We start from the raw sequence: 55345 nt of genomic DNA, 5'->3' as shown, positions 1-55345 counted from the left end.
TGCGGTGATTGTCGGTGGTGAAATCACGCGGATTCCACAACGACAAGCCACATTTATTCTGTTCAAACGCACGCCGGGTCACGCCCGACTGCGTCAGTGCGGCGAACATTTCCGGGAACAGGGTCACGACATCAAATTGCATGGCGGGCCGCCCTCAATGTTGCGCTAATAAAACTAGTAATCAAGGCCCCAGTCGACGGTGATCTTCTTTGCGGCCTTGTCTACCTTGATGACAAACGCGTCCACAAATGGAATCAGGCGCTCCTGCGCCGCTGCCTCCGGGTCAGCCTCAGGCGTCGCGGCTGGCGTAATGCGCAAGATCGACTGCGGACCGTTGCTCATCATGTCAGTCACCGTACCGAGGTGCTCACCTTGCAAATTCTCTACTTCCAGACCGATCAACTCGGTCCAGTAAAACTCGTCGTCGGACAACACCGGGAAACGACTCTTCGGTATCGACACGGCTGCGCCCTTCAGCGCTTCCGCGACATTCCGGTCGGTCACTCCCACCAGCTGCGCGACCACGTCGCCGCCATGCAGCTTGCACTGCTTGACATCGACATCGTGCAGGTTCGGCTTGTCGATCCACCAGGTTTTCACCTGCAGGAGTGCATCCGCATCTTCCGAGAAAGGACGAATCCTGACCCAGCCAGCAACGCCATAAGCACCGAAGACAAAGCCTACCTGTGCCAGATCGTCGGGGACTTGCACCCCGGATGCATTCTTATCGGTCAAACCAGCAACCAGACTTAAGCAGCTTTGTTCGAAGCTACCAGGCGAGCAACGGTCGGCGACAGTTGGGCGCCAACGGATTGCCAGTGAGCCAGACGGTCAGCGGTAATGCGCAGTGGCACTTCGCCACCGGATGCCATCGGGTTGTAGAAACCGATGCGCTCGATGAAACGGCCATCGCGACGATTGCGCGAGTCGGTTGCAACGATGTTGAAGAACGGACGCTTCTTGGCGCCTCCACGAGCTAAACGAATAACGACCATAATATTTCCAAAAAGTGTGCTAGGACGGAAAAAGCCGCAAATTATAGCGCGCTTTGCCGCGAAGCAGCAAGCGTTAATGAAATAATCGGGCAATGTTGGGGTAATCGAAGATTATCCCCCGAACCGGCGTGCGGGGCAATAGCCCTGACCATAAAAAAGGTCTGCCGGGGGCCGTATTATGACCGATACTGCATGTTTTCCGGCTATTTAAGCGACAACCATGACTGTTTTGCACCACACATCCCACAAAAACAAGACTTTGGCCGCGCTGCTGGCCTTCCTGTTCGGCGGTCTGGGCCTGCAGCGCCTGTATTTGCGCGGCCTGCGCGACCCGTGGCTGTGGGCCCACCTGGCCTCCCTGCCGGCCTGCGCGCTGGTGTCGCTGGCGGCACCAAACGCCGACGGTTTCTACAAGCTGCTGCCGCTGATGGTGTCCGGCCTGGTCGGCTTCCTCGAGGCGCTGGTGCTGGGCCTGATGTCCGACGAAAAGTGGGACGCGCGCTTCAACCCCGGCTCCGGCAAGCAATCGGACACCAACTGGCCGCTGGCCGTGGTGCTGGTGGCGGCCATGATGGTGGGCGCCGGCAGCCTGATCGCCACGATTTCACGCTTATTTGACTTGTTGTACACTGGTGGTTCCTACGGTTAACAAGGAGAACAAGACATGAACCGTTCCATGCTGGTGGCACTGGCCATCGCCGGCCTGAGCTCCACCGCCCAGGCCCAAAGCCCGAAAGAGCAATTCAACGCCGAAACCAAGCGCATCGCCACCCGCTACGCGGATGACAAGAAGCTGTGCGCCGAAGAAAGCAACTCGTCGACCCGCATGCAATGCACACGCGACGCCAAGTCCGAATACGACAAAGCCATGACCATGGCCAAGGCCCAGTACAAGGCCAGCCCGGCCAAGCCCGGCAGCTGCATGGAATGCGGCAAGGTCACCTCGATCGTGGTCAGCGACAAGGCCGGCGAAGGCAGCGCGCTGGGCGTCATCGCCGGCGGCGTTGCCGGCGCCCTGCTGGGCAACCAGGTCGGCAGCGGCCATGGCCGCCAGCTGGCGACGGTGGCCGGCGCGGCCGGCGGCGCCTATGCCGGCAAGAAGATCGAAGAGAAGGCCAAATCCACCAAGCAGTGGACCGTGCACGTGCAATACGACGACGGCAAGCAGGCCAGCTTCAACTTCGACCACGACCCGCGCATGCTGAGCGGCGACCGCGTCCGCAACGACAACGGCAACCTGGTCCGCAACTAGCGTCAAACAAACAGCCTCCGGGCTGTTTTTTTCGCCTGTGCCACAATATCTTGCTGATTCGACCACTACAGGAGACATCGTGCAAGTACCGACCTTCCCCGCCCAATGGCAAGCGCTGGTAGACCAGGCCGCCACCGCCCTGCGCACGCTTGCGCTCGATGAGGCCGCCAAGGAAAAATTCTGCAACGATCCGCTGCTGCGGCCCTATATGCACAAGGTGTCGCAGCGCTATGTTGCCGGCCGGACGGTGGCCGAAGCGCTGCAGCGCGTCGAGCACATCATCGCGCAAGGCCATGCGGCGTCGGTGGAGTACATGGGCGAAAGCGTGCGCGACGAGGCGTTTGCGATGGCCGAGACGGAGGTGTTCATGGAGCTGGTCAAGGCTGTCGGCCAGCGCAACCTGAACTGCTCGATCTCGTTCGACCTGTCGCACGTGGGCCTGACGGTGGACAAGGAACTGGGCTACCGCAACGCCCGCCGCATCGCGCTGGCAGCCGCCGAGATCAACCGCGAGGCGATGATCTCGATGGAAGCCATCGACCGCGCCGACGACATCTACCAGCTTTACGCGCGGCTGCACCAGGAAGACGGCTTGCACAACGTCGGCATCACGGTGCCGGCCAAGCGCCACCGCACGGCGCGCGACCTGCCGTCGCTGATGAAGATCCCGGGCCGCATCCGGCTGGTGAAAGGCGCGTTCCTGGAGTCGGAGGAGGTCTCATATCACCGCAACAGCCCCGAGCTGGCGGCCGCCTACCGCCGCCACGCGCGGGAGTTGCTGCTGAGCGGCCACAAGTGCTCGATCGCCACGCACGACCGCGGCATCCAGCAAGATCTCGGCGCGCTGATACTGCAAGAGCGCATCGATCCGCGCTGGTATGAATTCGAATCGCTGATCGGCCTCGGCACCGAGCAGATCGCCGACCTGAGGGCGCGCGGCTTCCCCACCCGTGAATACGCGGTGTTCGGCGACGAACACTTCCTCTACGTACTGAACCGCATCGCCGAGGAACCGGTGCGCGTGTACCAGGCCATCGTCGACGTGATGGACCGGCCGGCTTGAATTACCAGCCGCCGCCCATGTGCGGCGCGAAGCGCTGCGTCAGGAAGTCGACGAAGGCGCCGACCTTGGCCGACAGGTTCAGGCGCTGCGGGTAGACCGCAAAGATGTCGGCGGCCGGCAACGACCATTCCTCCAGCACCGGCAGCAGCCGGCCGGAACGCAGATACGGCGCCGCATCCCATTGCGAGCGCATGAGGATGCCGTAGCCTTCCAGCGCCCAGGCCAGCGCCGTCTCGCCGTCGTTGGTGCTGAGCGTGCCGCGCACCTTGACCGTCTCCTGCCGCCGGCCATTGTTCAGCTGCCAGACGCCGTAAGCCGCCTCATCCTCGCGGATCACGATGCAGTCGCGGCGCTGCAAATCGTTGGGCGTGAGCGGCGCGGCCGCCTTGTCCAGATACAGCGGCGAGGCGCACAGCAGCCGCCGGTTGGACGCGATCTTGCGCGCCGTGATGCGCGCATCCGGCAGCTCGCCGATGCGGATGCCGACATCGTAGGCCGCATCGACCAGGTTCATCGGCCGCTCCGTCATCTGCAACTGCACCTCCACTTCCGGATAGCGCCGCGCGAACGCCGCCACCGCCGGCGCGATATGCCGCCGCCCGAAGCCGAAGCTGGCGTTGACCCGCAGCAGCCCCTTCGGCTCGGCGCGGCTGCTGACCACCTTCATCTCCAGTTCCTCGATATCGGCCAGGATGCGCGCGCCGTTGCTCAGGTAGACCTCGCCCTCGTGCGTCACGCTCATGCGCCGTGTGGTGCGGTTCAGCAAGCGCACGCCCAGCCGCTGCTCCAGCGCCGCCAACCGCTTGGTGACCACCGGCGGCGTCACGCCCAGCTCGCGCGCCACCGCCGCCAGACTGCCCTGTTTGATCAGCAGGGCAAAAAACGCCAGGTCCGAGACCGCATCCATTATTAATCCTGAAGAAAGAATAGATTTAATTTTCACGAATTATATGCCTGATCTGCGGTTATACAATGCTCTGCAACCAGGAGATATCATGTTCCATCACTTTGAACAGCACACCATCGACGTCGGCGACGTCCCCATTCACTGCGTCAAGGGCGGCAGCGGCCCTGGCCTGCTGCTGCTGCACGGCCACCCGCAAACGCACGCGATCTGGCACAAGGTGGCGCCGCAACTGGCCGAGCGCTACACCGTCATCGCCGCCGACCTGCGCGGCTACGGCGACAGCGGCAAGCCGGCCGGCCTGCCCGACCACAGCAACTATTCCAAGCGCGCGATGGCCGCCGACCAGCTGCGCCTGATGCGCCATTTCGGCCACGAGCGCTTCCTGGTGCTGGCGCACGACCGCGGCGCCCGCGTCGCCTACCGCATGGCGCTCGACCATCCAGCAGCCGTCAGCCGCCTGGTCACGCTGGACATCGCACCGACGCTGGCGATGTACGAGAAAACCTCGATGGCCTTCGCCACCGCCTACTACCACTGGTTCTTCCTGATCCGTCCGGCGCCGTTCCCGGAGACGCTGATCAACTCCCATCCGGGCGACTACCTGAAGCACACCATCGGCGGCCGCAGCGCCGGCCTGGCGCCGTTCACCGACGAAGCCTACGCCGAATACCTGCGCTGCCTGCAGGACCCGGCCACCGTGCACGGCATCTGCGAGGACTACCGCGCCAGCGCCACGATCGACCTGGAACACGAACGTGCCGACCTGGCCGCCGGCCGCAAGATCGCCTGCCCGATGCTGGCCCTGTGGGGCGCGCACGGCGCGGTCGGCCAGTGCTTCGATCCGCTGGCCGAATGGCGGGCACTGGCCAGCGACGTGCGCGGCAGGGCGCTCGACTGCGGCCACTACATCCCGGAAGAAGCGCCGCAGGCGCTGCTCGACGAAGTACTGCCTTTCCTCTCCACCCAGACGCCATAGAAAGCCGCGCCATGCCATCCACCCTGTACCAGAAACTGGTCGCCTCGCACACCGTCAGCCGCATCGACGCGCAGCACGTGCTGCTGTACGCCGACCTGCACATCATGAACGAATACACCAGCCCGCAAGCCTTCACCGCGCTGCGCGCGCAGCAGCGCCGCGTGCTGCGGCCCCGGCAGCAACTGGCCGTGGTGTCGCACATCATTCCCACGCACCCGGTCGGCAACGCGCAGCGCACCATCATGGACCCGGCCTCGTCGCTGCAGGCGCGCAACCTGAAGCGCAATTGCGACGAGTTCGGCATCAGGCTGCTCGACACCACCGACGCCGACCAGGGCATCGAGCACATCGTCGCGCCCGAACACGGCCTGATCCGCCCCGGCATGGTGGTCATGTGCGGCGACAGCCATACCACCACCCACGGCGCGCTCGGTGCGCTGGGCTTCGGCGTCGGCACCTCGGAGGTCGAGCACATCCTGGCGACGCAGACGCTGGTCTACCGGCTGGCCGGCGACATGCGCATCCGCATCGACGGCGCGCTGCCGCTGGGCACCTCGGTCAAGGACCTGATCCTCCTCATCATCGGCAGCATAGGTGCCCAGGGCGCGCGCGGCTACGCGGTGGAATTCTGCGGCACCACCATCGCCACGCTGTCGGCCGAAGCGCGCATGACGATGTGCAATATGGCGGTGGAAGCCGGCGCCCGCGCCGCGCTGATCCAGCCGGACCGGATCACTTTCGACTATGTTGCCGCCCGGGCCCAGGACCTGCGCGGCGCGGCATGGGAACAAGCCATGGCCAGCTGGCGCGAACTGTATTCCGACCCGGATGCGCAGTTCGACGTCGAGCACGTGTTCGACGCGGCCGAGGTGGAACCTTACGTCACCTGGGGCACCAGTCCCGACCAGGCCATGCCCGTCACCGGCCTGCTGCCCGATCCGGCCGCGAGCGGCAACGCCCACTCGCATGACGCCATCGCCCGCGCGCTGGACTACATGGGGCTGCGGGCCGTGGCGCCGATCGAGCGCACCCCGGTCGACCGCGTCTTCATCGGTTCCTGCACCAACGGCCGCATCGAGGATTTGCGGCTGGCTGCCGCCATCGTGCGCGGACGCAGCGTCGCGCCCGCCGTGCGCGCGATGGTGGTGCCCGGCTCGGGCAGCGTGCGCCGCCAGGCCGAACAGGAAGGCCTGGCACAGGTCTTCCTCGATGCCGGTTTCGAATGGCGCCAGCCGGGCTGCTCGATGTGCCTGGCCATGAACGACGACGTGCTGGAGCCGGGCGAGCGCTGCGCCTCCACCACCAACCGCAATTTCGAGGGCCGCCAGGGCCGCGCGGGCCGCACGCACCTGATGAGCCCGGCCATGGCTGCGGCCGCCGCCATCACCGGCTACATCGCCGACGTCCGCAAACTGGGAGTACACCATGCATAAGTTAGAAGGCATCGCCGCGCCGCTGCTGATCGACAACCTCGACACCGACCAGATCATGCCCAAGCAATTCCTGCGCATCATCAACAAGGAAGGTCTGGACCAGGGCGTGCTGTACGACCTGCGCTTCGAGCCCGACGGCACGCCCAAGCCGGGGTTCGTTCTGAACCGCGCGGCATATCGGGGTGCCAATATCCTGATCGGCGGCGCCAACTTCGGCTGCGGCTCCAGCCGCGAACATGCGGTGTGGGGTATGCAGCAACTGGGGATAGAAGCGGTGATCGCCTCCAGCTTTGCTGAAATCTTTTTCGGCAACGCGCTGGCCAACCGGCTGCTGCTGATCACGCTGGCGCCGGCCCAGGTTGACGCCTTGGCTGCCGAGACGGTGGCGGTTCCGGGCAGCCACGTCACCATCGACCTTGTCGACATGAGCGTGCGTAGCGCGGGCGGCCTGGCCTTTCCGTTCACGCTGGGCCAGCGCCACAAACAAATGATCACCGAAGGCCTGGACATGGTCGGCGCGACGCTGCGGCAACTGGCCGACATCGAGGCGTTCGAGCAGCGCCACCACGCCGAGGCGCCGTGGACGCGCGTGCTGCACGCCTGATGATGCATCCAATAAAAACATGATGGAGACAACTATGAAACGCTCGCCGCTGTATACCAGGCTTTACTTCCAGGTCATTGTCGGCATCACCGCCGGGGTGTTGCTGGGATGGTTCTATCCCGACCTCGGCACGGAGATGAAGCCGCTGGGAGATTCCTTCATCAAACTGATCAAGATGATGATCGCTCCCATCATCTTTTGCACGGTGGTCACCGGTATTTCCAAGATGGGCAATCTGCGGGACGTAGGGCGAGTCGGCAGCAAGGCGCTGCTCTACTTTGAAGTGGTCACCACGCTGGCGATGATGATCGGCATGATCGTCGTGAACCTGGTGCAGCCCGGCGGCGGCATGAATATCGATGCGCATGCGCTGGACACCAAGTCGATCGCCGCCTACACCGCCATGGCCAAGCACAGCGGCACGGCCGAGTTCCTGATGAGCGTCATTCCGACCACCATCTTCGACGCCTTCACCAAGGGCGACATACTACAGGTGTTGCTGTTTGCCATACTTACCGGCGTTTCACTGACACAGTTCGGCGACAAGGTCAAACCGCTGGTCGACCTGCTGGACATGGCGGCGCACAGCCTGTTCGGCGTGATCGGCATCATCATGAAACTGGCGCCGATCGGCGCGTTCGGCGCGATGGCCTTCACGATCGGCAAGTATGGCATCGGTGCGCTGCAGCAACTTGGTTTGCTCATGCTGTGCATGTACGCAACCTGCTTCCTGTTCGTGTTCGTGGTGCTGGGATTGATCTGCCGCTACACCGGCTTTGGCATCTGGCCTTTCCTCAAATATATCCGCGATGAAGTGCTGATCGTGCTGGGCACGTCGACCAGCGAATCGGTGCTGCCGCGCATTATGGTCAAGCTGGAAAAACTGGGCTGCGCCAGACCGGTGGTGGGACTGGTGATACCGACCGGATATTCCTTCAACCTGGACGGTACCTCGATCTACCTGACCATGTCGGCTATCTTCATCGCCCAGGCCTGCAATGTGCAGCTGACCTGGGGCGAGCAACTGGGCATCCTGGGCACCCTGCTGCTGACATCGAAAGGCGCGGGGGCGGTGGTCGGCGCCGGCTTCATCACGCTGGCAGCCACGCTGGCCACGATGGGGGGCAAGATTCCGGTCGAAGGCCTGGCGCTGCTGGTCGGCATCGACCGCTTCATGGCCGAGGCGCGCTCGATCACCAATCTCATCGGCAACAGCGTGGCCACCGTCGTCATCTCGAAATGGGAAGGCGCGCTGGACATGGAGCGCATGCAGCGCGTGCTCAGCGGACAGCAGGTGCCGGACGATGAGCCGGCCCCGGCCGACGCGCCAGGCACCACCGGAGACTTGGTTCAGGCCGGCTAGTCCCGGCACGAGGCAGGCGTTGAGCGGCGATGCTACATATAGCCGGTCAGCAGCGCGCGCGCCCAGTCCGGGCGTCCGTTGCGCTGCGCCAGCTCTGCCATTGGACGGCTGTCATACGGCACCGTGATCAGGCCGCTGGTCCACGCGCCATCTATCCGCTCCACTATGGCATAGCGCGCGTCCGGCGAGCCGTTCTGGACCATGTGAAAAGTCGGATGTTCGTCATCGTAAGCCTGCAATCCGACGCTGCCGGGATTGACGATCAGCGTGCCGTTCGGCGCGCGCACGGAGCGCGGCACGTGGGTGTGGCCGCATATCACCAGCTCGGCCCGCACATCGCCCAGCCGCTGCGCCACCTCCTCCGGCGCGGCCAGCCGCACATGGGGCTGGCCGGGATCCACCGATTCCAGGAAGTATTCCAGATCGCTGCGCGGCGTGCCGTGGCACAGCAGCACCTGGTCGTTCAGCCGTTGGCAGGATTTGAGCGACGCCATCCAGGCCAGTTCACGCACGCCCAGCTGCGCCCGCGCATAGGCGTCTGAAGGCTGGCGCTGCATATTGTCCGGCGCATCGGGATCCAGCTCCAGCACTTGCCGCTCGTGATTACCGGCCAGGTGTATCCAATCCTGCGCCATCAGGAAGCGCACCGTCTCGCGCGGCAGCAGTGGCCCTGAGGCGCTGTCGCCCAGATTGACCACCAGATCCACGCCGCGCCGGTGCATATGGCCCACCACGGCTTCCAGCGCCGGCAAGTTGCCGTGTATGTCAGACAGAATCGCGATGCGCATAGGGCCTCCCGGGTGGTTCCACTTCACAGTGTAGCGCGATAGGCGTAAAAAAAGCAGCCCGAAGGCTGCTTTTCGTGAAGCGGCGAGACCGGCTTAGAACTGGTCTTCGCTCAGCGCCAGCACGCCGGCGCTGCCGTCGATGATGGCGATGCGCAAGCCCGAGGCTTGCGACAGGATGTGGTCGGCGAAGAAGCGCGCGGTGGCGATCTTGGCTTTATAGAAACCGGCGTCGCCATCGTTGGCGTCCAGCTTCTGCTGAGCGATCACGGCGGCGCGCGCCATCTGCCAGCCGCCCAGCACGATGCCGGCCAGCTTCAGGTACAGCACGCTGCCCGAAAACACGCCCTTGATGTCGCTCTTCATGTTGGCCACCACGTAATCGACCACCGCTTCCAGGTCCTTGCTGCCGGACGACAGCTGCGCCAGGATGGCCTTGAAGTCCGCGTTGTCCGACGCCGCCAGTTGCGCCTCGGTCGCGCGCACCTGGGCGATGATGCCCTTGGCCACGGCGCCGCCGTCGCGCACGGTCTTGCGGCCGACCAGGTCGTTGGCCTGGATCGCCGTCGTGCCTTCGTAGATCGTCAGGATCTTCGCATCGCGGTAGTGCTGGGCCGCGCCGGTTTCCTCGATGAAGCCCATGCCGCCGTGCACCTGCACGCCGTCGCGGGTCACGTCCTGCGACATCTCGGTCGACCAGCCCTTGATCACGGGCACCAGGTATTCGTACACCGCCAGGTTGGCCTTGCGCACCTCCGCGTCGGCGTGGCTGTGCGCCACGTCGCTGATGCCGGCGCCGACGTAGGCCAGCGCGCGCGCCGCCTCGGTCTGCGAACGCATGGACATCAGCATGCGGCGCACGTCCGGGTGATGGATAATCGATACCGGGCCGGCCGAACCGGCCAGGTCGCGCGACTGCACCCGGTCCTTGGCGAAGGCCACGGCCTTCTGGTAGGCGCGCTCGGCCAGGCCGATGCCCTGCAGGCCGACGCCGAAGCGGGCCGCGTTCATCATGATGAACATGTATTCCAGGCCGCGGTTCTCCTCGCCCACCAGCGTGCCGATGGCGCCGCCGTGGTCGCCGAATTGCAGCACAGCGGTCGGGCTGGCCTTGATGCCCAGCTTGTGCTCGATCGACACGCAATGCGCATCGTTGCGGGCGCCGACCGAACCGTCGGCGTTGACCAGGAACTTGGGCACGATGAACAGCGAGATGCCCTTCACGCCCGGCGGCGCGTCCGGCGTGCGCGCCAGCACCAGGTGGACGATGTTATCGGCGAAGTCATGCTCGCCGTAGGTGATGAAGATCTTGGTGCCGAACACCTTGTAGGTGCCGTCGCCCTGCGGCACGGCGCGGGTGCGCACGGCGGCCAGGTCGGAGCCGGCTTGCGGCTCGGTCAGGTTCATGGTGCCGGTCCACTTGCCCGACACCAGGTTTTCCAAATAGATGGCTTTCTGCTCGTCGCTGCCGGCGGTCAGCAGCGCTTCGATTGCGCCGTCCGACAGCAGCGCGCACAGCGCGAACGAGATGCTGCCGGAGTTGAGCATTTCAATGCATGGGGTCGCCAGCAGCTTCGGCAGGCCCTGGCCGCCGAATTCCACCGGGTGCTGCACGCCCTGCCAGCCGGCCTCGGCAAATGCCTTGAAGGCTTCCTTGAAGCCCTTGGAGGTGGTGACCTGGCCGTCGTGCCACCAGCTCGGTTCCTTGTCGCTCGGGTTGTTCAACGGCGCGACCACGCCGCTGACGAATTTCGCGTTCTCTTCCAGCACGGCTTCGGCGGTGTCCGGGGTCGCGTCCTCGTTGCCCGGCAGCGCGTTGACGCCGGCCAGGTCGGCCAGTTCGTTCATCACGAACAGCATGTCTTTCAGGGGTGCTTGATATGGCATCTTATGTCTCCAAGAAAAAGGCCACGGCAATCCGGCGTTCCGGATCAGCGTGGCCTGATGTGCGGTGCGCGGGCTTAGCCCAGTTCAGCAACCAGTTGCGGCACGATGTCGAACAGGTCGCCGACGATGCCGTAGTCGGCAACGGAGAAGATCGGCGCTTCAGGATCTTTGTTGATCGCCACGATGGTCTTCGAATCCTTCATGCCGGCCAGGTGCTGGATCGCGCCCGAGATGCCGACGGCGATGTACAGCGTCGGCGCGACGATCTTGCCGGTCTGGCCCACTTGCCAGTCGTTCGGCACGTAGCCGGCGTCGACGGCGGCGCGCGAGGCGCCCATGGCGGCGTTCAGCTTGTCCGCCAGCGGTTCCAGGATCTTGAACGCTTCGCCCGAGCCCATGCCGCGGCCGCCGGAAACGATGATCTTGGCGGCGGTCAGCTCAGGACGGTCCGACTTGGCCAGCTCGCGGCCGACGAAGGCCGATTTGCCGATGTCGGCAACCGCGGCGACGGTTTCGGTCGCAGCCGAACCGCCGGTGGCGGCAGCGGCGTCGAAGCCGGTCGAACGCACGGTGATGACCTTGATCTTGTCCGACGATTGCACGTAGGCGATCGCGTTGCCGGCGTAGATAGGACGCTCGAAGGTGTCCGGCGAGTCGACCTTGGTGATTTCGGAAATCTGCGCCACGTCCAGCTTGGCGGCCACGCGCGGCAGGATGTTCTTGCCGTAGGCTGTGGCCGGGGCCAGGATGTGGCTGTACGAACCGGCCAGCGCCAGCACTTGCTCGGCGATGTTCTCGGCCAGGCCGTCGGCGAAGTAAGCGGCGTCCGCCACGATGACTTTCGACACGCCGGCGATTTGCGCGGCTGCTTCGGCTGCGGCACCGGCGTTCGAGCCGGCAACCAGGACGTGCACGTCGCCACCGCACTGGGCGGCAGCGGTCACGGTGTGGAGGGTGCTGCCTTTCAGGCTAGCGTTGTCGTGTTCGGCGATAACTAATGCGACCATGGTTGTTCCTTTAGATGACTTTGGCTTCGGTGCGCAGTTTTGCGACCAGGGTGGCGACGTCCGGTACCTTGATGCCGGCCGAGCGTTTTGCAGGCTCGACGACTTTCAGGGTTTTCAGACGCGGGGTCACATCGACGCCCAGGTCTTCTGGCTTGGTCACATCCAGCGGTTTTTTCTTGGCCTTCATGATGTTCGGCAGCGTCACATAGCGCGGCTCGTTCAGGCGCAGGTCGGTGGTGACGATGGCCGGCAAGGTCAGCGCCAGCGTTTCCAGGCCGCCGTCCACTTCGCGGGTCACGGTGACCTTGCCGTCTTCCAGCACCACTTTCGACGCGAACGTCGCTTGCGGCCAGCCCAGCAGCGCAGCCAGCATCTGGCCGGTCTGGTTGGAATCGTCGTCGATCGCCTGCTTGCCCAGGATGATCAGTTGTGGCTGTTCCTTGTCCGCCAGCGCCTTGAGCAGCTTGGCCACCGCCAGCGGCTCCAGCTCGACGGCGGTTTCCACCAGGATGCCGCGGTCGGCGCCGATGGCCATGCCGGTGCGCAGGGTTTCCTGGCATTGGGTCACGCCGCACGATACGGCCACCACTTCGGTCACCTTGCCGGCTTCTTTGAGGCGCATCGCTTCTTCCAGCGCGATCTCATCGAATGGATTCATCGACATTTTGACGTTGGCGATATCGACGCCGCTGCCGTCGGACTTGACGCGCACCTTGACGTTGTAGTCGACCACGCGTTTGACGGGTACCAAGACTTTCATAGCTGTGCCTTTGGAAAAATTAAAGAATTCGGGACAAATAATGTGGGCTAGATTATATGAGAAATCCAGCCTGCACAAGAAATTTAAGCACGATCGTGCGTTTTTTAGCTAGTAGAAATCGTCTAAAAAATAAATGCTTTAGACGATATTTCTGTAGAAAAAGTAGCTAAGGGAAGACGCGGCGCTTATTTGCGCTGCATCAAAAAGACAAATTCGCGGCCAGTCTGGACATGCGACAACAGCGCATTGCCGGTTTGCTTGGCGAAAGCCTGGAAATCCCGCACGGAACCCGGGTCGGTCGCCATAATCCGCAGCACTTCGCCGCTCTGCAACTCAGACAAGGCTTTCTTGGCCTTCAGGATCGGCAGCGGACAGTTCAAACCGCGCGCATCGAGTTCCTTATGGAATTCCATGATTTCGTTTTCAAGTATCGTGTCGCTCATCAAGAACCCGCTCGTTTTGTTTAGGACTGTCGTCATACTACTCCAAAACGGGCCGCATGACGCGCTGCACCAAAATAGTTCATTGCGCGTTGCAAGTTTGCAACGCGAGCTGACGAGTATACAACAGGAATCCCCAGACGACAACGGCCCGCGCTTGACACGCGGGCCGCTTATTTACGGGCTTTTTACTGGCTTCTGAGCAACTTAGGCGCGCTCGCCCACCCATGCGGCAACACCCGCCAGAGCTGCCGGCAGGCCGCTCGGATCGGTGCCGCCGGCCTGCGCCATATCAGGGCGTCCGCCACCTTTTCCGCCCACTTGTTGTGCAACGAAGTTCACCAGCTCGCCCGCCTTGACCTTGGACGTGGCGTCCGCCGTCACGCCGGCGATCAGGCTCACCTTGCCGTCGGCAACGCTGGCCAGCACGATGGCGGCGGTCTTCAGCTTGTCCTTCAGCTTGTCCATGGTCTCGCGCAGACGGGCCACGTCGGCGCCGTCCAGCGTGGCCGCCAGCACCTTGATGCCGTTGACGTCGACCGCTTGCGCGACCAGCTCGTCGCCCTGGCCCGAAGCCAGTTTCGATTTCAGCGCGGCCAGTTCCTTTTCCAGCGCCTTGACGTGGTCCTGCACCTGGCCGATACGCGCGGTCAGTTCCTCGGGATTCGACTTCAGCGCGGCCGACGCTTCCAGCAGGCGGCGGTTCATCGATTGCACCAGCGCCAGCGCGCCTTCGCCGGTGACGGCTTCGACGCGGCGGATGCCGGCGGCCACGCCGCCTTCAGCGATGATCTTGAACAGGCCGATGTCGCCGGTGCGCTGCACGTGCACGCCGCCGCACAGCTCTTTCGAGGTGCCGATATCCAGCACGCGCACTTCGTCGCCGTACTTCTCGCCGAACAGCGCCATCGCGCCGTGCTTGACCGCGTCGTCGAAGGACATGTGCTGCGCCTTGGTCGCGTGGTTTTCCAGGATCTCCTTGTTGACCTTGGTTTCCACTTCGGCGATCTGCTCGGCCGTCAGCGGCGCGTTGTGGCTGAAGTCGAAGCGGGTCTTGTCCGGATCGACCAGCGAGCCTTTCTGCGCCACGTGCGAACCCAGCACTTCGCGCAGGGCCTTGTGCATCAGGTGGGTGGCCGAGTGGTTGCGGATGGTGCGCGCGCGCTTGGCTTGATCGACGTTGGCGCTGACCGCATCGCCCACTTTCAGCGCGCCCGACTCCAGCACGCCGTGGTGGCCGAACACGTCGGCCTGGATCTTCAGCGTGTCGCTGACGCTGAACTGCGCCGCGCCCGAGCTGATGACGCCCTGGTCGCCCACCTGGCCGCCGGATTCCGCGTAGAACGGCGTGGTGTCGAGCACCACGATGCCGGCCTGGCCAGCCTTCAGTTCCTGCACCGGCGTGCCGGCCGCGTACAGCGCGACGACCTTGCTGCTGTGCGTCAGGTTGTCATAGCCGACGAATTTGTTTTTCTCGCCCGAGTACTCGACCTTGCTGTCCTTGGTGGTCTTGCCGCCCTTGCGCGACAGTTCCTGGCTTTCCTTCAGCGCGGCGTCGTAGCCGGCCTGGTCGAACTCTATATTGCGCTCGCGGCAGATGTCGGCCGTCAGGTCCGGCGGGAAGCCGTAGGTCTCGTACAAGGTGAAGGCGGTGGCGCCGTCGATGCCCTTGCCGTCCTTGGCCAGCTGCGCTTCCAGCACTTTCATGCCGGTTTCCAGCGTCTCGCCGAAGCGCTCTTCCTCGGCCTTGAGCATCTGGGCCACGCGGTCCTTGGCTTCTTCCAGCTCCGGATAGGCGGCGCCCATCTCGATCGCCAGGTCGGCCACCAGCTTGTAGAAGAACGGCTTGGTCTGGCCCAGCTTGTGGCCGTGGCGCAGCGCGCGGCGGATGATGCGGCGCAGCACGTAGGCACGGCCTTCGCTGCCGGGAATCACGCCGTCGACGATCATGAACGCGGCGGCGCGGATGTGGTCGGCGATCACGCGCAGCGATTTGTTTTCCAGGTCGGTGGCGCCGGTTTCGCGCGCGGCGGCCTTGATCAGGTGCTGGAACAGGTCGATCTCGTAGTTCGAGTGCACGTGCTGCAGCACAGCTGCCAGGCGCTCCATGCCCATGCCGGTGTCGACGCACGGCTTCGGCAGCTTGTGCATCACGCCCGCTTCGTCGCGGTTGAACTGCATGAACACCAGGTTCCAGATTTCGATGAAGCGGTCGCCGTCTTCGTCCGGCGAGCCTGGCGGGCCGCCAGGAATGTCGGCGCCGTGGTCGTAGAAGATCTCGGTGCACGGACCGCATGGGCCGGTGTCGGCCATCTGCCAGAAGTTGTCCGACGCGTAGCGCGCGCCCTTGTTGTCGCCAATGCGGATGATGCGCTCTTTTGGCACGCCGATTTCATTGGCCCAAATGTCGTAGGCCTCGTCGTCTTCCTGGTAGACGGTGACGGTCAGCTTGTCGACCGGCAGCGCGTAGACCTTGGTCAGCAGTTCCCAGGCGTAGTTGATGGCGTCGCGCTTGAAGTAGTCGCCGAAGCTGAAGTTGCCCAGCATTTCGAAGAAGGTGTGGTGGCGCGCGGTGTAGCCGACATTTTCCAGGTCGTTGTGCTTGCCGCCGGCGCGCACGCAGCGCTGCACGGAGGTGGCGCGGGTGTACGGACGGCTGTCGGTACCGGTGAACACGTCCTTGAATTGCACCATGCCGCTGTTGGTCAGCAGCAGGGTCGGGTCGTTGCCAGGTACCAGGGAGCTGGAACGGACAATCGAATGACCCTTGGATTCAAAAAACTTGAGGAATTTGTCGCGGATTTCAGATGATTTCATGTCGTAAGCAGAGGTAGCTGGCAAATGCAAAGGGTTGATTATATATGACCACGCCGCAGGCAGGGTCTCAGGCGAAGGTGGGGCCGATCAAATCGATGCGGTCGGTGCAGAACCCGTCCACGCCCCAGGACAGGATCTCCCGGCCCCGCTGCGGATCGTTGACGGTATAGCAAAACAGGCCGTAGCCGGCCGCCTTGACCTGCGCCGCCAGCTCGCGCGTCAGGTGCTTCTGGTTGGTGTGGATGGCCACGGCGCCCAGTGCGCGCGCCTGCTCCTGCCAGCCGGCGGGGATCTTGTCCAGCAGATAGCCGCGCGGCAGCTCGGGCGCGGCGTCGCGGGCGGCCGCCAGCGCGTCGAAGCTGAATGACGACAGCAGCGGGATGGCGGCAGGGTCGCCGGCGGTGAGTTCGGCGGCATAGCTGTCGCGTGTCACTTTTGCAACCCAGGCGCCGGTTTCGCGCTCGAAACCGGCGGCCGGCTTGATTTCCACGTTCATCCAGATGCGTTGCGCCTTGCAATAATCGATGAATTGGGTGAAGAATGGTACCGGTTCATCACGGAATTGCGGGCCGAACCAGCTGCCGGCGTCCATCGCGGCCAGCTCGACGGCGTCGGTGCCCGGCACGCTGCCCCGCCCCGCCACTGTGCGGCCGAAGTCGGGGTCGTGCATCACCATGCCGATGCCGTCGCGCGACAGCATCACGTCGAACTCGACGGCGCGGAAGCCATAGGCCAGCCCGGCGCGCAGTCCGGCCACCGTGTTTTCCGGCGCCAGCGTCCCGCCGCCGCGGTGTGCAACAATTTTTGGGTAGGGCCACATGGCTATGCCTCGGAAAGGTTGTCATGACAATCATATCAACACTATCACGAATGGCGCCAGCCGTGCTGCTGCTGTGGTCAGCTCTCGCCGGTGCCGAAGCGCTGACCCAGGAACTGGTGGTCTCCCGCGCCGCCATCCTGTACGCCGGCCGGCTCGACAAACTGACGCTGGACGCCGACCCGCGCTTCAGCGAGCGCGTGCGCAACATCGCCCTGCCGCTGATCGCCCAGGCCGGGCGCGACTACCCGGACACCGCGCACTGGGCCTGGGAAATCCATACCACCGGCGACCCGGAGCAGAACGCCGACTGCATGGCCGGCGGCAAGATCCTGGTCAGCGCCGACTACGTCGGCCGGCTGGAGCTGAGCGACGCCGAACTGGCCATGCTGCTGGCCCATGAAATCGAGCACGCCGCCCTGCATCACAACCTGAAGGAATACCAGCAGGCGCTGCTGCTCGATCCGCGCTGGGCGCAGCGCCCCTACCTGGAGCTGGAACACGCGGTCGACCACGACACCGACCTGATCGACCTGCTGGCCGCCACCAATTACAGTCAGGAACAGGAAGCCGACCGCGAAGGCCTGCTGCTGGCATGGCGCGCGGGCTGGCCGGCGGCGCGGCTGGCGACCTATTTCAAGAAGGTGGCGCGCGCCAGCGACCGCCCGCGGCGCAGCAAGCCGGACTATCCGTCGCCGCTGCAGCGCTGGCAGGCCGCGCGCGAACTGGCCGGCACATTGCAAAAAAATTATGTGCAAGCGCCCGACTGAGCCACTACACTAGCGGCCTGATAGCATTACTCAAAAGGTTACACACATCATGACAGCTCCAAAAGCGCTAGGCCATATCCGCGTCCTCGACCTGAGCCGCGTGCTGGCCGGACCGTGGTGCTCGCAGAATCTGGCCGACCTCGGCGCCGACGTCATCAAGATCGAACGTCCCGGCAGCGGCGACGACACCCGCGCCTGGGGCCCGCCGTACGCCAAGGACGCCGCCGGCAACAACACCACCGAGGCGGCCTACTACCTGGCCGCCAACCGCGGCAAGCGCTCGGTCACGATCGACATCGCCAGCGCCGACGGCCAGGCGCTGATACGCGAATTGGCCAGCCACTGCGACGTGGTGCTGGAAAACTTCAAGGTCGGCCAGCTGAAACGCTACGGCCTGGACTATGAATCGCTGAAAGCCATCAAACCCGACCTGGTCTACTGCTCGGTGACCGGGTTCGGCCAGGACGGCCCGTACGCGCACCGCGCCGGCTACGACTTCCTGATCCAGGGCATGGGCGGCCTGATGTCGGTCACCGGCGAGCGCGACGATCTGCCCGGCGGCGGTCCGCAAAAGGCCGGCGTGGCGCTGACCGACCTGATGACCGGCATGTACGCCACCATCGCCATCCTGGCCGCGCTGACGCACCGCGACCGCAGCGGCGAAGGCCAGTACATCGACATGGCCTTGCTGGACGTGCAGGTGGCGATGCTGGCCAATATGGGCAGCAACTACCTCAACAGCGGCAAGCCGCCCAAGCGCTGGGGCAATGCGCACCCGAACATCGTGCCGTACCAGACCTTCCAGTGCGCCGACGGCTACATCATCGTCGCCACCGGCAACGACGGCCAGTATCAGAAGTTTGTCGAGGTGGGCGGCCGCGCCGACCTGGCCTTGCACGAGCGCTACGCCACCAATCCGCTGCGCGTGCAGAACCGCGACGAGCTGGTGCCGCTGCTGGCGGCCATGGTGCTGGCGCAGCCGCGCGATTTCTGGATCGACAAGCTGGAGGAAGTCGGCGTGCCCTGCGGCCCGATCAACAACCTCGACGACGTCTACAAGAATCCCCAAGTGCTGGCGCGCGAGCTGGTGATGGAGGTGCCGCATCCGACGGCCGGCAGCATGAAGCTGGTGCGCAGCCCGATGAAGATGTCGGCCACGCCGGCCGACAACGCGCTCGCGCCGCCGCTGCTGGGCCAGCACACCGACGAGGTCCTGCGCAACCTGCTGGGCCAAAGCGACGACGACATCGCCGCGCTGCGCGAGCAGGGAGTGCTGTAATGGAAAAGCTGATCGCCGAATTAAAACGGCTGTACCTGCTCGACGACCAGGAGTGCTTCCCCGCCGGCGAACTGACGGCGCGGATGCTGGAGCAGCACTTGAGCGGCGAGAAAACCACGTCGCTCAACCTGGTCTCGGACAACGGCCTGGTGCGCGCGCTGATCGTCGATTTCAACCGCATGGGCGACGCGCCGGCGCTGCAGCATTGGGACCGCCTGTGCGGCGTGGCCAACGCGCTGCAGGACCAGCTCGGCCTGCCCGCGCCGGCCGTCAGCATCAGCGGCGCCGGCGGCTACTCGCTGTGGATGTCGCTGGCGACGCCGGTGCCGCTCAATCAGGCGCAGCAGTTTCTGCACCTGCTGCGCAAGACCTATTTCCCCGACATACCGAACGAAGAGATCGGCCTGCGTCCCGACACCGTGACCAGCACCACCGCCGAACTGCCGCCGTGCCTGCACATGGCCAGCGGCAACTGGGCGGCGTTCATCAATCCCGGCATGGGCGCCTCGTTCGCCGACGAATCCGGATTGGAAATGATGCCGCCGTACGCCGCGCAGGCGGCGTTCCTGGAAGGCCTGCAAGGCATGACGGACAAGCAGTTCACGCACGCCATCAGCACCATGCACCCGCCGCACGGCAAGGAGCGCCCGCACAAGCCGGCCGAGCCGGCGGCGGCACCGCACGCCGCCCCAAGCGGCCTGCTGCTGAAGGACGCCACGCTGGAAGACATCATCCAGCACCTGCACTCGAAGAACATCGAGCCGACGTTCAGGCACGTCATGCCGAAGTAAGCGGCCGGCCCCCGTCCGTTACGGGCTGATGCGCATATCCCGCTTCAGCTCCATGATCTGGCTGTGCATATAGCTCACCGCGCCGCGCAGCTGCGGCGACAGTCGCGGAATGTTGAGGCATACCTGCCTGGCCCGCTCTGCCAGCCGGTCCATTTCCCGGACCAGCTTGTGCAGCCGCAGCTCGTCCCTGGAAAACACCACCTCCTGCGCGGTGTCGGAATGCCGGTCCAGGCGCTGGATGCTGTCGCGCAGTTCGCTGGGCAGGTTGGGCTCGCCGGAACAGGCTTGCGCGGCCTGCCCTATCGCTTGCTGAACCAGATGGAAACGGTGCTGGATGTCGTTCGCTTGCAGCATGATGAACTCCTCCTCGATGGATCGGGCACAGGCGTGCCAGTGCAGATTCGACCATCCGCTCCTTCCGCAGTTTCAAGCCCCCGTCCGCCTGTTTGACACAGATCAGACCGTGATCAAACTCCATCACTTGTTGCGCGCAAGCTAGTCGTGTGGCCATCGCATCTTGTGTTCTGTTAGTATTGATCCACATCGTTTCCGCCCAGCCGAATGGATATGGATCAGCAAGAATATCCCCCTCATGGTCGCGACCCCGGGCGCCAACTGGAAGCGTTGGATTGCCACGCGGACTTCGAACATTTTTTCGCCGACAGCCCCTACTTCGCCTTTGTCATGGACGAAAACGAGCAGCTGCTGGCCGTCAACCGTTATTCCATCGCGACCCTGGGGCCGACCCAGGCCGGCGCTGCCGTCGCCACGTTGTATACGACATGGGCGCTGGCGATGCTGCGCGGCGAAGCGCTGCCCGCCGTGCGCGCGCGCGGCTACTGGCGCGGCGAGCTGGAACTGCTGGACGTCGACGGCATCGGCCACATGGTGACGCAAACATTGGAATGGCGCGCAGCCACCAGCGGCCAGCAAGCGTCCCTGCTTTGCCTGGCCTACCCGCTGAACGACTACGACGTATTCGAATCCAAGCTGCGCTTCAAGCATCTGTTCGAAGAGCATCCGCAGCCGATGTGGGTGTACGATTTGGAAACGTTGCGCTTCCTGGTGGTGAACGCCGCCGCCGTCACCCACTACGGCTATACGGAGGCGGAATTCCTGCAGATGACGATCAAGGACATCCGTCCACCGGAGCAGATCGAGCGCCTCGAGCGCAACCTGGCCGCCGCCCCCGCCAAGGGCACGGAACGGGCCGGCAGCTGGATCCATCGGCGCCGCGACGGCAGCCTGATCGATGTGGAAATCTCCTCCCACTCGGTGACCGTCGCCGGCCATCTGGCCCGCTTCGTGGTGGCGCACGACATCACCGAGCAGCTGCGCATGGAGGCGGAGTTGCACGCCTCGCGCGAACTCAAGCAGCTGGTCATCAACCACATCCCGCACCAGATCTTCTGGAAGGGGCTCGACGGCGCCTACCACGGCTGCAACGCCGTGTTTGCCCGCTTCGCCGGTCTGTCCAGCACCGGCGACGTGGTCGGCAAGCGCGACGAGGACTTCCCGTGGGCGCACAACGCCGAGGCCATCCGCGCCGACGACCGCGTCATCATCGCCACCGGCCGGCCCCAGCTGAACCTGCAGGACCACATGACGCTGACCGACGGCAGCGTGCACTGGTACCTGATCAACAAGCTGCCGTTTCACGACCGCCTCGGCAACACCATCGGCGTGCTGGGCACGATCGAGGACATCAGCGAACGCAAGCAGGCCGAGCTGACGCTGCAGCTGCGCGGCCGCGCGCTCGACGCCAGCGTCAACGCCATCGTCATCACCGTCAACGGTCCGACCGGCGACCTGATCGACTACGCCAACCCCGCCTTCGCGCGCCTGTTCGGCTACCCTTGCGAGAGCGTGCTGGGCCGCAGCCTGGACATGCTGTTCGGCCAGGGCCGGCAGGACGAGCGCGACGCGCTGCACTCGGCCATGCGCTCGCGCCAGGAAGTGACGCTGCTGCTGCGCACCAGCCACCGCGACGGCACCGCGCTGTGGACCCAGCTGCACGTGGCGCCGGTGCAGGCAACCGGCGGCGAGATCGACCATCACGTCTGTGTGCTGACCGACATGACCGAAACCATCGATTACCAGGCCCAGCTGGAGCACCAGGCCAGCCACGACGCGCTGACCGGCCTGCCCAACCGCGCGCTGTTCGGCGACCGCATGGCCCAGGCCATCAGCTACGCCCAGCGCTACGGCCACGGCCTGGGCGTGGTGTTCATCGACCTCGACAACTTCAAGCTGGTCAACGACAGCATGGGCCACCTGTCCGGCGACGAGCTGCTGTGCAGCGTCGCCACGCGCCTGCGCACCTGCATTCGCGACAGCGACACCGTGGCGCGGCTGGGCGGCGATGAATTCCTGCTGCTGCTACCCGATGCCGATGCCACCGCCATCGTCGCGCTGCTGCAGCGCGTGCTGGAGGCGGTGGCCGCGCCGATCGCGCTGGGCAAGCAAGTGTTTACGGTCACCTGCAGTATCGGCGTCAGCGTCTATCCGATCGACGGCACCGAGGCGCAGCAGCTGCTCAAGCATGCGGACATCGCCATGTACCGCGCCAAGGAAGGCGGCCGCAACCAGGTCCAGTTCTACGAGCCGGCGATGCACATCCGCATCGCCGAGCGCACGCTGATCGAGGCGGAGCTGCGGCACGCGTTGCCACGCAACGAGCTGAGCCTGGAATACCAGCCCAAGGTCGACCTGCGCAGCGGCGCGGTGATCGGCATGGAGGCGCTGGTGCGCTGGCGCCATCCGACGCTGGGCATGGTGTCGCCGGCGCGCTTCATCCCGGTGGCCGAGGAGACCGGCTTGATCGTCGCCATCGGCCGCTGGGTGCTGCGCACCGCCTGCGCGCAGAACATGGCCTGGCAGACCGCCGGGCTGACGCCGCTGCGGGTGGCGGTCAACTTGTCGGCGCGCCAGTTCCGCGATCCGGCGCTGGCCAGCGAGATCCAGGCCGCGCTGACCGACAGCGGCCTCGATGCGCAATACCTGGAACTGGAGTTGACCGAGAGCCTGATGATGGACAACGTCGGCGCGGCGGTGTCCGTGGTGTCGCAACTCAAGCGGCTCGACATCGCGCTGTCGATCGACGATTTCGGCACCGGCTATTCCAGCCTGGCCTACCTCAAGCTGTTCCCCATCGACTACCTGAAGATCGACCAGTCCTTCGTGCGCGAAATGCTGACCGAGCCGAAGGTGGCGGCCATCGTGCGCTCCGTCATCGCGCTCGGCCACAGCCTCGGCTTCAAGGTCATCGCCGAAGGGGTCGAGACCGAGCCGCAGCTGGCCTATCTGCGGCGCTATCTGTGCGACGAGATACAGGGCTATTATTTCAGCCGGCCGCTGGCGCCGGACGCGTTCGCCGACCTGCTGCGGCAGGAACGCAGCCTGGCGCTGCCGAACAACGAGGAACCGCGCCAGCAGCAAACCCTGCTGCTGCTGGACGACGAGCCCAGCATCCTGGCCGCGCTGACCCGGGTGTTCCGGCTCGACGGCTACCGCGTGCTGCGCGCCAACACGGCCGAAGAGGCGTTCAACTTGCTGGCGCTGCACCAGGTGCAGGTGGTCATGAGCGACCAGCGCATGCCGGGCATGAACGGCACCGAATTCCTCAGCCGCGTCAAGAAGCTGTATCCAGGCACGATACGCATCATCCTGTCCGGCTACACCGAGCTGGAGACGGTGCTGAACGCCATCAACCGCGGCGAGATCTACCGCTTCTACACCAAGCCGTGGGACGACCAGACGCTGCGCGAAAGCATCCGCGAAGCGTTCCAATATCACCGCCTGATCCACAACAGCATGGAACAGCGGGAACAGCCCGCCGCCGGCATCGAAACCCGTTCCTGAAGCCGGCGCTGCGCTAGCCGCCGCACACCGGCAACGCCAGCGCCTGCAGCACTTCGCCCTGCGGCGTCTGCACGAAGGCGCTGACGCCCAGCCTGCCCGCCGCCGCGCCGGGCGGCAGCGCCAGCACCTGCCTGAACGACGCCGCGCCGCCCGCCAGCGGCACCGGCGCCAGCCACTCGCGCACGACAAAATCATGCCGCAGCAAGCGGCCGCTGTTTTCGCCCGCCCTGACCTGGCTGGCAACGCCGTTCTCGACCAGCGCGATGAACAGCTTGCCTTCCCGCGCCGAACCGGCCTTCACTTCCACCGGCAGGCCGCCGGCGCCGGCCGCGCCCAGCGTGATGCTGATGTCGGCCTGCGCCGCCAGCCCGTTGACGCGCCTGACCGCGTCGGCCACGCCGCGCGGCCAGCCGCGCTGCTCCTTGCCGCCGACGAAGATCTCCGGCGTGTAGATGGTGCGGGAGCCGGCCAGGTCGCTCAGCCAGCGCTGGCGGTCGGTGAAGGTCTTGCTGGAAAACGGATCTTTCCAGCCGATGTAGTTCCAGTAATCGACATGCTCGGACAGCAGCACCGCCTGCTGCGCCGTGATGCCGTCGCCGCGCAAGCCGCTGACGTACTGGTCGGCCGGCGGGCAGCTGCTGCAGCCCTCGGACGTGTACAACTCCAGCAAGGCGATGCGGTAGGCGGGACTGTGCAACGTGCAACTGGCGGCGGCCAGCGCCGGCGGAATGTTCAGCGCGGCGGCCGCGGTCAGGCTCAGGATCAGGTGTTTCACGGGTGGCTCCAGACGGTAAGCGATGCAGCTTGGTCGCGCCGCCAGCCGCAACCTTACACCCTCCCCGCCGACGCAGCCCCCTCTGCTCGACGACGGCGCGCTGGACGGCTATGCCGTGGTCCACGCAGTGCCAACATTGGGTGGCGAGCATGACGCCCGCTGGAAGGGATTGCTGCTGGCATTGTAATAACCTGTGACAAAGTTGATAACTTCCTGAATTACAAGTTATTCTTCCGGCATGACCTTGCGACGACAACACTACCTTCCCGGACTGCTCGCCACTGCGCTGCTGCACATGGCGATACTCTATGCGTTCATCCAGCGCCAGCAAGCGGCCGATGTGCCGCGCACAACGGGCCCGGAGATCCAGTGGCTGCTGCCGATGACAACGCCGCCCAGGCCGCTGGATAAGTCGCGACCTGCGATCCGGCCCCATGCCGGCCGCCCGCCTGTTACCGCAGTGCCGTCGCAATCCCGCGCGCCATCGATCCAGCAACCGGTCACCGTCGACAACCCAACGCCGGCAATGCTGCCGCCAGACGATCCGTTCGCCCAGCCCGTCACGGCCGCGCAAGCGCCGGCGACAGCTGTAGACATCCTGAGGCAAGCCAAGCTGGACTTGGGAAAAATCGACAAGGATTTGCGCGCCGCCTTCCCCGCGCGCTCGCCGTCGCCAACACCGGACAGCAAACAGGCCATGCTGGAACGCGGCATCAGTGCCGCGCATGACGCGGTCGGCCCGAAATGGTTCCAGGCTGCCCGCATCACCGAACTGACGTCGCCCGATGCCCGCGTGCGCATCTACCGCATCACCACGGGCCTAGGCAGCTACTGCATCAGCATCGACGAAGGGAAGAAAAAGTACTACCTGTGCTGATCGGCTACCGCTCCGCCGCACCCAGCGGCGCCAGGCGGCGCAGCCGCAGCGCCACCAGCATTGCCAGCGCCAGCGCCGCGCCCAGCACCATCACCACGCCCGGCCAGCCGTCGCGGCCCCACATGACGCCGGTGGCCGAGCCGACCACGCTGGAACCGAGGTAGTAGAAGAACAGGTACAGCGCCGAGGCCAGCGACTTGTTGGTGGTCGCGCGCCGCCCCACCCAGCTGCTGGCCACCGAGTGCGTGGCGAAGAAGCCGTAGGTGAACATGGCGACGCCGGCGACGATCAGCGGCAGCCAGTTTGACAAGGTCAGCAGCAGCCCGACCAGCATGATGGTCATCACCACCCACAGCACGTGGCGGCGGCCGTAGCGGTCCGCCAGCCGCCCGGCCCACACCGAACTGTAGATCCCCAGCAAATACAGGAAGGACACGGCCCCGACCAGGCTCTGGCTCAAGCCGAACGGCGCGCCCAGCAGCCGGTAGGCGATGTAGTTGTACAGGCTGACAAACGCCCCCATCAGCAGGAAGGCCAGCGCGAACAGCCACGGCAGGCCGGGATCGGACAAATGCAGCCTGAAGCCGGCCGGCAGCGAGCGCCAGCCGCCGCTGACCGGCACGAAATGGCGCGACGCCGGCAACGAACGCCAGAACTCCCACGCCGCCAGCACGCCGGCCACGCCGACCGCGGCCAGCGCCAGCCGCCACGAGAAATGGTCGCTCAGCACCGAAGTGATCACTCGCCCCGCCATGCCGCCGAACGCGCTGCCGCTGATGTACAGCCCCATCGACAACCCCAGCGAGGTCGGCTCGATCTCCTCGCCCAGGTAGGCCATGGCGATGGCCGGCATGCCGCCCAACGCCACGCCCAGCGCCGCGCGCATCAGCAGCAATTGCGGATAGCTGTGGGCGAACGCGCACAGTATCGTCAGCAGCGCCGAGATGGCCATGGCCGCCACCATCAGCGGCTTGCGGCCCAGCCGCTCCGACAGCGCGCTCGACGCCACCAGCGACACCGCCAGCGCGGCGGTCGATACCGACAGCACCATGCTGCTCTGCGCAGCGCTCAGCGCGAACTCGTGCGACAGCAAGGGCATCAGCGGCTGCACGCAATACAGCAGCGCGAAGGCGGAAAAGCCGCCGAAGAACAGCGCGCGGTTGCTGCGCTTGAACTCGGGACTGCCGACGGCAATGCGGGGCGCCGGCATGGCGGAAGCTAGGGACATGGAATGATCCGGTCAGAGGTACGATGACCTCATCATAGGATTGCACATAACTACTGTCCAATATATATTTAAGCCGTTACTCATACTTTAAAAAGATAACAACCATGGAATTGCGCCACCTGCGCTACTTTGTCGCCGTCGCCGAGGAGCTCAGCTTTACCCGCGCCGCCGAGCGCCTGCACATCGGCCAGCCGCCGCTGAGCCACCAGATCCAGCAGCTGGAAGCCGAAGTGGGCGCTCAGCTTCTCGAACGCAGCAAGCGCTGGGTGCGGCTGACGGAAGCGGGCAAGCTGTTCCTCGACGACGCCCGCCGCGTGCTGTCGCTGTCGGAACAGGCGGTGCAGACGGCGCGCCGGGCCGAGCGCGGCGAGGCCGGCGAACTGCGCGTGGGCTTCACCTTCTCCACCCCGCTGACGCCGCTGTTCGCCACCGTGGTCAACCGCTACCGCCAGCGCTATCCGGGGGTGACGCTGACCCTGCATGAAATGTCGACGCTGCGCCAGATCGACGCCATCGCCAACCGCGAGCTGGACCTGGGACTGGTGCGGCCGCCGGAGGCGGCGGTGCCCGATTCGGTCGGCATGACGGTGCTGCGGCACGACCCGCTGGTGCTGGTGCTGCCGCTGGAGCATCCGCTGGCGAAGCAGCAGGCGGTCGCCATCAGCGACCTCGAGGGACAACCGTTCGTCATGTATCCGAAGACGGCCGGCACCGGTATCTATCCGCAGATTTTCCGGCTGTGCCGCGCGGCAGGCTTCATGCCGACGGTGGCGATGGAAGCGGGCGAAGCGTCGACCATCATCGGCCTGGTGGCGGCCGGCTGCGGGATTTCGGTGCTGCCGAGTTCCTTCGACATCATCCGGATGGGCGGCGTGTGCTACCGCCCGCTGGCGGACCCGGAGGCCAACACCACGCTGCTGCTGGCGCAAAGAAAGGAAGAAGCGGCCCCGCTGGTGGCGGCCTTTGTGGCCGTGGCGCGCGAGGCCGCCGAAGCCTAGGAGTAGTCCGCGTCCAGCTCGGAACCGGCGTAGTTTTCCAGTTCCGCGAACAGCGTTTTCATCGCCGTGCGGCCCTTGATGTTCTGGATCACCGTGCAGCTCTTGCGGTAGCTGTCGATGCGCTCCAGCAGCACCGGGTGGTGCTGCACCGGCACCTTGGCCATCAGCGCCGCCCAGCCCTCTTCGTAGTCCGGCTTGGCCTTGCGCACCGCCTTGACGAAGCGCTCGAACTCCTTCTGCCCGGTGCGCGCGACGATACGGCCGCCGCCCTCGATGGCGAAGATGATGGCCAGCGCGATCACGCCTTCCGCGTTCAGGTCGGAGTCGCTGACCGGGCCTTCGCTGTTGTGACGGCGCAGCCAGCCGGCCAGCCGCACCACGGCCTGTACTTCCTTGCGCTGTTTGAGCATGATCTCGTAGCGCTCCATGCCGTTCCAGTTCTGGTTCGGATCGGTCTGGCACAGGTCGATGAACAGGTCGCGCAGCCGGCGCGCCGAGTACACCGGATCGGTATCGTACTCGCCGACCAGCGCATCCTCCGGCAGCGCCGACAGCTCCTTGATCAGGCGGAAGCCGATCTGGAACGCGTGCTCGGCGCCGTGCTCGACCAGGAAGTCCAGCGCCGCGAGGTCGCCCTCGTGCAGCAGCGCGTGGTCCAGGCCCAGCGACACGCCGCCCACCGTCAGCTGCAGCGCCTTCTGGATGCCGTCGGCGGTGCGGTCGTTGGTGAACTTCTCGGCCACCATGGCGGTGATGCCGGTCAGCTCATCGGCCAGCGCGTAGGCCGCGTCGTCGTCCGGATGGCTCGCCAGTTGCTGGATCGCGCGGGTCAGGCGCGGCAAATTTTCTACAACGATTGCTGGCAGCATGTATCAGTATTCCATCACGAGAAAATGCCGGTGCCCAGGCTGCGGCGCGAACCAGGCTTGGCGGCGCTGCGCGTGGACGGTACCTGCTTGCGCAAGCGGTACAGCAATTCCTTGGTGGAGCGCTGCAGGAAGGTCGGCTCCTCGTCCGGGTCGTCGCTGAACTCGGCGTCGGCCAGGTCGGCGCTGTGGCGGAACTCGGGGAACAGCTCGAACAGCGCGCGGTCCCAGCCGTCTTCCGACGCCTGCGCCAGCGCGATCGCCAGCGGAACCACGTCGTTGTCGGACGAGGTCTGGCCGGTCAGGTACGGGCCTTTCGAGATGATCTCGCCGGCCACTTCCAGGATTTCCTTAGGCGCCATCGAAAACAGGATGGCGAACGCGGTCGCGCCGTGGTCGGTCGCCGAGGCGGCCTGCAGCAGCTCGACGCGGCGTTCCTCGTCGTCGGTGGAAAACACCACGCCGTGGACGTGCGCGAACAGCGATTCGGCGATGCGCTCCGGATCGTCCTCGATCAGGTCGTCCGGCCAGGTGGCGGCGAAGAACGCCAGGCTGTCGGCCCAGGCCTTGGGCGGCACCAGCAGGGTCGCCAGCGACATCTTGCCGCCGTCGAAGCCGGCCATGTGCAGCGCCGTCACTTGCGGCGGAATGTTGTTGAGCACCTCCACCACCGCCAGGTCGCCGAACTGGTCGGCCGCTTCGGCGAAGGCTTGCTCGGCATGGCTCAGCGAGCCGGCCAGCACCAGCTCCGTCACTTGCTTGCTCAGCGCCGGCAGATTACTGGACTTTGTAGTTTCGTCGGACATGATTACTCTCCATCCTGATCGAACATTTGGGCGAAGTCGTCGGTGGCCTGGTGATCGTCGTCGTCGACATCGTCGCCGTCGTCGTTGGCCGACAGTTGTTCCAGCGATTGGTCGTCGTCGTCCCACTTGCGCGGATTCTTGTACAGGAACGCCGTGATGATGGCCTGGCGCGCCAGGTCCGGCAGATTGTCTTCCAGCGCCGCGTACATGCGCGCCGCCTCCTCGCCCTTGCACGAAGCCATCGCGAACACGCGCGCGGCATCGCCGAACTCGTAGTCCTCGGCCTCGGCCAGCAGGCCTTTCGGGTTGTTGAACTCGAGGTGGTCGACCAGCGCGAACGCCAGCATGTTGACGTCCTCGATGCCGCCGCCGCTGGCGTACTCGGACACCAGCGCGTCGATCATGCGCTGGTAGTTCTTGCGGTCCGGCGGATCGCCCAGGATGCCCTCGATCTGGCCTTCCAGCTCGCGCGATTGATAGGCGAACTCGGGGTGTACTTTTCTAGACATTGCTTGCTTTCTTGTTAGTGTGGCCGGCTCAGGCCGGTGGCAGCACGGTGCCATGCAGGTTGAACACCGAACGCCACAACTGGTACGCTTCCGCTTCCGCATCGATGATGATGCGGTGGTTCACGCTCTGATTGTATTCCTCGCGCTTGACCGGGTCGGACAGGATTTCGTAGGCCTTGGTGATGCTCTTGAAGCGCGCCTCCGCGCCGGGCGCCTGGTTGCGGTCCGGGTGGAAACGCATCGCCAGCGAGCGATAGACCTTCTTGATTTCGTCGTCGGTGGCGTTAGGCGCTATACCCAGCGTGTTGTAGTAATTTTCCATTTTGGAAACTCCGGGCCGTGATGCCGAACAATTAAAGACGAATTATACCTGTGCCGGGTGGCCAAACCGCCCGCGGGCCGCCGCAATGCAGCATTTCCCCTCAGCCAGCAGGAGGGATACGGTAAAATGCCCTTCACTCGAACTTTTGCAAAGCCAACTTTTCAGATGAGCAACGACAAAAACAGCCCAGCGCCCGTCCTGACCTCCAACTTCCTGCGCGCCATCGTCGAATCCGACCTGGCCGCCGGCACCCACGTCCGCCCTGGGATGCCGAGCGTGATCACCCGCTTCCCGCCCGAGCCGAACGGCTATCTGCACGTGGGCCACGCCAAATCGATCTGCCTGAACTTCGGCCTGGCGCGCGACTACCAGGGCCGCTGCAACCTGCGCTTCGACGACACCAACCCGGCCAAGGAAGAGCAGGAATACGTCGACACCATCATCGACAGCGTCAAGTGGCTGGGCTTCGACTACGACTATCCAGCCGCCAACGGCGGCGTCGAGCACCACCTGCACTACGCGTCCGACTACTTCGACCAGCTGTACGCGATGGCCGAATACCTGATCGAAAAAGGCTACGCCTACGTCGACAGCCAGTCGGCGGACGATATGGCGGCCAACCGCGGCAATTTCAACACGCCGGGCAAGAACTCGCCGTTCCGCGACCGTCCGGTCGCCGAATCGCTGCAGATCTTCCGCGACATGAAGGCCGGCAAATACGCCGACGGCGAGCACATCCTGCGCGCGAAAATCAGCGAGGACGCGATGTCGTCGCCGAACATGAACATGCGCGACCCGGCCATCTACCGCATCCGCCACGCCCACCACGTGCGCACCGGCGACGCCTGGTGCATCTACCCGATGTACGACTACACGCACCCGATCTCGGACGCGCTGGAAAACATCACCCACTCGATCTGCACGCTGGAATTCCAGGACCACCGCCCGTTCTACGACTGGCTGCTGGAAACGCTGTCGGCGGGCGGCTTCTTCAAGCTGCCGGTGCCGCGCCAGTACGAATTCTCGCGCCTGAACCTGACCTATGTGATCACCAGCAAGCGCAAGCTGCGCCAGCTGGTCGACGAGAAAATCGTCGACGGCTGGGACGACCCGCGCATGCCCACCATCGTCGGCCTGCGCCGCCGCGGCTACACGCCGGAAGCGATCCAGCTGTTCTGCGAGCGCATCGGCGTGACCAAGTCCGACGGCTGGATCGACATGAGCACGCTCGAAGGCTGCCTGCGCGAAGACCTCGATCCGAAGGCGCCGCGCGCCACCGCCGTGCTGCGTCCGCTCAAGCTGATCATCGACAACTACCCTGAAGGCCTGAGCGAGGAATGCACGTCGCCGGTCCATCCGCACCATCCGGAAATGGGCGTGCGCACCTTCCCCATCACGCGTGAGCTGTGGATCGAGGAAGAGGACTTCATGGAAGTGCCGAGCAAGGGCTATTTCCGCTACTACCCGCCGATCGACGACAAGCCGGGCAGCCGCGTGCGCCTGCGCCACGGCTACGTGACCGAATGCACCGGCTACGACAAGGACGCGGACGGCAAGGTGGTGGCGGTGCACGTCAACTACTTCCCGGACTCGAAATCGGGCACGCCGGGCTCGGACAACTATAAGGTCAAGGGCAACATCCACTGGGTCTCCGCCGCCACCGCGCTGCAAGCCGAGGTGCGTCTGTACGACCGTTTGTTCACCGACGCCCAGCCTGACGCCGGCGGCAAGGACTTCATCTCGCTGCTGAACCCGAACGCCAAGGAAGTGGTCACCGCCTTCCTGGAGCCGGGCATGAGCGCGGCCCAGCCGGACCAGCGCTTCCAGTTCGAGCGCCATGGCTACTTCGTCGCCGACCGCGTCGATTCGACGCCGGGCAAGCCGGTGTTCAACCGCATCGTGACCCTGAAGGACAGCTGGGTCGCCAAGTAAAGCGATCCGGATAATACAGCGACCAAGGGCCGGCGCCCCGCATAGCAGAGGCGCCGGTTTTTTCTCGCCGGGAATTCGGTATCAAAATGTTAAGATGATGCCAAAACGCAAATTTACTTGACTCGCACCGGTAAAGTTTCCTATATTCGGCCTTCCCCCCGGTTTCAGGAGTTGCTTCAGGCACCTAACATGGCAACCTTCCTCGCTCAAAAACAGCTGTTCTCGCCGACCAAGCCGGTCTGGTGGGCCGGCGTCATGCTGTCGCTCGGCATCGGCGCGCTGTTTTATGTCGGCGTCTATCGCACCATCGAGCATGACGCCGAGGAACGTTTCCTGTACCAGTCGCGCAACGCGCAGTACAACATCACCTCGCGCATCAACGCCTACACCGACGTGCTGCGCGCCACCGCCAGTTTCTTCGACGCCAGCGACGGCGTCGACCGCGCCTCCTTTCACCGCTATGTCGGCGGCCTGAACCTGGCACGCCAGTTCCCTGCGCTCAACAACATCAACTACACCCGCTACGTCACCGACGCCGAGCGCGACGCCTTCGAGCGCAGCGCCGCCCACAGCGGCGACGGCCTGGCGCTGGGCTATCCGGATTTCTCCATCAGGCCGCCCGGCCGCCGCCCCGCCTACTCGGTGCTGACGATGATCGAACCGGTGGCGCCGTTCCGCGACCGCATCGGCATCGACATCGCCGCCCGCGAGCGCGCGGCGCGCGCCATCGCCGAGGCGCGCGACACCGGCGCGCTGATCACCTCCGGCATGCCGATCGAGAACACCAAGGACGCCCAGGGCTGGGCGCTGGCGATGCGCCTGCCGATCTACCGCAAGGACATGCCGCTGTACGACGTCGCCCAGCGCCGCGCCGCCTACACCGGTTCGGTCGGCATCGGTTTCAGCGTGCCGCGCCTGGTGCAGGCGGCGCTGGAGCAGATGCAGGTGCAGGATGTCCACCTGATGCTGTACGACGACGGCGCCATCAGTGGCACTGAAAAGACGCCGATCACGCTGCTGTACGACAACCAGGACCTGGTGCACCGCGCCGCCCGTCCGGCCGACCAGTTCACCATCAGGCTGCCGCTCGACTTCAACGGCCGCCAGTGGAACGCGCATTTCAGCTCGCCCAAGTCGGTCTGGTACAGCAACTTCGACGCCTTCCTGCCGTGGCTGTCCATGCTGTGCGGCTTTGTCGGCTCGCTGCTGTTTTACCTGCTGTTCCACACGCTGTCGTCGTCGCGGCTGCGCGCCATCAAGATGGCCAAGGCGATGACCAAGGAGCTGCGCGACAGCCAAGCCAAGCTGCAGCAGTCGCACCTCAAGCTGCGCCGGCTGGCCGCCCATGCCGACCAGATCAAGGAGCAGGAGCGCAAGCGCATCGCGCGCGAAATCCACGACGACCTGGGCCAGAACCTGCTGGTGCTGCGGATCGAAGCCGACATGCTGGCCAGCCGCACGCGGCAGGGCCACCCGCGCCTGCACGCGCGCGCGCGCAGCACGCTGAGCCAGATCGACAGCACCATCAAGAGCGTGCGCCACATCATCAACGACCTGCGGCCGACGGTGCTGGACCTGGGCCTGAGCGCGGCCGTGGAATGGCAGATCGCCCAGTTCCGCCAGCGCTCCGGCATGGTCTGCGAGCTGATCGAACACCAGAGCGACATCAGCATCGACGACCGCTGCGCCACCGCCTTCTTCCGCGTGCTGCAGGAATCGCTGAGCAACATCATCCAGCACGCGGGCGCCAGCCTGGTGCGGGTGGAACTGCGCCACACCAGCGGCATGCTCACCATGACCATCAGCGATAATGGCGTCGGCATGCGCGACAGCAACCGCAACAAGGTCGGCTCGTTCGGACTGGTCGGCATCGAAGAGCGCATCAGCCTGCTCGGCGGCCACTGCGCCATCACCGCCACGCCGAACGGCGGCACCACGGTCACCATCTCGGTGCCGGTCGACTACGTGGCGCCGCCCTCGATCGACGACATCAACGACACGGCCCGCCTGGCGGCCGACGCGACCAACTGAGACGTCGGTCATCAGGTCACCGTCAGATTAATCTGGTACAGCGAGTAGGAATTTCCTGACAAACATTGAGAAAAATCAAGGAAACGCTTCCTCGGCTGAGCAAAAATCAAGCGTACTCTGCTTTTTTCAACCCGCTTCATCCACTCAAAGGAAGTCTCCATGAATGCTATCGATGCTCTGGACCTCGAACCAATCAAAGTCAAGCTGATGCACAAGGAATCCGGCGAAGGCTGGTCGCTGGAACGCGCCAATGCCATTGAATTCGAATACCGCCGCTTTCTGTTCCTGATGAAGATGTTCCCGGCGGAACAGGCGGCGCCGCGGGTCGATGTCGACACCTTCTGGCACTACCACATCCTCGACACGATGAAATACGCGGCCGACTGCGACGCCGTGTTCGGCCAGTTCCTGCACCACTTCCCGTATATCGGCCTGCGCGGCGAGGACGACCTGGCGGCGCATGAAAGCATGGGCCTGCGCATGAAGGAATTGTACGAGGCGACGTTCGGCGAGGATTACCTGCGCCACACCGCCGGCCTGCAGACGGCCTACTCGGCCTCGCCGGCCAGCACCGCTTACTCGGCCTCGCCAGGCGCCACCGCATATTCGGCATCGCCGGCCCAGGCCGCCATGAAAACCGCGTATTCGGCCTCGCCGGCCAAGTTCGCCTACTCGGCGTCGCCGGGCCAGCTGGCCCAGTCGGTGACGGGTGCGGCACAAGCGGGCGCGGTCATCGACAAGGCGCGCCTGGCCGGCCTGTACACCGACCGCCCGCGCCTGGCGCCGGCCGCCTGACACCGTTCGCCGCACTACGGCGTCCGCGCCACAGGCAGGCGAAGCGCGCTCGCGACATGCTCAGAAAAGTGGCATACTCAGGGGATATTTACAGACGATGGGAGTACATCATGGCTGTCAATTCAGTAGCCTCCAGCACCGCCGCCGTCCAGGCGACACCGCCCGCCCGCCAGCCTGAGCCGGTCAAGACGGTGGCGGACAAACCGGTCGAGCGCGCTGCCCCGCCGGCGCCGCCCGCACCACCGCAAGTTGCCGCGGCGCCCACGGTCAACACCAGCGGCCAGCGTATCGGCACCACGATCAGCACCTCGGCCTGACCGAAGCATCGCCACCAACACAGCCGCATAAAACAACGGCGCGTTACCGCAAGGTACGCGCCGTTTTTCTTTATGCAGCCGAGGGCTTCATCAGGCCGCCATCAGTTCGCGCAGTTCGCGAATGCTGAAATCGCTGATCTCATGCATGCGGATCAGGATGGTCGCGCCGATAGGCAGCGTGTTGTGGCGGATCTTGCTGATGACCGGCGGAGCCACTTCCAGGGCGCGCGACAGGGCGGCATCGTTCTTCAGTTGCAGCTTCTCGATGATGGCGTCCAACACGCGATTCGGGTTGTAGGTCGGCGATGCGGTGATTTCTTTGATAGACATAATGTTTTTAAGTAGGTTCCGGCCGTTTTTTGGAAAAAAACGACACATGGGTAAGAAAAATTTTTAGCTCATTTACCAATGAAGCACTACAAAACACAGACATTTATGCCGGTTTTTAGTGCTTAACCGAGATAATACACGCTTACGTTAACGAACGGCTAACTCATCACACATTTATGTGAGATTTAGATAGATTTTACCCCTATTTCTTGTGCTAGGAAGTTTTTTGTTGCAAGAAAAGGTATAAATTCCGGTAAAGACTAGTTGGAACGGCTGATGCCGGCGGCGAGGAAGCACCATTCGACGGCCAGCAAGGTGGCCAGTTGCGCGATGGTGCCGGGGAGGAGGAGTGAGGAAGTGGAGGGAAAGTCAATATTGCCGTTATGGCCATGCCAGCCTAGTTGCCGGCGGATTTCTTCCGGCATCGGCGGTGGACGGCGGTCGCATTCACGCTGGTGCATGTAGGCCCGAACCTGTTCCTTGGTAGGATGGAAAGTGGCTGGCATCCGCGTGGCTCCTTCATAAGATTACTAACAATATCGTATCATGTGACGACTTGCTTGATTTGAATCAAGCGAACCTGTTACCAGTTTGTCACAAAAAGCTGACACAGAGCTTGCATTACTGTAACTTCCGCCCTCCCCTTTACCTGTTTTTACATCGCGCCCCTTAAAGCCTATGACTTACGAAGAATTCCTTGATGAAGTAACAACACTCCTGCACGAGATCTACAATCTCGACGACGCCGCCGCGATCAAGCTGGTGGTCGACGCCCAGGCCGCCGATTATTTCGTCAAGCATGACGACGTCGAGGAGATGCGCACGCCGGCCCAGGCCAAGCTGGACGCCACCGCCCTGTACGAGGCCAAGCAGAACAAGGTCCAGACCCAAAAGAAACAGCAGCAGCGCCTCAGCGCGAAGAAGAAGTAAGGCCCTTCAGGGCGTCGGCCACGGTGGCGTGGCGCAGCCGCACGCCCAGCTCGCGCTTGATGCGGCCGTTGGCCAGCCGGCGCGACTCGGACATGAACGACAGCAGCGCCGGCGTCACCACCTTCTGCAATTCCGCCCGCGGCAGGCGTGGCGGCCGCGGCAGCTGGAACGCATCGGCCACCGCATCGAAATACGCCGCCATCTTCATGTCGCTGTCGTCGACCGCGTGATATATACGGTTGGGCAAGGCGCGGAACAGCGCGCGGGCGATGATGGCCGCCAGGTCGTCCGCATGGATGTGGTTGGTGTAGACGTCGTCCGCCTCGATCAGCGCGGCCGTGCCGGCCTGCAGGCGCTTGAGCGGCAGGCGGTCGGCGGCGTAGATGCCCGGCACCCGCAGGATGGACAATTGCGCGCCGGCGCGCACCGCCCAGCGCCGCAGCACCTGTTCGGCGTCCACCCGGCGCAGCGCGCGCGGGTTGCGCGGCGCCACCGGACGGCTCTCGTCAAACAACAGTCCGCTGCAATCGCCATAGACTCCGGTGGTGCTGACATAAACCAGACGGCCGTGCTCAGGTAAAATGGCGGACAAATTACGCGTGCGGCGGTCCAGCGGCCCCTCGGCCGGCGGCGGCGCCAGGTGGACCACATGGCTGGCCAGCCCCGCCAGGCGGCGCAGGCTGGCCGGCTGGTCGAGATCGGCCACGATGGGCACGGCGCCCAGCGCGCGCAGTTCGGCGCAGCGCGATGGCTGGCTGGTGGTGGCAAACACGCGAAAGTGCGGGCGCAGCAGCGGCAACAGCCGCATGCCGACATCGCCGCAGCCGACGATCAGCAGGCGCGGCCGCTTGAATTTACGAAGATTGTGGTTTTTCATTTGAAGGATTGTATGACGTTTCAAATTACTGTACAGCCTAGCGGCCACCAATTCAGCTGCGAGGAAGACGAAACCGTCCTGGCGGCGGCCATGCGCGCCGGCATCGGCCTGCCCTACGGCTGCAAGAACGGCGCCTGCAGCTCCTGCCGCGGCAAGGTGGTGTCCGGTTCGGTCACGCACAAGCCGCACCAGGAGCGCGCGCTGACCAAGGAAGACGAGGCGGCCGGCTATTCGCTGTTCTGCTGCGCCATCGCGCACGAAGACCTGGTGATCGAAGCGCGCGAAGTGGCCGGCAGCGACGACTATCCGATCCGCAAGATGCCGTCGCGCGTGGCGACGCTGGAAAAAGTGGCGCCGGACGTCATCATCATGACCTTGCAGCTGCCCGCCAACGAAACGCTGAAATACCGCGCCGGCCAGTATATCGAATTCATGCTGCGCGACGGCAAGCGCCGCAGCTACAGCCTGGCCTCGCCGCCGGACCAGGACCAGCCGCTGAGCCTGCACATCCGCCACATGCCGGGCGGCCTGTTCACCGAACAGGTGTTCGGCACCATGAAGGAACGCGACATCCTGCGCTTCGAAGGCCCGATGGGCACCTTCTTCGTGCGCGAGGACAGCGACAAGCCGATGGTGCTGCTGGCCTCGGGCACCGGCTTCGCGCCGATCAAGGCCATCGTCGAGCACCTGCGCGCGCAGGACTCGCAGCGGCCGATGACCCTGTACTGGGGCGGCCGCCGTCCGCAGGACCTGTACATGGACGCCCTGTGCCGCCAGTGGGAAGCGATCCTGCCGAACTTCAAGTACGTGCCGGTGATCTCGGCCGCGCTGCCGGAGGATAACTGGAACGGCCGCACCGGCTTCGTGCACGCGGCCGTCATGGCCGACCTGCCGGACCTGTCGGGCCACCAGGTGTATGCCTGCGGCGCGCCCATCGTGGTGGAATCGGCCAAGCGCGATTTCGTCGCGCAGTGCCGCCTGCCGGAAGACGAGTTCTACGCGGACGCCTTCACCACGGAAGCAGATATCAACAAATAAAGCAGCAAGCATCCACCCAACCGGGAGCAGACAGGGATGCAGAGTCCCGAGGCTCTGCTCCCTGAAAGCTCAAATGTCCGACAGCATCGCCTCCGCTCCCCCCGCCAACGGCTTCAGCGTCCTGCGCCACCGTAACTTCGCCTTCTACCTTTCCGCCCGCACCCTCGGCACCCTCGCCGTCCAGATGCAAAACGTCGCCATCGGCTGGCAGGTCTATGCGATGACGCACAACCTGTTCGATCTCGGCCTGATCGGCCTGGCGCAGTTCGCGCCCTTCCTGCTGCTGATCCTGATCGCCGGCCACGCCGCCGACCGCTACGACCGCCGCAACCTGATCGCCATCGCGCTTGGCGCCCAGCTGCTGTGCGGCCTCACCCTGCTGGCCTTCACCGTCGCCGGGCTGACCGCCGTGTGGCCGGTGTTTGCCGTGCTGGTGCTGTTCGGCAGCGCGCGCGCCTTCATGGGGCCGGCCACGCAAGCCATCCTGGTCAACCTGGTGCCGCAGGAAAGCTTCAGCAAGGCCGTAGCGCTGAGCTCGTCGAGCTTCCACGTCGCCGTGATCCTCGGCCCCACCCTGGGCGGGCTGTTCTACCTGGCCGGGCCGAAAACGGTGTATATGATTTCCTCGACCTTGCTGGTGGCGTCGGTGGTGCTGATGTGCCTGGTCAAATCGGTCAAGCAGCCGAGCAACCGCGAGCCGGCCACCTGGCACACGGTGCTGGAAGGACTGCGCTTCGTCTGGTCCCGGCCGGTGGTGCTGGGCGCCATTTCGCTGGACCTGTTCGCCGTGCTGTTCGGCGGCGCCACCGCGCTGCTGCCGGCGCTGGCGCACGACGTGCTGCACATCGGCCCGTCCGGCCTGGGCATGCTGCGCACCGCGCCGGGCGCCGGCGCCGCGCTGTGCTCGATCGTGCTGGCCTTCTTCCCGCTCACGCGCCGCGTCGGCCTGTGGATGCTGGGCGGCGTGGCCGTGTTCGGCGTCGGCACGCTGGTGCTGGGCGCCACCACCAGCTTCCTCGTCGCGCTGACGGCCTTGTTCCTGATGGGCGCCGGCGACATGATCAGCGTCTACGTGCGGCACCTGCTGGTGCAGTATGAAACGCCGGACGCCATCCGCGGCCGCGTGTCGGCCGTCAACTCGGTGTTCATCGGCGCCTCCAACGAACTGGGCGAATTCGAGTCCGGCCTGACCGCCGGCTGGATGGGCCTGACGCGCGCCGTGCTGTTCGGCGGCGCCGCCACCCTGGCGGTCACGGGCGCCTGGGCGGTGCTGTTTCCGGTACTGTCGAGAATGGATCGTTTCCCGCACGAGGAAAAGAAATGAAGCTAAGCCTGCCGCTGCCCGGCATCATCCACAGCCGCCCCCACCTGAGCCTGGCGATCGCGCTGGGCGCCGTGGTGGGCCCGCTGCTGCCGCAGGACTGGCCGCTGGTGACGCGCCTGCTGACCGCCTGGAACATCGGCGTCTGGTCCTATCTGGCGATGATGGGCTGGATGATGATGCGCGCCGACCACCACGACATCAAGCGCGCCGCCTGCCGCCAGGACGAAAAGGGGCCGGTGATCCTGGCCACGCTGTCGGTGGCGGTGATGATCAGCCTGGCCGCCATCATCTCGCAACTGTCGACGCTGAAAGAGCTGCCGCCGGCCGACATGGTCTACCACTACGGCTTCGTGGTGCTGACCTTGACCGGCTCGTGGTTCATGGTCGGCACCATGTTCTGCTCGCACTACGCGCACCTGTACTACATGGAGGAAGGCGACGAAAAGCCGCTGCAATTCCCCGACCCCAACCTGACGCCGAACTACTGGGACTTCCTGTATTTCTCGTTCACGATCTCGGTCGCGGTGCAAACCTCCGACGTCAGCGTGCACAGCCGTGGCATGCGGCAGGCGGTGCTGGGGCAGTCGGTGCTGTGCTTCTTCTACAACCTGGCGATCCTCGGCCTGTCGATCAATATTGCCGCCTCGCTCATCAATGGTTAACTACTTAACGGGAACCTAAGTCGAAAAGGAGTAATATTGATCTGCAGTTCAAACAACAAGGAGCAAGCGTATGCAAATCAATATCAATGCCGACAAGACTATCGACCGCCATGCCGGTCTCGATGAACATGTACAGACTGTCGTGAGCAATGCCCTCCACCGCTTCGGCGAACAAATCACCCGCGTCGAAGTCCATTTGAGCGACAACCTGGGCCAGAAATCGGCCGACGGCGACAATCGCTGCCTGATGGAAGCCCGCGTTACCGGATACCAGCCGATCGCCGTGAGCGATCACGCCGCCACCTTGCACCAGGCCATCGGCGGTTCCGCCGACAAACTCAAGCGCGCCATCGACAGCGCGCTGGGCCGTCTGCATGACAAGGACAAGCGTCATGCCAACGACGCCGTGCCGGCCGAGGTGGCCGACGACGACGCATAAGCTTGAAAGGGCGGGAGCCGGTGCCTAACGCCGCGCCAGCTCCCGCAAATACTTCAGTCCCTGCAGCGACCGGCTGCCATACCACGACATCATTTCCCCATCGACCAGCAGCACCGGCTTGCCGATCTGTTTTTCCAGCGCGTCCGCATGCGCCTCGGTAAAGCGGTACGGTTCGCTCGACAGCAGCACGCCGTCGATGCCGGCGATCAGCTCCGCCGACCAGCGGAATTCCGGATAACGCACCTCACCCAGCGGCGGCACGCGCCAGCCGATTTCCTCCAGCATGCGCGCGATATACGTATCCTCGGAAATGCTCATCCACGGATCCTGCCAGATGCAGTACAACATGGTCTGCGGCTGCCCCTTCGGCGTCGCCTGCAACAGCGCATATTCCGCTTCGAACGCAGCGCACCACCCGACCGCCTGGCGCTCGCGGCAAAACACGCCGCCCATCAGCCGCGCCAGTTCCAGGTTGTCGCGCGGGCGCAGCGGATGGGTAACCACGATGTGCGGAACGAATTCCGCCAGCAGGTCGACGGTCGGTTTCTCGTTCTCATCGATGTTCACCACCAGGTGCGTCGGCGCCAGCTTGCGGATCTTTTCGATATTCACATCCTTGGTGCCGCCGACCTTGGGGATGCCCTGCACCACGTCATGCGGATGAATGCAGAAGCCGGTGCGCCCGACCACCTGCGCGGCCACCCCGAGATCGCACAGCAATTCGGTGATCGACGGCACCAGCGAAACGATGCGCGCCTGCGGATCGGCCTGATGCACGGTGCCGAGCGCGTCGGTATAAGCCATGGTGGTTCCCTGTGATTGCAATGCCGGTATTGAAGCATTGACGGATACATCACGCAACAACTACGTGGGTGAAATTTACACTTTGTCCCGGACAGTTCAGCTATGATTACTGTGCTTGCTTACCAGCATCCTGAAAGACGACTTTGAAACAAATCTGCACATTCGGCAACTCCAGCCACCAGATCGGCGACTTGCACCTGTTGCGCAATTCGAACGACGACACCGCCATCGCCAAGCTGCTGGCCAACTGCCCGGTCATGCGGCTCGAGGCCGGCCAGGCAGTGACCGAGGCCAAGCATGCGCGGTTGTACATCGTGCTCAGCGGCGCGCTGTCGGTCGCCACCGACACCCGCACCGGCATGGCCGACGGCACCGTCAGCAAGATCCTGCCGGGCGAGAGCGTGGGCGAGCAGTCGGTGCTGGATGAGGAAGCCAATCTGTCGAGCATCACGGCGCTGGAGCAAAGCGATGTGCTGGTGATCGAGGCCGACCTGGTGTGGCAGCTGATCGATGAATCGAATGTGCTGGCGCGCAACCTGCTGCGGCTGCTGTCCTTCCGCATCCGTGCCGCCAACGCGCAGCTGCGCCGGCGCCAGAAGCTGGGCGAGTTCTACCGCCAGTTGTCGATGATCGACGGCCTGACCGGGCTGTACAACCGCGCCTGGCTCAACGACCTGCTGCCGACGATGATCGCCACCGCCCACGGTTCGCACGCGCCGCTGGCGCTGATCATGATCGACCTCGACCACTTCAAGAAATTCAACGACAGCCACGGCCACCTGGCCGGCGACCAGGCCTTGCGGGCGGCCGCGTCGGTGCTGAGCGGCGCGTTGCGGCCCACCGATTTCGCGGTGCGCTACGGTGGCGAGGAAATGATGGTGCTGCTGCCCGACACCAGCGACAAGGTCGCGCTGGCGGTGGCCGAACGGTTGTGCGAACGCATGCAGCAGGCGATCATCTTTGCCGACATGCGCCTGCCGCTGCCGCACATCACCGCATCGTTCGGCGTGGCCACGCTGCAGCCGGAGCAGGACGAGCAGGCGCTGATCGCGGTGGCCGACGCGGCGCTGTACCGCGCCAAGGAACTGGGCCGCAACCGCGTGGCTGGAACGGCTTAGGCGGGCTTGGCGTCGGCGGTGGCGGTATCGGCCGGCTTGGCCGTGTGCGCCGCGATAAAGTCCGAATAGCCCTGCTGCACCAGGTCGTAGGTCTTGTCGATATTGCTGGCGATATCGCCGTTCAATACCTTCAAGCCCTGCAGCACGTCGCGCGCCTCCTTGAAACCCTGGTCCACGCCCTTTTTCAAGGTATTGACGAAGTTGTTCAGCGTCGTTTCCTCGTCCTGCCCGGGATTTTGCTGCTTGTACGCTTCATAAAACGCCGTCGACAGCGATACAATGCGGCTCGCGGTGCCTTCCGGCGTATTATCCTGCGACACGGCGTTCTGGATGGCGTTGTCGCCGTAGTCGCCCTTGAGCGCTTCGTTGATGCCGGTCAGCGCCGTTTTCAGCACCACCGACAACGGATCGTTGGAAGAATTTAACGATACCGTCAAGGAAGCTTGTACGATAGACACATTTAGCTGCGCCTTGGCCTTGGCGGCGACCGACATGTTGCTGTCGTCCTTGGCCTGGACCGGCGCGGAGGATGTGCCTGCCGCGCTGCCCGATGTTGCCGATACTGGTGTCGCCATGATATTGCTCCTGGTTGCATTACCTTGGAATTATCGGCAGATTGACGAATAACTGTAGCCCCCCTGACTGCGCCCTATGACAACACAGACTTTCCTCTGGCACGACTACGAGACTTTTGGCGCCCAGGCGCGCCGCGACCGCCCGGCGCAATTCGCCGCGATCCGCACCGACGCCGACCTGAACGAGGTGGGCGATCCCATCATGTTGTATTGCAAGCCTGCCAATGATTTCCTGCCGGATCCGCAATCCTGCCTGATCACCGGCATCACGCCGCAGCAATGCCTGGAATGGGGGGTGCCCGAGCACAAGTTCGCCGCCACCATCGAGCAGGCGTTTTCCAAGCCGGGCACCATCGGCGTCGGCTACAACACCATCCGTTTCGACGACGAGATCACCCGCTTCATGTTCTGGCGCAACCTGATCGACCCGTACGCGCGCGAATGGCAAAACCAGTGCGGCCGCTGGGATCTGCTGGACGTGGTGCGCATGACCTACGCGCTGCGGCCGGAAGGCATCGAATGGCCGCTGCGCGAGGACGGCAAGCCCAGCTTCAAGCTGGAGCACCTGGCCAAGGCCAACGGCCTGCTGCACGAAGCGGCGCACGATGCGCTGTCCGACGTGCGGGCCACCATCGCGCTGGCGCGGCTGATCAAGCAGAAGCAGCCGAAGCTGTTTGATTTCTGCCTGGCCCTGCACAAGAAAGACCGCGTGGCCGACGAGATCGGCATGCACCTGGCGCCCAACCTGCGCGCGCCGTTCCTGCACGTGTCCGGCATGTTCCCGGCCGAGCGCGGCTGCATCGCGCTGGTGTATCCGCTGGCCACGCATCCGACCAACAAGAACGAAATCATCGTCTGGGACTGCACCTACGACCCGAGCGAGCTGTTCACGCTGGACGCCGACACCATCCGCACCCGCATCTTCAGCCGCAGCGACGCCCTGCCCGAGGGCGTGACCCGCCTGCCGGTCAAGAGCATCCACCTGAACAAGTCGCCGATGCTGGTGGCCAACCTGAAGACGCTGTCGCCGGCCATGGCCGCCAAGTGGGGCATCGACCTGGAGCAAGGCAAGGCCTACGCCGCGCTGGCCGCCGCCGGCCGCAACATGGATGTCGAGTGGGAGCAGGTGTTCCACCGCCCGGCGGGTGAGGAGCTGGACGTGGACGAGGATTTGTACAACGGCTTCGTCGGCAAGGAAGACCGCCGGCTGCTCGATTCCCTGCGCAAGGAGACGCCGGCCAGGCTGGCGACGGCATCGCCGTCGTTCAGCGATCCGCGCCTGCTGGAATTGCTGTTCCGCTACCGCGCGCGCAACTTCCCCGAGACCTTGTCGGAAGGCGAGATGGAGCACTGGGAGCAGCACCGCGCGGCCCGCTTCTACGACGGCGCCGGCGGCGCCCGCAGCATCGACCAGTTCTTCGGCGAGATCGACCACCTGCAACAGGATGCCGACGAGCGCGCCGAGCAGATCCTGGCCGAGCTATACGACTACGTTGAGATGGTGGCGCCCGCCCACTAGGCTGTCGCGCAGCTTGGCGGCGTCGACCTCGCCCATCCAGGTCGCCACCGCCAGGCAGGCGATGCCGTTGCCGATCAGGTTGGCGATCGGGCGGCATTTCAGCAGGCGTTCGATGCTGACGATCAGCACCAGGCCCTCGGCGGAAATCGCCGGCACGGCCGCCAGCGTCGCGCCCAGCGTGACGAAGGCCGAGCCGGCGATGCCGCTCGACGCCTTCGACGTCACCATCGCCACCAGCAGCACCGTGCCATACTGCGCCAGGCTCAGCTCGACCTGCCCCGCCTGCGCCAGGAACACCAGCGCCAGCGTCAGGTAGATGCTGCTGCCGTTCAGGTTGAAGGAATAGCTGGCCGGCACGGCAACGCGCGTCACCGCCGGCGCGCAGCCGGCTTCCTCCAGCCGGGTGATCAGCCTCGGCATCGCCGCCATCGACGATGCCGTGCCCAGCACCAGTATCAACTCGTCGCCTATCCACAGCAGATACCGCCACAGGCTGAAACCGCACCAGCGCGCCACGGCACCCAGCACGATGACGACGAAAGCAAAGGTGGTCAGGTAGATCGCGCCGATCAGCTTGAGCAGCGGCGTCATCGACAGCAGGCCGTAATGGCCAACCGCGTAAGCGACCGCGCCCAGCGCGGCCAGCGGTGCCGCCTTCAGCACCAGGTTGACGGCGGCGAACAGCCAGCGACCACCGGTTTCCAATGCCCGCCCGATGCGCGCGCTACGCTCGCCCTGCCAGGCCAGCACGCTGCCGCAGACGATCCCGCCCAGCAGTAATTGCATGGTGCTGTTTTGCGCAATGCAATCGCGCAGCGTGGCCATGATGGCGCCGCCATGCGACAGTGCCGGCGCGACCGCAGCGGCATGCATGGCCGGCAGATGCACGCCGACGCCAGGTTCCAGCAACCATGCGCCCACCATGCCGGCCATCAGCGCCAGCAAGGTGCAGACTTCAAAGTAGACCAGCAAGCGCAAGCCCAATCGTCCAAGCTGGCGCAGATCGCGTAGCGAGGCGATGCCGGCCGCCACGGTGCAAAAGATCACCGGCCCCACCAGCAGCCGGATCGCATCGACAAACCACGTGCCCAGCGGACGCAGCAGCTGCGCCTCTTCGGGCGCGCAATAACCCAGCGTCATGCCGATGGCGATGGCGCACAGGATCTGCATCGACGGGTAGTACAACACGGGCTTGCTCATCGGCGCACGCTCTGGAATCGCTTCCATGTTCGCGTAAAAAAAATGACTCCGGGGGCTCCAGTAACTCATGGCCGGGAGTCGCCACGGTCCATGATAACAGGGAGTTGCCGCCAGAAACTACAACGATGCTGAGCCGCATATTCTTCCAGCGGCAACTGCACGCTGGCGCCCTGGCGGAAGGCGCGGAAGCTCTGCTGCTGTTGCAGCGACGGCCATGCGGGCTGGCCGTCCACGTCCGGCGTGCCGTTGCGGACAAAGGCGGCCCAATGCGCGATCATCTGCGCCGACAGCCGGCGCTGCGCCTCGCTCATTCTTTCGGCGTGGTGAGCGAAGGCGCCGCCCGGCCACAGGTAGGGCAGCTCGGCGGCGTGCGCGGCGCCGAACTGGAAGGCGCCCGGTTCGCCGTATGGCGCCTGGCCATCCTCGAACTGGTAGAAATAAACCGGCGCATCCTGCGCCGCGGCCTGCGCCAGCGGCAGCATGGTGCAGCCGCCGAGACCGCGCATGCCGCTGTCGGTCAGGATGGCGCTGATCTTGTACGCGTATTCGAGCGGATCGCCGGCGTGGTCGTCGCGGTAGGCGTTACCGACCGCGCCCCGCAGCGCCGGTGGCAACAAGGTGGCGAGCCAGTCCTGGTAGCGCTGTTCATCGTAGCGGAAGAAACCGGGACCGGCCATGCGGCCCTCGTCGCGATTCGCGCCGAGCAGCAGCGGCACGCGCGCCCAATGGTGGCGGGAGATTTGCGCGACGGCGTAGTCCGGCAGCAAACCCGGCCGACCTATGGCGGGGGCCGCGCCGCCGCCGGCCTGCACCAGTTGCAGCGGCGTAGCGCGGCGCATGCAAGCCATGTCGATGCCATCGCAGCCGAGGCGACGCGCCAACGCTTCGGCGCGCTGCCTGACCTCGGCGGCGGTGTCCACATCGTGCAGGCAATCGTCGCTGGAAATGATGGCGGCGCGGAACAGGCCCCGCGCCTGCGACGCCGCCAGCAGCGGGCAGATCACCGTGCCGCCGGCCGATTCGCCGGCCAGCGTGACGCGCTGCGGATCGCCGCCCAGGCCCGCGATCGAGCGCCGCACCCACTGCAACGCCAGCAGCACGTCCTGCAAGGCGTAGTTGCCGCCGTTGAAGAACCCCAGCGCGCCCAGGCGATAGTTGACGGTGACGACGACGATGTCGCCCTGCTCCGCCAACGCCGAACCGTCGTGATCATTGGCCGAGCCGCCCGTCGCGCCGCCGCCGTGCACGTAGACCAGCACGGCACGTGGCCGCTTCGACGCCGCAGCGGGGCGGTAGACGTTCAAGTACAGGCAATCCTCGCGCTCCGTGCCTGCCGCCAGCCCCACCGCGCTCTGCGGACAACGCGGAGGCAAGGCCTGCGCCGCCAGCCGGAACAGCCATGGCTCGGCGGCCAGCGGTGCAGTCCAGCGCTCCGCCGCGCCGTATGGCAGGCCGGAAAACCGCTCGACCGCGCCCTGCCGCACGCCTTCCGCCAGCCCTTGCGGCAATCGTGCCAGCGGTCCGTTGGACTGCGCCGTGGCAACCGGAGCAGCGCCGGCCAGCGCCAGCAGCACAGACGCGATCCGCGCGCCGCCCCGCAAGCTCCACCGCGACATCACTGCGTCACGGCAGGCTTGATACGGGGATAAGTGCGCGTATCGAACGGCGGCGGCACATAGGACGGCACAAAATGGCAGCCTTCGCCATAGGCCGCCCTGGCCGCCTCGCAGCGCGCCAGCAACTGCACGGGATCGGGCCGCTTGCCCTGCTCGATCCAATCCATCATCGCATGCAGCAATGCGGCGTACTGCGGCGTGGCCAGCTTGCTGTGCTCGTGCTCGTCCGTGAAGCTCTGCACCAGCAGCGGCGACGCGCCGGCCGCCGCCACCGCCTGCCGGAACACCGTCTCCGCCTCGACAAACACGGTCGGATCGTCGATCGCATGCATGGTCAGCGTCGGCACGATCAGCTTGCCGCTCAGGTCGCTGTCCTCGGCCAGCGCGCGCACGCCTTCCGGCGAGGCGGCAAAGCGCGGCACGTCGCGGTTGAGCGCCGCGTCGTCGTCCGAACCGCGATACACCACGCCCATATTGCTGAACGGGTTCAGCCCCTTGAACTGGCGCAGCGTCAGGTCGCGGAACGTGGCCGTGGCCCAGTTCAGATGCGCGCCCAGCGTCCGCTCCGGTATGCGCGTCACCGCCAGCAGGTTGCGCAGGATGCGCTGCTGCTCCGGCGTGCGCTGCGCCGCCGGTTTCGACAGGCCCGTGCAACTGTCCAGCCGCGCCGCCACTTCCTTGCTGCTCAACGGATTCTGCGCAGCCAGTCCCTGCCACAGCGGATATGCAGGCTCGTCCGGCAACGGCAGGTTGCGGCAATAGTACTGGACCAGCGCCCGCAGATCCGCGCGGAAGTCATACGCCAGCGAACCGCCGGACAACAGGCCGCTGGTCAGGATCACGCCATCGTAGACCGGATTGCCGTCGGCGTCGCGGCCGAACAGCTCGGCGGTCTTGGCCGCCACATTGCCGCCCCACGACTGCCCATGCAGCAGCGTGCGTTTCGGCCGTCCGAACTGTTTCCAGAACAAGGCCCGCGCATGGTCGGTATCCTCGGCCGCGTCGCGCACGCCGTAGCCGGCGTGGCGATAGCTGGACCCGGTCCATGCGTACCCCTCCTGCACCATCACCGCGAAGCGCTGCAGGTCCGACACCGGCTCCGACGGCGACGGCGGCTTCAGGCTGGGTCCGCCGTGGCTGTGCACCACCAGCGTGCCGTTCCATGCCTGCGGAATGGCGGTCAGATAAAAAGCCCCATTTGCGTCCTGGCCGTTATAGCAGCGCGTCTGCGCCGGCATTTCGCGCGGACAGCTTTGCGGATGCTGCGCCTGTGCCGTGCCGGCGGCGAGGAACGCCGGCACGATGGCTAGCCAGATGGGGAGGAAAATAGGCTTCATGTCAGAAAGTCGCGCTCAGGTTGAGATAGAGGTAACGGCCGTACGGGTTGTACAGACCGCCGTTATAGCCGCCCTGCGCCAGCGGCGGCAGCTTGTCGAACAGGTTGCGCGCGCCCAGCTTGACGCGGGCTTCCTGCAGCCATGTGTCCATCGGCAGCTTGTATTGCACATAGCCGTTCCACAGCGTTTCGCCGCCTTCGCGCCAAGCCTGGCCGGCCGGCGTGAGGAAGTTGGTGTCGTAGACGGCGCTGATGTAATTGCCCGACAGCCCGACCTGCCACTCGCGCAGCTTCCACGTCAGGTTGGCGGCGACCTTCACTTCCGGATGGCCGTAGTTGCGCAGCTGGTTGTTCTCCAGGTCGCTCAAAGGCAGTGCCGCGTTCAGCTGACCGGCGGCGCGCGCGGCGATCAGGTCGCTGATGCCGCTCAGCGGCGACTTGGTGAACTTGTCGGTGTAGCCGATGTTCAGGTTGCCGTCGAAGTTGCCCAGCGTGGCCGTGCGCTTGCGCCAGTTCAGCGTCACGTCGTAGCCGCTGATGTGCTGCGGCTGCAGGTTCAGGAAGGTGTCCTTGACGTCGGTGATGTTGCCGACCGGCGTAAGGCCGGTGCCGGCGAAGGCGGCCACATCGTCGGCGTTCGGCGCGGCGCGGATGATGCGCGGATCGCCAGCGCCGCCGGTGACGCGGCTCAGGTAATCGGCCGCCGACACATTGCTCAGGCCCAGCGTGCCGACGATGCCCACCTGGTCGATGCGCCAGCGGTCCACCGTCATGGTGAAGCGGCCCAGCGAGGCGGGAATAAAGGCCGGCTGCAACACCAGGCCGACGTTCGACGTGGTCGATGTTTCCGGACCCAGTTTCGGATTGCCGGAGATGAAGTAGCGCACACCCGGCACCCGTGAGCAGTTGCTGAAGTTGGTCAGGCGGCCGGCGCGGATGTCGGCCTCGCACTTGAAGTAGTCGGTCACGCTGCTTGCGCGGCCGTAGGTGTAGTCGGCCGTGGTTTCCAGGTTGGGCGCCTTGAAGCCTTGCGAGTATGAAGCGCGGAAGCGCACGCTGTCGTTGACGTCCCACGACAGCGCCACCTTCGGCTTGGAGACGCTGCCGAAATCGCTGTAGTGCTCATAGCGTCCGGCCACCTGAAAGTTGAGCGCCTGCACCAGCGGCACATGCATCTGCTGCGAGATCGCCGGCACGGCGAACTCGACAAACGTGCCGCCCACCACGCGGCTGCCCTTGGACGACGGCGTGACGTTGACGCCGGTCGCGCTGGACGGCTGCGTCAGGCCGGTGACGGCGTCGAAGAACGGGATCGAGCCGTTGACGTGCGGATCGCGGTTATCTTCCTGCGTTTCGCGCCGCGCTTCGAAGCCGAAGGCCACGCCGACATCGCCGGCCGGCAGGCTGAACAGGTCCCGGCGGGACAGTTTCAAATCCGCCAGCAGCAGGCCGGTGCGGTCGGCGCGCTTGACGCGGATGCGGGTGGCGTCCAGCGCGGCCTTGGAGCTGGGCGTGCAGTCGCCGCCGCCGGCGCCGTTGATGCAGCTGCCGTTGAAGGGGTTGTAGGCGTCCGGCGTGGACAGGGCCAGCTGCTTGTATAGCGCATTCGAATCGACGCCGTCCGAGATGTCGGTGGCGGTGGCGACCGAGTACAGCAGGCCGGTGTCGTAGTCGAAGCCGGCCTTGGTGCCTTTCAGCGCGATCAGGTAGCGGTACTGGTAGTTCTCGACATCGACGCGGTCGGGGCCGAAGTCGTTGAAGCGGTAATTGGTGAAGGTCAGCGGCAGGCCCGAGGCCGGCACGTTGCTCAGGTTGGGCAGGCGGTTCGGATTGGTCGTGCCGTCGGTAAACTTGACCGGACCGAACGGGTTGTAATAGTTCGACGCCGGCACGCCGACCGGCACCAGGCTGGTCGGCTGCGTGGTCAGGGTCTGCGCGGTGGCGTGGTAGACGCCCAGCTCGCCGTAGACGGTGGTGACGTCGTCCAGATCGTAGTGGCCGCTGAGGAACATGTTCTGGCGCTGGATCGCCGGCGACACGGTGATCGCATCGTTGGCCGCGTTGTTGTACTTGAGGATGTTGCCGGCGCCGGTCGTGCCCTGCGCATTGCCGGCCGTGCCCAGGCACAGGTTATTGCCCAGCTGCGTGACGCAACCGGCGATATTGTTCGGCTGGATGTGGAAGGCGCCGGCCGCCGTGGTCAGCGACGTCGTGCCCTGCTTGATCGCCGACGTCACCGGACCGCTGCCGTTGAACACCGAACCGTTCATCCATGAGCTTTGGTTGCCGCGTCCGTCCGCCGTGCCGTTGCCCGCCCACGGCGTGCCCACAAACAGCGCGCGCTTGTCCTGGTCGGCGGTGAACGGCATATCGCTGGGGTTCTGGTGGCTGCGGTTGAGCACGCTCAACGACATCGACAGGTTGCCCCGGCCATCGGCGAAATTCTTGCCGCCGAAAATATTGGTATTGGTTTCCGAGCGGCTGGTGCCTTCGGCGTGGCCGTACTGGCTGCTGACGGTCAGTCCGTTGAAATCGGTTTTCATGACGGTGTTGACCACGCCGGCCACCGCGTCCGAGCCGTAGATCGCGCCGGCGCCGTCGAGCAGGATCTCCAGGCTCTGGATGCCGGACGCGGGAATCGCGCTGGAGTTGTAGGTGATCAGCGGCACGGTGTTGTTGCCGTTGCTGGTCGGGTGCGTGACCAGGCGGCGGCCGTTCAGCAGCACCAAGGTATCGCCGAGGCCGGCGCCGCGCAGGTCGATCGAGCTGACGTCGCCGCGCGCGGTGTTGCTGGTCTGCGCCTGGTTGGTCGGATTGAAAAACACGTCGCCCACCTGCGGCACCTGACGCAGCAGGTCGTCGCCGTCGACCGCGCCGGTGGCGGCGATCTCATCAGCGGTGATCACGGCGACCGGCAGCGCGGTGCTGATGCGGGCGCCCTTGATGCTGGTGCCGACCACGGTGACCTTGGTCATTTCCTCGGCCGGCTTGGCCGGTGCATTGGGTGTTTGCTGCGCCTGCGTGGACACCGCAGCCGAGCATAGTGCGACTCCCCACAGCAGCTGCCTGCGTTTTTTCTGATACGTCATTGCTATCTCCAATATTTTTTGTTGTACGCCGCGTCTGTAGCGCAGCGAAGCCATCCTAGACGGCGGTCATCCTGATGTAAAATATCTTAACTTCGCATGTTCGATACTTAATAAATATGGAGTCCTCTTGGAGCTCAGGCATTTGCGCTATTTCATCGCCGTCGCAGAGGAAGAGCATTTCACGCGCGCGGCCGAACGCCTGCAGATCCAGCAGCCGCCGCTGAGCCAGCAAATTCGCGCGCTGGAGGAAGAATTGGGATTTCCGTTGTTCCGGCGCCACCCGAAAGGCGCGGCGCTGACGCCCGGCGGCGTCGCCTTCCTGCAGGAGGCGCGCGCCATCCTGTCCAGCGTCAGCGAAGGTTCGGCGCGGGCGGCGCGGGCGGCCAGCGGCGCCGAAGGCCATCTGTCGGTGGGCTTCACCAGCTCGGCGGCGGCGCATGCGATGATTCCGCGCCTGATGCGCGCCTACCGCGCCGCCTGGCCGGCGGTGCGGCTGGACTGCCGCGAAGGCAACGCCGCCGAGCTGACCGAGGCGCTGACCGCCGGCACGCTGAACGTGGCTTTTTTACGCCAGCCGGTCAGCCGGCCGGACGGCATCGTTTTTCACACGCTGCTGGAAGAGGAAATGCTGCTGGTGCTGCCCACCGGCCATGCCGCGCTCAGCGGCCATGGCGGACGCGGCATGCCGCGCATCGCCTTGTCGGCATTGCGGGACGAACAGTTCGTGCTGGTGCGGCGCGGCGGTGCGCCGGGCATGTATGCGGATCTGGTGGCGGCCTGCGTGCGGGCCGGCTTCACGCCGAAGATCGCGGTCGAGGTGGACCGCATGCTGACCAATATCAGCTTGGTGGCGGCGGGGACCGGCGTGTCGGCGGTGCCGGCATCGATGCGCGGCTTCCACGAAGGCAGCGTGGTCTACTGCAGGATCGCCGACGGCGGCCTGGCAGCGCCGCTGACGCTGGCCTGCCGCGCCGCCGACCCGCCGCCGACCTTGGTCAATTTCCTGGCCGAGGCCGAGCGGTTGGCGGAGGTGCGGCTGAAGTACGACTGACTAAGCCCGGTGCAGGTTGATGGCGTTGCGGGTTTCCTCAGCAACGCGGCGGGCGGCTGCGGCAAAGTCCTCGCTGCTGCCCTGCGGCGCCGCGTACAGGATCGCGCGCGACGAGTTGATCATCATGCCGGTGCCGGCGGACGTCTTGCCCGACTTGACCGTGGCGGCGATGTCGCCACCCTGCGCGCCGATGCCGGGCACCAGCAGCGGCATGTCGCCGACGATGGCCCGCACCTGCGCCAGTTCTTCCGGGAAGGTGGCACCGACCACCAGCGCGCACTGGCCGTTGCCGTTCCATTTTTCCGCCACCAGGCGCGCCACGTGCTGGTACAGCGGCTTGCCGTCGACGTTGAGGAACTGCAGGTCCGAGCCGCCGGGGTTCGAGGTGCGGCACAGGATGATGACGCCGCGGTCGCTCCACTCCATGTACGGCTCCACCGAGTCCGAGCCCATGTAAGGATTGACGGTGACGGCATCGGCGCCGTAGCGGTCGTAGGCTTCGCGCGCATACTGGCGCGCGGTGGCGCCGATGTCGCCGCGCTTGGCGTCCATGATCAGCGGGATGTGCGGGTAGTTGTCGCGCACGTAGTGGCAGATTTTTTCCAGCTGGTCTTCCGCGCCCAGCGCCGCGAAGTAGGCGATCTGCGGCTTGAACGAACAGGCCAGGTCGGCCGTCGCGTCGATGATTTCGCGGCAGAAGTGATAGATGCCTTGCGCATCGTTCTGGAATTGCGCCGGCAGCCTGGCCATGTCCGGATCCAGGCCCACGCACAGCAGGGAGTCGTTGGCCGTCCATGCGGCGGATAATTTGTTGATGAAAGTCACGACGCACCCTTCTATTTTGTTGCAAACCCTCTATTGTACCGCGCCGGCATCGGGCGGTTCGCATCGGGCTGTTAAAATTTGCCCTCTCTCCATAGAAAGCGTATTCCATGAAATTATCCCAAAAAGTCGCGATCGTGACCGGCGCCACCCAGGGCATAGGCCTGGCCTGCGCCCAGCGCCTGGTGGCCGAGGGCGCCAAGGTCATGCTGGTCGACATCAAGCCGGAGGGCGCATCCGCCGCCGCCACGTTGGGCGAGCAAGCGCGCTTTTTCGCCGCCGATGTGAGCCAGAAGGCCGACGTCGACGCGCTGGTGGCCGCCACCATCGCCGAATTCGGCCGCATTGACATCCTGATCAATAACGCCGGCGTCACCCACGCCGCCGATTTCCTCGACCTCACCGAGGACGATTTCGACCGCGTGCTGCGCATCAACCTGAAGTCCATGTTCTTGTGCGGCCAGGCCGTGGCGCGGCAGATGGTCAAGCAGCAGAGCGGCTGCATCATCAATATGTCCAGCGTCAACGCCGAGCTGGCGATCCCGAACCAGGTGCCGTACGTGGTGTCGAAGGGCGCGATCAACCAGCTGACCAAGGTCATGTCGCTGAATCTGGTGTCGCACGGCATCCGCGTCAACGGCATCGGCCCCGGCACGATTCTGACCGAACTGGCCAAGCAGGCGGTGATGGCCAGCCCGGAAGCGCGCCACACCATCCTGTCGCGCACGCCGATGGGCCGCTGCGGCGAACCGGAGGAAGTGGCGTCGATCGCCGCCTTCCTGGCCAGCGACGACGCCAGCTACATGACCGGCCAAACACTTTATGTGGACGGCGGACGCCTCGCCTTGAACTACACGGTGCCGGTTAAATAGAGGCTTGCGGGGCAGTTATGCGCATTGCTGATGTCTGGTATCTGAAACGACAATTAGACACATATCTATCGCGACGGCATAATTACACCTGTCTCCACTATTCTCCTCCAAGAAAATAGTTTTAAGCCCGCTTTCACCAGCGGGCTTTTTTTTGCGCGATTTTTTGTCCACTGCCTGTCCGCTGTCATAACCGCGTCATATTCGTTCCATATACTGATTACATCTTGAGTACATGCAACCGATAGGCATGACTGAAGAAAGGTGCACCGGGGTCCCGGTGCACCACTCCCGCTTTCTTCCGCTGCATGGTATTGTCTGGTTCATGATCAAGCAATTCATCCTGACGAATTCCCACGCACGACTACGCTACTGGACCGCGATCGTCCTGTACCTGATGATACTGGTGCTGGGCTCCCTGCCCGGCGCCCGCCAGGACATCGCCCAGGTCGCTCCTGGCCTGATCCTGCATTCGGTCGCCTA

General features: G+C 64.9%; 55 protein-coding genes (2 of these 55 running past the window's edge). 27 read left to right on the top strand and 28 right to left on the bottom strand.

The window, feature by feature from the left end:
- The 3 genes in view from trmD to rpsP are tightly spaced (at most 32 nt apart) and all read right to left on the bottom strand, a layout consistent with a single transcriptional unit that may run on beyond the window.
- Positions 1-142, bottom strand: the 5' end (the start) of a protein-coding gene (gene trmD / locus ACSQ3S_RS08800) for a tRNA (guanosine(37)-N1)-methyltransferase TrmD (RefSeq protein ID WP_176654976.1). It extends 605 nt beyond the left edge of the window; the window shows 142 of its 747 coding nt (coding positions 1-142); its start codon is at positions 140-142; its stop codon lies beyond the left edge, outside the window.
- Between the two features lie 32 nt (positions 143-174).
- On the bottom strand, positions 175-735 hold the full coding sequence (gene rimM, locus ACSQ3S_RS08795; RefSeq protein WP_353400536.1) for a ribosome maturation factor RimM: 561 nt from the start codon (positions 733-735) through the stop codon (positions 175-177).
- Positions 736-749: 14 nt separating this feature from the next.
- Positions 750-995 (bottom strand): 30S ribosomal protein S16, encoded by a 246-nt coding sequence (gene rpsP, locus ACSQ3S_RS08790; protein ID WP_008446017.1) that lies wholly within the window; start codon positions 993-995, stop codon positions 750-752.
- A gap of 220 nt (positions 996-1215) precedes the next feature.
- Between rpsP and ACSQ3S_RS08785 the strand changes: the two genes are divergently transcribed.
- The 3 genes from ACSQ3S_RS08785 (at position 1216) to ACSQ3S_RS08775 (ending at position 3310) form a co-directional block, all read left to right on the top strand.
- A complete protein-coding gene (locus tag ACSQ3S_RS08785; RefSeq protein ID WP_176654974.1) occupies positions 1216-1644 on the top strand; it encodes a hypothetical protein in 429 nt (142 codons plus the stop codon).
- A 15-nt stretch (positions 1645-1659) separates the two neighbouring features.
- A complete protein-coding gene (locus tag ACSQ3S_RS08780; RefSeq protein WP_353400530.1) occupies positions 1660-2247 on the top strand; it encodes a glycine zipper 2TM domain-containing protein in 588 nt (195 codons plus the stop codon).
- A gap of 79 nt (positions 2248-2326) precedes the next feature.
- Entirely contained in the window at positions 2327-3310 is a 984-nt protein-coding gene (locus ACSQ3S_RS08775) for a proline dehydrogenase family protein (RefSeq protein WP_436142140.1), read from the top strand.
- Position 3311: 1 nt separating this feature from the next.
- Here ACSQ3S_RS08775 and ACSQ3S_RS08770 read toward each other — a convergent pair whose 3' ends face one another.
- On the bottom strand, positions 3312-4217 hold the full coding sequence (locus tag ACSQ3S_RS08770) for a LysR family transcriptional regulator (RefSeq protein ID WP_436142139.1): 906 nt from the start codon (positions 4215-4217) through the stop codon (positions 3312-3314).
- An 88-nt stretch (positions 4218-4305) separates the two neighbouring features.
- Here ACSQ3S_RS08770 and ACSQ3S_RS08765 point away from each other — a divergent pair, with 88 nt between their 5' ends.
- Genes ACSQ3S_RS08765 through ACSQ3S_RS08750 form a run of 4 tightly spaced genes read left to right on the top strand, consistent with a single transcriptional unit; the run spans position 4306 to position 8593 of the window.
- A complete protein-coding gene (locus ACSQ3S_RS08765) occupies positions 4306-5193 on the top strand; it encodes an alpha/beta fold hydrolase (protein WP_436142138.1) in 888 nt (295 codons plus the stop codon).
- Positions 5194-5204: 11 nt separating this feature from the next.
- Positions 5205-6626 (top strand): 3-isopropylmalate dehydratase large subunit, encoded by a 1422-nt coding sequence (leuC, locus tag ACSQ3S_RS08760; RefSeq protein WP_436142137.1) that lies wholly within the window; start codon positions 5205-5207, stop codon positions 6624-6626.
- The gene (gene leuD / locus ACSQ3S_RS08755; protein ID WP_436142136.1) at positions 6619-7230 is read left to right on the top strand and encodes a 3-isopropylmalate dehydratase small subunit; all 612 of its coding nucleotides are present in this window, start codon (positions 6619-6621) and stop codon (positions 7228-7230) included. Before leuC ends, leuD begins: the two co-directional genes overlap by 8 nt.
- 34 nt (positions 7231-7264) lie before the next feature.
- Positions 7265-8593 (top strand): dicarboxylate/amino acid:cation symporter, encoded by a 1329-nt coding sequence (locus ACSQ3S_RS08750; protein ID WP_176654967.1) that lies wholly within the window; start codon positions 7265-7267, stop codon positions 8591-8593.
- Between the two features lie 32 nt (positions 8594-8625).
- On the opposite strand, the gene ACSQ3S_RS08745 is transcribed toward ACSQ3S_RS08750, so the two are convergent.
- The 7 genes from ACSQ3S_RS08745 to ugpQ form a co-directional block, all read right to left on the bottom strand.
- Complete coding sequence (locus ACSQ3S_RS08745) at positions 8626-9381, bottom strand: metallophosphoesterase family protein (protein ID WP_436142135.1); 756 nt, start codon at positions 9379-9381, stop codon at positions 8626-8628.
- Positions 9382-9474: 93 nt separating this feature from the next.
- Positions 9475-11265, bottom strand: coding sequence for an acyl-CoA dehydrogenase (locus tag ACSQ3S_RS08740; RefSeq protein WP_436142134.1), 1791 nt, complete (start codon positions 11263-11265; stop codon positions 9475-9477).
- 74 nt (positions 11266-11339) lie between these two features.
- Entirely contained in the window at positions 11340-12272 is a 933-nt protein-coding gene (locus ACSQ3S_RS08735; protein ID WP_176654964.1) for an electron transfer flavoprotein subunit alpha/FixB family protein, read from the bottom strand.
- A 10-nt stretch (positions 12273-12282) separates the two neighbouring features.
- Positions 12283-13032 (bottom strand): electron transfer flavoprotein subunit beta/FixA family protein, encoded by a 750-nt coding sequence (locus tag ACSQ3S_RS08730; protein ID WP_176654963.1) that lies wholly within the window; start codon positions 13030-13032, stop codon positions 12283-12285.
- Positions 13033-13217: 185 nt separating this feature from the next.
- Complete coding sequence (locus tag ACSQ3S_RS08725) at positions 13218-13475, bottom strand: sulfurtransferase TusA family protein (protein ID WP_008445984.1); 258 nt, start codon at positions 13473-13475, stop codon at positions 13218-13220.
- A gap of 204 nt (positions 13476-13679) precedes the next feature.
- Positions 13680-16289 (bottom strand): alanine--tRNA ligase, encoded by a 2610-nt coding sequence (gene alaS, locus ACSQ3S_RS08720; protein WP_413447138.1) that lies wholly within the window; start codon positions 16287-16289, stop codon positions 13680-13682.
- 67 nt (positions 16290-16356) lie between these two features.
- On the bottom strand, positions 16357-17109 hold the full coding sequence (gene ugpQ / locus ACSQ3S_RS08715; RefSeq protein WP_436142133.1) for a glycerophosphodiester phosphodiesterase: 753 nt from the start codon (positions 17107-17109) through the stop codon (positions 16357-16359).
- Between the two features lie 23 nt (positions 17110-17132).
- On the opposite strand from ugpQ, the gene ACSQ3S_RS08710 reads away from it, so the two are divergent.
- From ACSQ3S_RS08710 to ACSQ3S_RS08700, 3 genes are read left to right on the top strand one after another with little or no spacing between them, the layout of a single operon-like run.
- Entirely contained in the window at positions 17133-17876 is a 744-nt protein-coding gene (locus tag ACSQ3S_RS08710; protein ID WP_353400499.1) for a M48 family metalloprotease, read from the top strand.
- A gap of 49 nt (positions 17877-17925) precedes the next feature.
- Positions 17926-19155 (top strand): CaiB/BaiF CoA transferase family protein, encoded by a 1230-nt coding sequence (locus tag ACSQ3S_RS08705; protein ID WP_436142132.1) that lies wholly within the window; start codon positions 17926-17928, stop codon positions 19153-19155.
- On the top strand, positions 19155-19946 hold the full coding sequence (locus ACSQ3S_RS08700) for a hypothetical protein (RefSeq protein WP_176654958.1): 792 nt from the start codon (positions 19155-19157) through the stop codon (positions 19944-19946). Before ACSQ3S_RS08705 ends, ACSQ3S_RS08700 begins: the two co-directional genes overlap by 1 nt.
- A gap of 18 nt (positions 19947-19964) precedes the next feature.
- Here the strand turns inward: ACSQ3S_RS08700 and ACSQ3S_RS08695 are convergent, their stop codons facing one another.
- Positions 19965-20300: a hypothetical protein gene (locus ACSQ3S_RS08695; RefSeq protein WP_176654957.1), complete on the bottom strand. Its 336-nt coding sequence runs from the start codon at positions 20298-20300 to the stop codon at positions 19965-19967.
- Positions 20301-20513: 213 nt separating this feature from the next.
- Here ACSQ3S_RS08695 and ACSQ3S_RS08690 point away from each other — a divergent pair, with 213 nt between their 5' ends.
- Positions 20514-23807 (top strand): EAL domain-containing protein, encoded by a 3294-nt coding sequence (locus ACSQ3S_RS08690; protein WP_436142131.1) that lies wholly within the window; start codon positions 20514-20516, stop codon positions 23805-23807.
- A 13-nt stretch (positions 23808-23820) separates the two neighbouring features.
- Here the strand turns inward: ACSQ3S_RS08690 and ACSQ3S_RS08685 are convergent, their stop codons facing one another.
- Positions 23821-24582 carry a DUF1223 domain-containing protein gene (locus tag ACSQ3S_RS08685; protein WP_436142130.1) on the bottom strand — a complete coding sequence of 254 codons (762 nt, stop codon included), beginning with the start codon at positions 24580-24582 and terminating at the stop codon, positions 23821-23823.
- A 244-nt stretch (positions 24583-24826) separates the two neighbouring features.
- On the opposite strand from ACSQ3S_RS08685, the gene ACSQ3S_RS08680 reads away from it, so the two are divergent.
- Entirely contained in the window at positions 24827-25459 is a 633-nt protein-coding gene (locus tag ACSQ3S_RS08680; protein ID WP_436142129.1) for a hypothetical protein, read from the top strand.
- A 4-nt stretch (positions 25460-25463) separates the two neighbouring features.
- Here the strand turns inward: ACSQ3S_RS08680 and ACSQ3S_RS08675 are convergent, their stop codons facing one another.
- Positions 25464-26687: an MFS transporter gene (locus ACSQ3S_RS08675; RefSeq protein ID WP_436142128.1), complete on the bottom strand. Its 1224-nt coding sequence runs from the start codon at positions 26685-26687 to the stop codon at positions 25464-25466.
- 104 nt (positions 26688-26791) lie between these two features.
- Between ACSQ3S_RS08675 and ACSQ3S_RS08670 the strand changes: the two genes are divergently transcribed.
- Positions 26792-27685 carry a LysR family transcriptional regulator gene (locus tag ACSQ3S_RS08670; RefSeq protein ID WP_176654952.1) on the top strand — a complete coding sequence of 298 codons (894 nt, stop codon included), beginning with the start codon at positions 26792-26794 and terminating at the stop codon, positions 27683-27685.
- On the opposite strand, the gene ACSQ3S_RS08665 is transcribed toward ACSQ3S_RS08670, so the two are convergent.
- The 4 genes from ACSQ3S_RS08665 to ACSQ3S_RS08650 are packed head-to-tail and all read right to left on the bottom strand — an operon-like array spanning position 27682 to position 30188.
- Positions 27682-28554 (bottom strand): hypothetical protein, encoded by an 873-nt coding sequence (locus ACSQ3S_RS08665; protein WP_436142127.1) that lies wholly within the window; start codon positions 28552-28554, stop codon positions 27682-27684. The genes ACSQ3S_RS08670 and ACSQ3S_RS08665 overlap by 4 nt on opposite strands.
- 14 nt (positions 28555-28568) lie before the next feature.
- The gene (locus ACSQ3S_RS08660) at positions 28569-29357 is read right to left on the bottom strand and encodes a hypothetical protein (protein ID WP_436142126.1); all 789 of its coding nucleotides are present in this window, start codon (positions 29355-29357) and stop codon (positions 28569-28571) included.
- 2 nt (positions 29358-29359) lie between these two features.
- Positions 29360-29866 carry a hypothetical protein gene (locus ACSQ3S_RS08655; RefSeq protein WP_176654949.1) on the bottom strand — a complete coding sequence of 169 codons (507 nt, stop codon included), beginning with the start codon at positions 29864-29866 and terminating at the stop codon, positions 29360-29362.
- 28 nt (positions 29867-29894) lie between these two features.
- A complete protein-coding gene (locus tag ACSQ3S_RS08650; RefSeq protein WP_176654948.1) occupies positions 29895-30188 on the bottom strand; it encodes a DnaJ domain-containing protein in 294 nt (97 codons plus the stop codon).
- Between the two features lie 165 nt (positions 30189-30353).
- On the opposite strand from ACSQ3S_RS08650, the gene ACSQ3S_RS08645 reads away from it, so the two are divergent.
- From ACSQ3S_RS08645 to ACSQ3S_RS08630, 4 genes are all read left to right on the top strand, one after another.
- Positions 30354-32120, top strand: a complete 1767-nt coding sequence (locus ACSQ3S_RS08645; protein WP_436142125.1) for a glutamine--tRNA ligase/YqeY domain fusion protein — start codon at positions 30354-30356, stop codon at positions 32118-32120.
- 189 nt (positions 32121-32309) lie between these two features.
- The gene (locus ACSQ3S_RS08640) at positions 32310-34151 is read left to right on the top strand and encodes a CHASE domain-containing protein (protein WP_436142124.1); all 1842 of its coding nucleotides are present in this window, start codon (positions 32310-32312) and stop codon (positions 34149-34151) included.
- Positions 34152-34310: 159 nt separating this feature from the next.
- The gene (locus ACSQ3S_RS08635; RefSeq protein WP_436142123.1) at positions 34311-34946 is read left to right on the top strand and encodes a glycine-rich domain-containing protein; all 636 of its coding nucleotides are present in this window, start codon (positions 34311-34313) and stop codon (positions 34944-34946) included.
- A 110-nt stretch (positions 34947-35056) separates the two neighbouring features.
- Entirely contained in the window at positions 35057-35263 is a 207-nt protein-coding gene (locus ACSQ3S_RS08630; protein WP_353400467.1) for a hypothetical protein, read from the top strand.
- A gap of 90 nt (positions 35264-35353) precedes the next feature.
- On the opposite strand, the gene ACSQ3S_RS08625 is transcribed toward ACSQ3S_RS08630, so the two are convergent.
- Positions 35354-35593 carry a hypothetical protein gene (locus ACSQ3S_RS08625; protein ID WP_008445950.1) on the bottom strand — a complete coding sequence of 80 codons (240 nt, stop codon included), beginning with the start codon at positions 35591-35593 and terminating at the stop codon, positions 35354-35356.
- Positions 35594-35853: 260 nt separating this feature from the next.
- Positions 35854-36099, bottom strand: coding sequence for a hypothetical protein (locus tag ACSQ3S_RS08620; RefSeq protein WP_176654943.1), 246 nt, complete (start codon positions 36097-36099; stop codon positions 35854-35856).
- 172 nt (positions 36100-36271) lie between these two features.
- Here ACSQ3S_RS08620 and ACSQ3S_RS08615 point away from each other — a divergent pair, with 172 nt between their 5' ends.
- The gene (locus ACSQ3S_RS08615; RefSeq protein ID WP_176654942.1) at positions 36272-36523 is read left to right on the top strand and encodes a hypothetical protein; all 252 of its coding nucleotides are present in this window, start codon (positions 36272-36274) and stop codon (positions 36521-36523) included.
- Here the strand turns inward: ACSQ3S_RS08615 and ACSQ3S_RS08610 are convergent.
- Positions 36504-37400, bottom strand: a complete 897-nt coding sequence (locus ACSQ3S_RS08610) for an SDR family oxidoreductase (protein WP_436142122.1) — start codon at positions 37398-37400, stop codon at positions 36504-36506. The genes ACSQ3S_RS08615 and ACSQ3S_RS08610 overlap by 20 nt on opposite strands.
- Before the next feature lie 12 nt (positions 37401-37412).
- Here ACSQ3S_RS08610 and ACSQ3S_RS08605 point away from each other — a divergent pair, with 12 nt between their 5' ends.
- The 4 genes from ACSQ3S_RS08605 (at position 37413) to ACSQ3S_RS08590 (ending at position 40863) form a co-directional block, all read left to right on the top strand.
- Positions 37413-38438, top strand: coding sequence for a CDP-6-deoxy-delta-3,4-glucoseen reductase (locus ACSQ3S_RS08605; RefSeq protein WP_176654940.1), 1026 nt, complete (start codon positions 37413-37415; stop codon positions 38436-38438).
- 73 nt (positions 38439-38511) lie between these two features.
- Positions 38512-39762: an MFS transporter gene (locus ACSQ3S_RS08600; RefSeq protein ID WP_176654939.1), complete on the top strand. Its 1251-nt coding sequence runs from the start codon at positions 38512-38514 to the stop codon at positions 39760-39762.
- The gene (locus ACSQ3S_RS08595) at positions 39759-40424 is read left to right on the top strand and encodes a DUF1345 domain-containing protein (RefSeq protein ID WP_436142121.1); all 666 of its coding nucleotides are present in this window, start codon (positions 39759-39761) and stop codon (positions 40422-40424) included. Before ACSQ3S_RS08600 ends, ACSQ3S_RS08595 begins: the two co-directional genes overlap by 4 nt.
- A gap of 70 nt (positions 40425-40494) precedes the next feature.
- A complete protein-coding gene (locus ACSQ3S_RS08590) occupies positions 40495-40863 on the top strand; it encodes an HPF/RaiA family ribosome-associated protein (RefSeq protein ID WP_176654937.1) in 369 nt (122 codons plus the stop codon).
- 24 nt (positions 40864-40887) lie between these two features.
- Here the strand turns inward: ACSQ3S_RS08590 and ACSQ3S_RS08585 are convergent, their stop codons facing one another.
- Positions 40888-41667: a helical backbone metal receptor gene (locus ACSQ3S_RS08585; protein ID WP_436142120.1), complete on the bottom strand. Its 780-nt coding sequence runs from the start codon at positions 41665-41667 to the stop codon at positions 40888-40890.
- A 143-nt stretch (positions 41668-41810) separates the two neighbouring features.
- On the opposite strand from ACSQ3S_RS08585, the gene ACSQ3S_RS08580 reads away from it, so the two are divergent.
- A complete protein-coding gene (locus ACSQ3S_RS08580; RefSeq protein ID WP_436142119.1) occupies positions 41811-42785 on the top strand; it encodes a GGDEF domain-containing protein in 975 nt (324 codons plus the stop codon).
- On the opposite strand, the gene ACSQ3S_RS08575 is transcribed toward ACSQ3S_RS08580, so the two are convergent.
- On the bottom strand, positions 42782-43360 hold the full coding sequence (locus ACSQ3S_RS08575) for a DUF5610 domain-containing protein (protein ID WP_176654934.1): 579 nt from the start codon (positions 43358-43360) through the stop codon (positions 42782-42784). The genes ACSQ3S_RS08580 and ACSQ3S_RS08575 overlap by 4 nt on opposite strands.
- A gap of 76 nt (positions 43361-43436) precedes the next feature.
- Here ACSQ3S_RS08575 and sbcB point away from each other — a divergent pair, with 76 nt between their 5' ends.
- Positions 43437-44879 (top strand): exodeoxyribonuclease I, encoded by a 1443-nt coding sequence (gene sbcB, locus ACSQ3S_RS08570; protein WP_436142118.1) that lies wholly within the window; start codon positions 43437-43439, stop codon positions 44877-44879.
- Here sbcB and ACSQ3S_RS08565 read toward each other — a convergent pair.
- The 4 genes from ACSQ3S_RS08565 to ACSQ3S_RS08550 are packed head-to-tail and all read right to left on the bottom strand — an operon-like array spanning position 44841 to position 52120.
- Complete coding sequence (locus tag ACSQ3S_RS08565; protein WP_413447152.1) at positions 44841-46106, bottom strand: cation:dicarboxylate symporter family transporter; 1266 nt, start codon at positions 46104-46106, stop codon at positions 44841-44843. The two genes, sbcB and ACSQ3S_RS08565, sit on opposite strands and share 39 nt — an antisense overlap.
- A gap of 38 nt (positions 46107-46144) precedes the next feature.
- A complete protein-coding gene (locus ACSQ3S_RS08560; RefSeq protein ID WP_436142117.1) occupies positions 46145-47695 on the bottom strand; it encodes a carboxylesterase/lipase family protein in 1551 nt (516 codons plus the stop codon).
- Positions 47695-49032 (bottom strand): hypothetical protein, encoded by a 1338-nt coding sequence (locus ACSQ3S_RS08555; protein WP_436142116.1) that lies wholly within the window; start codon positions 49030-49032, stop codon positions 47695-47697. Before ACSQ3S_RS08555 ends, ACSQ3S_RS08560 begins: the two co-directional genes overlap by 1 nt.
- Position 49033: 1 nt before the next feature.
- Positions 49034-52120 carry a TonB-dependent receptor domain-containing protein gene (locus tag ACSQ3S_RS08550; RefSeq protein ID WP_436142115.1) on the bottom strand — a complete coding sequence of 1029 codons (3087 nt, stop codon included), beginning with the start codon at positions 52118-52120 and terminating at the stop codon, positions 49034-49036.
- A gap of 127 nt (positions 52121-52247) precedes the next feature.
- On the opposite strand from ACSQ3S_RS08550, the gene ACSQ3S_RS08545 reads away from it, so the two are divergent.
- Positions 52248-53171 (top strand): LysR family transcriptional regulator, encoded by a 924-nt coding sequence (locus ACSQ3S_RS08545; protein ID WP_176654928.1) that lies wholly within the window; start codon positions 52248-52250, stop codon positions 53169-53171.
- Here ACSQ3S_RS08545 and pyrF read toward each other — a convergent pair whose 3' ends face one another.
- The gene (gene pyrF / locus ACSQ3S_RS08540) at positions 53172-53996 is read right to left on the bottom strand and encodes an orotidine-5'-phosphate decarboxylase (RefSeq protein WP_176654927.1); all 825 of its coding nucleotides are present in this window, start codon (positions 53994-53996) and stop codon (positions 53172-53174) included.
- Positions 53997-54103: 107 nt separating this feature from the next.
- Here pyrF and ACSQ3S_RS08535 point away from each other — a divergent pair, with 107 nt between their 5' ends.
- Both ACSQ3S_RS08535 and ACSQ3S_RS08530 read left to right on the top strand, forming a co-directional pair.
- Positions 54104-54865 carry an SDR family NAD(P)-dependent oxidoreductase gene (locus ACSQ3S_RS08535; RefSeq protein ID WP_176654926.1) on the top strand — a complete coding sequence of 254 codons (762 nt, stop codon included), beginning with the start codon at positions 54104-54106 and terminating at the stop codon, positions 54863-54865.
- Between the two features lie 322 nt (positions 54866-55187).
- Positions 55188-55345: the 5' end (the start) of a VanZ family protein gene (locus tag ACSQ3S_RS08530; RefSeq protein WP_436142114.1), read on the top strand. 235 nt of this gene lie beyond the right edge of the window; 158 of the gene's 393 nt are visible here — the first part of the coding sequence; the start codon lies at positions 55188-55190; its stop codon lies off the right edge, out of view.

Source organism: Duganella sp. LjRoot269 (assembly GCF_964254095.1).
Lineage (GTDB): Bacteria > Pseudomonadota > Gammaproteobacteria > Burkholderiales > Burkholderiaceae_D > Rugamonas > Rugamonas hordei.
The sequence above is the reverse complement of the archived record's forward strand: the minus strand, read 5'-3'. Positions and strand labels throughout refer to the sequence as shown.

Excerpts from the sequence above, each read along its gene's own strand:
- ACSQ3S_RS08605 (WP_176654940.1), top strand. The coding sequence starts at position 37,413 with ATGACGTTTCAAATTACTGTACAGCCTAGCGGCCACCAATTCAGCTGC.
- ACSQ3S_RS08670 (WP_176654952.1), top strand. The coding sequence starts at position 26,792 with ATGGAATTGCGCCACCTGCGCTACTTTGTCGCCGTCGCCGAGGAGCTC.
- ACSQ3S_RS08620 (WP_176654943.1), bottom strand. The coding sequence starts at position 36,099 with ATGCCAGCCACTTTCCATCCTACCAAGGAACAGGTTCGGGCCTACATG.
- ACSQ3S_RS08555 (WP_436142116.1), bottom strand. The coding sequence starts at position 49,032 with ATGAAGCCTATTTTCCTCCCCATCTGGCTAGCCATCGTGCCGGCGTTC.
- ACSQ3S_RS08565 (WP_413447152.1), bottom strand. The coding sequence starts at position 46,106 with ATGGAAGCGATTCCAGAGCGTGCGCCGATGAGCAAGCCCGTGTTGTAC.
- ACSQ3S_RS08610 (WP_436142122.1), bottom strand. The coding sequence starts at position 37,400 with ATGAAAAACCACAATCTTCGTAAATTCAAGCGGCCGCGCCTGCTGATC.
- ACSQ3S_RS08725 (WP_008445984.1), bottom strand. The coding sequence starts at position 13,475 with ATGAGCGACACGATACTTGAAAACGAAATCATGGAATTCCATAAGGAA.
- ACSQ3S_RS08660 (WP_436142126.1), bottom strand. The coding sequence starts at position 29,357 with ATGTCCGACGAAACTACAAAGTCCAGTAATCTGCCGGCGCTGAGCAAG.
- ACSQ3S_RS08625 (WP_008445950.1), bottom strand. The coding sequence starts at position 35,593 with ATGTCTATCAAAGAAATCACCGCATCGCCGACCTACAACCCGAATCGC.
- ACSQ3S_RS08780 (WP_353400530.1), top strand. The coding sequence starts at position 1,660 with ATGAACCGTTCCATGCTGGTGGCACTGGCCATCGCCGGCCTGAGCTCC.
- ACSQ3S_RS08730 (WP_176654963.1), bottom strand. The coding sequence starts at position 13,032 with ATGAAAGTCTTGGTACCCGTCAAACGCGTGGTCGACTACAACGTCAAG.
- ACSQ3S_RS08690 (WP_436142131.1), top strand. The coding sequence starts at position 20,514 with ATGGATCAGCAAGAATATCCCCCTCATGGTCGCGACCCCGGGCGCCAA.
- ACSQ3S_RS08675 (WP_436142128.1), bottom strand. The coding sequence starts at position 26,687 with ATGTCCCTAGCTTCCGCCATGCCGGCGCCCCGCATTGCCGTCGGCAGT.
- ACSQ3S_RS08765 (WP_436142138.1), top strand. The coding sequence starts at position 4,306 with ATGTTCCATCACTTTGAACAGCACACCATCGACGTCGGCGACGTCCCC.
- leuC (WP_436142137.1), top strand. The coding sequence starts at position 5,205 with ATGCCATCCACCCTGTACCAGAAACTGGTCGCCTCGCACACCGTCAGC.
- ACSQ3S_RS08590 (WP_176654937.1), top strand. The coding sequence starts at position 40,495 with ATGCAAATCAATATCAATGCCGACAAGACTATCGACCGCCATGCCGGT.
- leuD (WP_436142136.1), top strand. The coding sequence starts at position 6,619 with ATGCATAAGTTAGAAGGCATCGCCGCGCCGCTGCTGATCGACAACCTC.
- ACSQ3S_RS08735 (WP_176654964.1), bottom strand. The coding sequence starts at position 12,272 with ATGGTCGCATTAGTTATCGCCGAACACGACAACGCTAGCCTGAAAGGC.
- alaS (WP_413447138.1), bottom strand. The coding sequence starts at position 16,289 with ATGAAATCATCTGAAATCCGCGACAAATTCCTCAAGTTTTTTGAATCC.
- ACSQ3S_RS08655 (WP_176654949.1), bottom strand. The coding sequence starts at position 29,866 with ATGTCTAGAAAAGTACACCCCGAGTTCGCCTATCAATCGCGCGAGCTG.
- ACSQ3S_RS08785 (WP_176654974.1), top strand. The coding sequence starts at position 1,216 with ATGACTGTTTTGCACCACACATCCCACAAAAACAAGACTTTGGCCGCG.
- ACSQ3S_RS08615 (WP_176654942.1), top strand. The coding sequence starts at position 36,272 with ATGACTTACGAAGAATTCCTTGATGAAGTAACAACACTCCTGCACGAG.
- ACSQ3S_RS08535 (WP_176654926.1), top strand. The coding sequence starts at position 54,104 with ATGAAATTATCCCAAAAAGTCGCGATCGTGACCGGCGCCACCCAGGGC.
- ACSQ3S_RS08640 (WP_436142124.1), top strand. The coding sequence starts at position 32,310 with ATGGCAACCTTCCTCGCTCAAAAACAGCTGTTCTCGCCGACCAAGCCG.
- ACSQ3S_RS08770 (WP_436142139.1), bottom strand. The coding sequence starts at position 4,217 with ATGGATGCGGTCTCGGACCTGGCGTTTTTTGCCCTGCTGATCAAACAG.
- ACSQ3S_RS08595 (WP_436142121.1), top strand. The coding sequence starts at position 39,759 with ATGAAGCTAAGCCTGCCGCTGCCCGGCATCATCCACAGCCGCCCCCAC.
- sbcB (WP_436142118.1), top strand. The coding sequence starts at position 43,437 with ATGACAACACAGACTTTCCTCTGGCACGACTACGAGACTTTTGGCGCC.
- ACSQ3S_RS08700 (WP_176654958.1), top strand. The coding sequence starts at position 19,155 with ATGGAAAAGCTGATCGCCGAATTAAAACGGCTGTACCTGCTCGACGAC.
- ugpQ (WP_436142133.1), bottom strand. The coding sequence starts at position 17,109 with ATGTGGCCCTACCCAAAAATTGTTGCACACCGCGGCGGCGGGACGCTG.
- ACSQ3S_RS08650 (WP_176654948.1), bottom strand. The coding sequence starts at position 30,188 with ATGGAAAATTACTACAACACGCTGGGTATAGCGCCTAACGCCACCGAC.
- ACSQ3S_RS08550 (WP_436142115.1), bottom strand. The coding sequence starts at position 52,120 with ATGACGTATCAGAAAAAACGCAGGCAGCTGCTGTGGGGAGTCGCACTA.
- ACSQ3S_RS08635 (WP_436142123.1), top strand. The coding sequence starts at position 34,311 with ATGAATGCTATCGATGCTCTGGACCTCGAACCAATCAAAGTCAAGCTG.
- ACSQ3S_RS08645 (WP_436142125.1), top strand. The coding sequence starts at position 30,354 with ATGAGCAACGACAAAAACAGCCCAGCGCCCGTCCTGACCTCCAACTTC.
- rpsP (WP_008446017.1), bottom strand. The coding sequence starts at position 995 with ATGGTCGTTATTCGTTTAGCTCGTGGAGGCGCCAAGAAGCGTCCGTTC.
- ACSQ3S_RS08750 (WP_176654967.1), top strand. The coding sequence starts at position 7,265 with ATGAAACGCTCGCCGCTGTATACCAGGCTTTACTTCCAGGTCATTGTC.
- ACSQ3S_RS08705 (WP_436142132.1), top strand. The coding sequence starts at position 17,926 with ATGACAGCTCCAAAAGCGCTAGGCCATATCCGCGTCCTCGACCTGAGC.
- ACSQ3S_RS08560 (WP_436142117.1), bottom strand. The coding sequence starts at position 47,695 with ATGTCGCGGTGGAGCTTGCGGGGCGGCGCGCGGATCGCGTCTGTGCTG.
- ACSQ3S_RS08630 (WP_353400467.1), top strand. The coding sequence starts at position 35,057 with ATGGCTGTCAATTCAGTAGCCTCCAGCACCGCCGCCGTCCAGGCGACA.
- ACSQ3S_RS08745 (WP_436142135.1), bottom strand. The coding sequence starts at position 9,381 with ATGCGCATCGCGATTCTGTCTGACATACACGGCAACTTGCCGGCGCTG.
- ACSQ3S_RS08710 (WP_353400499.1), top strand. The coding sequence starts at position 17,133 with ATGACAATCATATCAACACTATCACGAATGGCGCCAGCCGTGCTGCTG.
- ACSQ3S_RS08740 (WP_436142134.1), bottom strand. The coding sequence starts at position 11,265 with ATGCCATATCAAGCACCCCTGAAAGACATGCTGTTCGTGATGAACGAA.
- ACSQ3S_RS08600 (WP_176654939.1), top strand. The coding sequence starts at position 38,512 with ATGTCCGACAGCATCGCCTCCGCTCCCCCCGCCAACGGCTTCAGCGTC.
- ACSQ3S_RS08575 (WP_176654934.1), bottom strand. The coding sequence starts at position 43,360 with ATGGCGACACCAGTATCGGCAACATCGGGCAGCGCGGCAGGCACATCC.
- ACSQ3S_RS08665 (WP_436142127.1), bottom strand. The coding sequence starts at position 28,554 with ATGCTGCCAGCAATCGTTGTAGAAAATTTGCCGCGCCTGACCCGCGCG.
- ACSQ3S_RS08695 (WP_176654957.1), bottom strand. The coding sequence starts at position 20,300 with ATGCTGCAAGCGAACGACATCCAGCACCGTTTCCATCTGGTTCAGCAA.
- ACSQ3S_RS08585 (WP_436142120.1), bottom strand. The coding sequence starts at position 41,667 with ATGGCTTATACCGACGCGCTCGGCACCGTGCATCAGGCCGATCCGCAG.